The organism is Stieleria maiorica, from assembly GCF_008035925.1.
GTDB classification, from domain to species: Bacteria; Planctomycetota; Planctomycetia; order Pirellulales; family Pirellulaceae; genus Stieleria; species Stieleria maiorica.
This window is the reverse complement of record NZ_CP036264.1, coordinates 3,120,897-3,178,567: the sequence shown is the minus strand read 5'-3', so window position 1 is coordinate 3,178,567 and position 57,671 is coordinate 3,120,897. Positions and strand designations below refer to the sequence as shown.

Annotated in this window: 42 protein-coding genes (2 of these 42 cut by a window edge); 24 read left to right on the top strand and 18 right to left on the bottom strand. The window is 59.2% G+C overall.

The annotated features are described in order from the left end of the window. Positions 1–663: the 5' portion of a DUF2314 domain-containing protein gene (locus Mal15_RS11045; RefSeq protein ID WP_147867813.1), read on the bottom strand. Its footprint begins 78 nt before the window's first position; 663 of the gene's 741 nt are visible here — the first part of the coding sequence; it begins with the start codon at positions 661–663; its stop codon lies off the left edge, out of view. A 226-nt stretch (positions 664–889) separates the two neighbouring features. Between Mal15_RS11045 and Mal15_RS11040 the strand changes: the two genes are divergently transcribed. Together Mal15_RS11040 and Mal15_RS11035 are read left to right on the top strand one after the other, a co-directional pair. After that, positions 890–1,759, top strand: a complete 870-nt coding sequence (locus tag Mal15_RS11040; RefSeq protein WP_147867812.1) for a PEP-CTERM sorting domain-containing protein — start codon at positions 890–892, stop codon at positions 1,757–1,759. A gap of 38 nt (positions 1,760–1,797) precedes the next feature. Beyond that, entirely contained in the window at positions 1,798–2,853 is a 1,056-nt protein-coding gene (locus tag Mal15_RS11035) for an alcohol dehydrogenase catalytic domain-containing protein (protein WP_147867811.1), read from the top strand. A 105-nt stretch (positions 2,854–2,958) separates the two neighbouring features. Here the strand turns inward: Mal15_RS11035 and Mal15_RS11030 are convergent, their stop codons facing one another. Next, a complete protein-coding gene (locus tag Mal15_RS11030) occupies positions 2,959–3,210 on the bottom strand; it encodes a Rho-binding antiterminator (RefSeq protein WP_147867810.1) in 252 nt (83 codons plus the stop codon). Positions 3,211–3,359: 149 nt separating this feature from the next. Between Mal15_RS11030 and Mal15_RS11025 the strand changes: the two genes are divergently transcribed. The 3 genes from Mal15_RS11025 to Mal15_RS35130 all read left to right on the top strand — a co-directional run bounded on the left by Mal15_RS11025 (position 3,360) and on the right by Mal15_RS35130 (position 6,133). After that, positions 3,360–4,730: a Gfo/Idh/MocA family protein gene (locus Mal15_RS11025; RefSeq protein ID WP_147867809.1), complete on the top strand. Its 1,371-nt coding sequence runs from the start codon at positions 3,360–3,362 to the stop codon at positions 4,728–4,730. Further along, entirely contained in the window at positions 4,730–5,653 is a 924-nt protein-coding gene (locus tag Mal15_RS11020; RefSeq protein WP_147867808.1) for a hydroxypyruvate isomerase family protein, read from the top strand. The genes Mal15_RS11025 and Mal15_RS11020 overlap by 1 nt, the downstream gene beginning before the upstream one ends. Positions 5,654–5,806: 153 nt before the next feature. Continuing rightward, a complete protein-coding gene (locus Mal15_RS35130) occupies positions 5,807–6,133 on the top strand; it encodes a type II secretion system protein GspG (protein ID WP_147871953.1) in 327 nt (108 codons plus the stop codon). Between the two features lie 189 nt (positions 6,134–6,322). Here the strand turns inward: Mal15_RS35130 and Mal15_RS11010 are convergent, their stop codons facing one another. The 3 genes from Mal15_RS11010 to Mal15_RS11000 all read right to left on the bottom strand — a co-directional run bounded on the left by Mal15_RS11010 (position 6,323) and on the right by Mal15_RS11000 (position 9,638). Continuing rightward, on the bottom strand, positions 6,323–7,378 hold the full coding sequence (locus tag Mal15_RS11010; protein WP_147867807.1) for a glycerophosphodiester phosphodiesterase family protein: 1,056 nt from the start codon (positions 7,376–7,378) through the stop codon (positions 6,323–6,325). 135 nt (positions 7,379–7,513) lie between these two features. Continuing rightward, on the bottom strand, positions 7,514–8,683 hold the full coding sequence (locus Mal15_RS11005) for a type III polyketide synthase (RefSeq protein WP_147867806.1): 1,170 nt from the start codon (positions 8,681–8,683) through the stop codon (positions 7,514–7,516). Positions 8,684–8,732: 49 nt separating this feature from the next. Then, positions 8,733–9,638, bottom strand: a complete 906-nt coding sequence (locus Mal15_RS11000; protein WP_147867805.1) for a methyltransferase domain-containing protein — start codon at positions 9,636–9,638, stop codon at positions 8,733–8,735. A 195-nt stretch (positions 9,639–9,833) separates the two neighbouring features. Here Mal15_RS11000 and Mal15_RS10995 point away from each other — a divergent pair, with 195 nt between their 5' ends. From Mal15_RS10995 to dps, 3 genes are all read left to right on the top strand, one after another. After that, entirely contained in the window at positions 9,834–10,760 is a 927-nt protein-coding gene (locus Mal15_RS10995) for a response regulator (RefSeq protein WP_147867804.1), read from the top strand. Between the two features lie 432 nt (positions 10,761–11,192). Beyond that, positions 11,193–11,375, top strand: a complete 183-nt coding sequence (locus tag Mal15_RS10990; protein ID WP_147867803.1) for a hypothetical protein — start codon at positions 11,193–11,195, stop codon at positions 11,373–11,375. Positions 11,376–11,429: 54 nt separating this feature from the next. Further along, positions 11,430–11,915, top strand: a complete 486-nt coding sequence (gene dps / locus Mal15_RS10985) for a DNA starvation/stationary phase protection protein Dps (protein WP_147867802.1) — start codon at positions 11,430–11,432, stop codon at positions 11,913–11,915. Positions 11,916–11,967: 52 nt separating this feature from the next. Here the strand turns inward: dps and Mal15_RS10980 are convergent, their stop codons facing one another. The 6 genes from Mal15_RS10980 to Mal15_RS10955 all read right to left on the bottom strand — a co-directional run bounded on the left by Mal15_RS10980 (position 11,968) and on the right by Mal15_RS10955 (position 17,638). Then, positions 11,968–12,381: a response regulator gene (locus Mal15_RS10980; protein ID WP_147867801.1), complete on the bottom strand. Its 414-nt coding sequence runs from the start codon at positions 12,379–12,381 to the stop codon at positions 11,968–11,970. A gap of 52 nt (positions 12,382–12,433) precedes the next feature. Further along, positions 12,434–12,904 (bottom strand): response regulator, encoded by a 471-nt coding sequence (locus Mal15_RS10975; RefSeq protein ID WP_147867800.1) that lies wholly within the window; start codon positions 12,902–12,904, stop codon positions 12,434–12,436. Positions 12,905–12,969: 65 nt separating this feature from the next. Continuing rightward, positions 12,970–14,463, bottom strand: a complete 1,494-nt coding sequence (locus Mal15_RS10970; protein ID WP_233903538.1) for a sensor histidine kinase — start codon at positions 14,461–14,463, stop codon at positions 12,970–12,972. 6 nt (positions 14,464–14,469) lie between these two features. After that, positions 14,470–15,132 (bottom strand): RedB protein, encoded by a 663-nt coding sequence (locus tag Mal15_RS10965; RefSeq protein WP_147867799.1) that lies wholly within the window; start codon positions 15,130–15,132, stop codon positions 14,470–14,472. A gap of 210 nt (positions 15,133–15,342) precedes the next feature. Next, positions 15,343–16,299, bottom strand: a complete 957-nt coding sequence (gene ylqF, locus Mal15_RS10960; protein ID WP_147867798.1) for a ribosome biogenesis GTPase YlqF — start codon at positions 16,297–16,299, stop codon at positions 15,343–15,345. Between the two features lie 376 nt (positions 16,300–16,675). Continuing rightward, positions 16,676–17,638, bottom strand: a complete 963-nt coding sequence (locus Mal15_RS10955) for a hypothetical protein (RefSeq protein ID WP_147867797.1) — start codon at positions 17,636–17,638, stop codon at positions 16,676–16,678. Positions 17,639–17,852: 214 nt separating this feature from the next. Here Mal15_RS10955 and Mal15_RS10950 point away from each other — a divergent pair, with 214 nt between their 5' ends. The 5 genes from Mal15_RS10950 (at position 17,853) to Mal15_RS10930 (ending at position 24,316) form a co-directional block, all read left to right on the top strand. Next, a complete protein-coding gene (locus tag Mal15_RS10950; RefSeq protein ID WP_147867796.1) occupies positions 17,853–18,626 on the top strand; it encodes an Ntn hydrolase family protein in 774 nt (257 codons plus the stop codon). 4 nt (positions 18,627–18,630) lie between these two features. Beyond that, positions 18,631–19,416 carry a transglutaminase-like domain-containing protein gene (locus Mal15_RS10945; protein ID WP_147867795.1) on the top strand — a complete coding sequence of 262 codons (786 nt, stop codon included), beginning with the start codon at positions 18,631–18,633 and terminating at the stop codon, positions 19,414–19,416. A 321-nt stretch (positions 19,417–19,737) separates the two neighbouring features. Further along, the gene (locus tag Mal15_RS10940; RefSeq protein ID WP_147867794.1) at positions 19,738–19,956 is read left to right on the top strand and encodes a hypothetical protein; all 219 of its coding nucleotides are present in this window, start codon (positions 19,738–19,740) and stop codon (positions 19,954–19,956) included. A 153-nt stretch (positions 19,957–20,109) separates the two neighbouring features. Then, a complete protein-coding gene (locus tag Mal15_RS10935; RefSeq protein ID WP_233903399.1) occupies positions 20,110–22,341 on the top strand; it encodes an HAD-IIB family hydrolase in 2,232 nt (743 codons plus the stop codon). Beyond that, positions 22,325–24,316: an alpha-amylase family glycosyl hydrolase gene (locus Mal15_RS10930; protein ID WP_147867793.1), complete on the top strand. Its 1,992-nt coding sequence runs from the start codon at positions 22,325–22,327 to the stop codon at positions 24,314–24,316. Before Mal15_RS10935 ends, Mal15_RS10930 begins: the two co-directional genes overlap by 17 nt. Positions 24,317–24,601: 285 nt before the next feature. Here the strand turns inward: Mal15_RS10930 and Mal15_RS10925 are convergent, their stop codons facing one another. Then, positions 24,602–25,426 carry an HAD-IIB family hydrolase gene (locus tag Mal15_RS10925; protein WP_147867792.1) on the bottom strand — a complete coding sequence of 275 codons (825 nt, stop codon included), beginning with the start codon at positions 25,424–25,426 and terminating at the stop codon, positions 24,602–24,604. Between the two features lie 1,581 nt (positions 25,427–27,007). Between Mal15_RS10925 and Mal15_RS10920 the strand changes: the two genes are divergently transcribed. The 3 genes from Mal15_RS10920 to Mal15_RS10910 all read left to right on the top strand — a co-directional run bounded on the left by Mal15_RS10920 (position 27,008) and on the right by Mal15_RS10910 (position 37,987). Next, positions 27,008–27,601, top strand: a complete 594-nt coding sequence (locus tag Mal15_RS10920) for an RNA polymerase sigma factor (protein ID WP_147867791.1) — start codon at positions 27,008–27,010, stop codon at positions 27,599–27,601. A gap of 254 nt (positions 27,602–27,855) precedes the next feature. Beyond that, the gene (locus Mal15_RS10915; RefSeq protein ID WP_147867790.1) at positions 27,856–32,550 is read left to right on the top strand and encodes a protein kinase domain-containing protein; all 4,695 of its coding nucleotides are present in this window, start codon (positions 27,856–27,858) and stop codon (positions 32,548–32,550) included. A 151-nt stretch (positions 32,551–32,701) separates the two neighbouring features. Next, positions 32,702–37,987 (top strand): cohesin domain-containing protein, encoded by a 5,286-nt coding sequence (locus Mal15_RS10910; protein ID WP_147867789.1) that lies wholly within the window; start codon positions 32,702–32,704, stop codon positions 37,985–37,987. A gap of 254 nt (positions 37,988–38,241) precedes the next feature. Here Mal15_RS10910 and rsgA read toward each other — a convergent pair whose 3' ends face one another. Next, positions 38,242–39,291 carry a ribosome small subunit-dependent GTPase A gene (gene rsgA, locus Mal15_RS10905; protein WP_147871950.1) on the bottom strand — a complete coding sequence of 350 codons (1,050 nt, stop codon included), beginning with the start codon at positions 39,289–39,291 and terminating at the stop codon, positions 38,242–38,244. Between the two features lie 639 nt (positions 39,292–39,930). Between rsgA and Mal15_RS10900 the strand changes: the two genes are divergently transcribed. The 3 genes from Mal15_RS10900 to Mal15_RS10890 all read left to right on the top strand — a co-directional run bounded on the left by Mal15_RS10900 (position 39,931) and on the right by Mal15_RS10890 (position 42,488). Then, positions 39,931–40,539 carry a hypothetical protein gene (locus Mal15_RS10900; RefSeq protein WP_147867788.1) on the top strand — a complete coding sequence of 203 codons (609 nt, stop codon included), beginning with the start codon at positions 39,931–39,933 and terminating at the stop codon, positions 40,537–40,539. Positions 40,540–40,648: 109 nt separating this feature from the next. Then, on the top strand, positions 40,649–41,224 hold the full coding sequence (locus Mal15_RS10895; RefSeq protein WP_147867787.1) for a nitroreductase family protein: 576 nt from the start codon (positions 40,649–40,651) through the stop codon (positions 41,222–41,224). A gap of 40 nt (positions 41,225–41,264) precedes the next feature. After that, on the top strand, positions 41,265–42,488 hold the full coding sequence (locus Mal15_RS10890; RefSeq protein WP_233903398.1) for an alpha/beta hydrolase family protein: 1,224 nt from the start codon (positions 41,265–41,267) through the stop codon (positions 42,486–42,488). Between the two features lie 121 nt (positions 42,489–42,609). Here Mal15_RS10890 and Mal15_RS10885 read toward each other — a convergent pair whose 3' ends face one another. Both Mal15_RS10885 and Mal15_RS10880 read right to left on the bottom strand, forming a co-directional pair. Then, entirely contained in the window at positions 42,610–42,972 is a 363-nt protein-coding gene (locus tag Mal15_RS10885) for a DUF1805 domain-containing protein (RefSeq protein WP_147867786.1), read from the bottom strand. 10 nt (positions 42,973–42,982) lie between these two features. Further along, positions 42,983–43,438, bottom strand: coding sequence for a VOC family protein (locus tag Mal15_RS10880; RefSeq protein ID WP_147867785.1), 456 nt, complete (start codon positions 43,436–43,438; stop codon positions 42,983–42,985). Positions 43,439–43,660: 222 nt separating this feature from the next. On the opposite strand from Mal15_RS10880, the gene Mal15_RS10875 reads away from it, so the two are divergent. After that, complete coding sequence (locus Mal15_RS10875) at positions 43,661–45,529, top strand: pentapeptide repeat-containing protein (RefSeq protein WP_167546728.1); 1,869 nt, start codon at positions 43,661–43,663, stop codon at positions 45,527–45,529. A gap of 100 nt (positions 45,530–45,629) precedes the next feature. Beyond that, on the top strand, positions 45,630–46,772 hold the full coding sequence (locus tag Mal15_RS10870; protein ID WP_147867783.1) for a hypothetical protein: 1,143 nt from the start codon (positions 45,630–45,632) through the stop codon (positions 46,770–46,772). A gap of 158 nt (positions 46,773–46,930) precedes the next feature. On the opposite strand, the gene Mal15_RS10865 is transcribed toward Mal15_RS10870, so the two are convergent. Continuing rightward, positions 46,931–48,937 carry an agmatine deiminase family protein gene (locus Mal15_RS10865; protein ID WP_147867782.1) on the bottom strand — a complete coding sequence of 669 codons (2,007 nt, stop codon included), beginning with the start codon at positions 48,935–48,937 and terminating at the stop codon, positions 46,931–46,933. Between the two features lie 455 nt (positions 48,938–49,392). On the opposite strand from Mal15_RS10865, the gene Mal15_RS10860 reads away from it, so the two are divergent. Continuing rightward, positions 49,393–52,509, top strand: coding sequence for a DUF1549 domain-containing protein (locus Mal15_RS10860; protein ID WP_147867781.1), 3,117 nt, complete (start codon positions 49,393–49,395; stop codon positions 52,507–52,509). After that, positions 52,499–53,944 carry a DUF1501 domain-containing protein gene (locus Mal15_RS10855; protein ID WP_147867780.1) on the top strand — a complete coding sequence of 482 codons (1,446 nt, stop codon included), beginning with the start codon at positions 52,499–52,501 and terminating at the stop codon, positions 53,942–53,944. Before Mal15_RS10860 ends, Mal15_RS10855 begins: the two co-directional genes overlap by 11 nt. Positions 53,945–54,010: 66 nt before the next feature. Here the strand turns inward: Mal15_RS10855 and Mal15_RS10850 are convergent, their stop codons facing one another. Further along, positions 54,011–54,838, bottom strand: a complete 828-nt coding sequence (locus Mal15_RS10850) for a hypothetical protein (protein WP_147867779.1) — start codon at positions 54,836–54,838, stop codon at positions 54,011–54,013. Between the two features lie 297 nt (positions 54,839–55,135). Further along, on the bottom strand, positions 55,136–56,920 hold the full coding sequence (locus Mal15_RS10845) for a polymorphic toxin-type HINT domain-containing protein (RefSeq protein WP_147867778.1): 1,785 nt from the start codon (positions 56,918–56,920) through the stop codon (positions 55,136–55,138). Positions 56,921–57,452: 532 nt separating this feature from the next. Here Mal15_RS10845 and Mal15_RS10840 point away from each other — a divergent pair. Beyond that, positions 57,453–57,671, top strand: partial view of a Glu/Leu/Phe/Val dehydrogenase dimerization domain-containing protein gene (locus tag Mal15_RS10840; RefSeq protein ID WP_147867777.1) — the 5' portion only. Its footprint extends 1,425 nt past the window's final position; the window shows 219 of its 1,644 coding nt (coding positions 1–219); the start codon lies at positions 57,453–57,455; its stop codon lies off the right edge, out of view.

The window sequence follows — 57,671 nt, the reverse complement described above, 5'->3', positions numbered from 1 at the left end:
CCGGTCACAGATGGCATCGACGTCGGCCTTGTTTTGCAACAGCACGTGGACCGATTTTTCTCGTCCGAACAACGACGCCATGTGCAGCAGCGTGCGACCGCCGTCAAACACTTCGTCGACGGTCGACGGCGCAGTTGCGATCTGATCGGCCAACGCGCTTGCGATCATCTCCTCGAACGCATCGCAGGTCGAGGGGACGTTGACCGTCTCGGGTTCAGGAAAACTCAACTCCCACGCCTGATCGTGCCGCTGTCGCTCATCGACGTCCATCCGCGAACGGATGACCTGGATGGTGAACCCGCCGTAAACGACATCGTCGATCACGCACAACCAATCGTCCAGCCGGCTGAGTGGAAATTCTACGTCGTCACCAGCTTGGGCCGAACGCAGCTTGTTGGGCGAATTGATCAGAACCCCGGTCAGGTTCACCCCATCAAAATCGACCTGCTCGATCCACATGTGTTCCAAGTCACTGTCCGGGTCCGCGAAATCGTCGCAAAACGCTGTCTTGACACAGGCCAGCTCGCAAGCCGGAACGATCCGATTGAAATCCTCGCTGACACAGTGAAAAAAGTGCCGAAATGTTTCGCGAGCCCGCGCCGACGCACGCAGCATTTCCGGATCGTCGCCGAGGTGATAGATGACCGGACTGGAACGATTCATGTTGGGGTCCCCGATAGTCTCCGATGCGGCTCGTCAGCTCCAGGCGTCTGCACCGTCAGCATGACAGCCGACTTTATTGTATCCGCCCCGTGGCGGAGGCGTTTGTTGCGACCGGCACGACGACTAGTTAGAGTGGCTATTCGCTGATGGGGCGTATGATTGTCGCCAGCCCAATCCGGGCTTTCGACGCGTTATTTTCCGTACCGGGACAGATGAAATTCACACCATGACAAATCGGAATCTTTTGGGACGACTGTGCGGCATCATCGCGTTGCTGCTCCTCTTTCGCACGCCGGCGTGCGCCGACCCGGTGCTGTTTCTGGTCGACGGCAACACGTCCAGCCTGTGGAGCGTCAATCCGACCAACGGCAGTGCGACTCAAGTCGGAAATCTGGGCGTCACGGCAAGCCTGATGGGGCTGGCGTACGATACGGTCAACGACCAGCTTTACATGACCAGCACCAGTGATATCAACAGCCAGCTTTACCGGGTGGACATGACGACCGGGCAAGCGAATCTGGTCGGCGACACCGGATTTCAGGCGATCACGGGTTTGACGTTTGATCCTGCATCTCAAGTGCTTTACGGTGGCAGCGGCGCCAGCGATTCACTGTTCACCTTGGACCGTGTGACCGGTGCGGCAACGACGGTCGGCAGCTTTGGCGTGGACATGCGTGGCCACGGTATGGGGTATGACCCGCAAACGCAACGGATCTTGATGACCGACGGTTTCCAGGATCGGCTTTTCGCCGTGGACAAGACGACCGGTGCGGCCACGGAGATCGGGGCAACCGGACTGGATAGTGTCGCGGCGTTGGCGTTTCACACGGGCGAGAATCGTCTATATGGGATCAACACCAATGACGATACACTGGTCCGGCTGAATACTTCGACCGGTGCAGGCGAGGTGGTCGGCAGCCTGGGTTTTGATGCCTTCAACGTTGGCCTCGCGTTCCGCCCTTCGGCCGTGCCGGAACCTTCGTCGGGGATGTTGCTCCTGACGCTCGGCGTCGTTGCAGTTTCGCGAACTCGGAGGCGAAGTCGACCGATCGGCGATGCCTCGATTCGTGCCGGCGATTCGGCGAACTTAAATTAACATCACCTGCACTTTTCCTTTGTCCCCGTCCCCCGTTGATGCGTGCCGTTTGTTTTCAGAGCGTCCGGCAGGTTGCCGTCCAAGAGATCGCCGATGCGACGCTGGAGGCCGCCACCGATGCGGTGGTCCAAGTCGAAGTTGCCGGTTTGTGCGGCAGCGACCTGCATCCTTATTTCGGCCGCGAATCCGGTTTGGACCCCGGCACGGTGATGGGGCATGAGTTTGTCGGCCGCGTGGTGGAGGTCGGCGATCAAGTCCGCAGCGTGGCAATCGGTGATCGTGTTTGCAGCCCGTTTACGACGAATTGCGGGACGTGTTTTTACTGTCGACGCGGATTGTCGTCGCGGTGCCCCAGCGGGCAACTGTTCGGTTGGCGTCAAAAGGGCGTCGGTCTGCACGGCGGGCAATCCGAACGGGTCCGCGTGCCGCTTGCCGATGGCACGTTGATGAAGATCCCCGATGGGATTGACCCCGTCGCGGCGCTGTTGCTGGGCGACAATCTGAGCACCGGTTATTTCGGCGCTTCGCTGGCCGTCGACCCGTCGTCGATCGGCGAAGATGCGTTTGCCGTGGTCGGTTGCGGGACGGTCGGATTGCTGGCGATCGCATCGGCGCGTCGGATGGGGGCGCGGAACATCTATGCGATCGATCCCAATACGGCGCGATTGCAGATTGCCGAGCGGCTCGGTGCGGCCGTCTTCAACGCCCCCGAGGACGCGTTGTCGGCGGTCCGATCCGCGACCGACGGCCGCGGAGCCGACGGGGTGATGGAGTTTGTCGGACTGCCCGAGGCGCAGGCGTTGGCGTATCGGTTGATCCGCCCCGGTGGTCGCATGTCCGTAATCGGATGTCATTGCACCCCAAACTTTGCCTTCAGTCCGGCCGACGCGTACGACAAGAACTTGACCTACCGCACCGGCCGCTGCCCGGCGCGAAGTTACATGGATGTCTTGCCGGAAACGCTGGCCACCGAACCGATGGATTTTTCGTGGTGTGTCACGCATCGGTTCGGCGTCGACGATGCCGAAGAAGCCTATCAGACGTTCGCTGGCGGAAAAGACGGGTGCGTCAAAGCGGTGCTGGACTTCACATGACTGTCGCGTGAAGGGCAAGAAGATTTTGGAGGTAGGAAAACTGACTTACCCCCGAAATCTTCTCACTCGATTCCCACGGGCGGCTGACCACAACCGCGATTCGGTCTAGGACTCGCATTCATCCGACAAGGCCTTTCTGTCGGCGCTGATCAGGCGATCCAGACGAATGATCGTCCCGTCATCTAGCTTCAACCATTCTTGTTTGTCTTCGGAATAGACATCGGCGACCACCGCCGTGATCTGTTGTTCGTGATCTTCGGCATCTCGATAGCGGATCGTTGTCGGCGATTTTCGCATCGCCAGGATTTCGAGCTGGTCGTAAAAGCCGCAGCTGATCGGGGTGTAGGGTTCGTCCATCGTTTCGACCGAAGGGGTAGTAGTCGAGCAGGTGAAATCAAGCGGTGACCGTTGCCATGGGATATATTAGCCGATCCACAGCAGATCACGAACAACTCTGAGATGAAGCACGACGCCCCTCCTTCTCCCATCAAACGGCGGCTTGGGAAATGAATGATCAACCGAACACAAAGTCTTCACCAGTCGCCTTGACCCGGCGCGGGGCGATCGCATCGACGCTGGCAGCCGGTGTCGTGCCTGCGGCGGTTTCTTCAAGGGCCTATGCGGCCGGATCGGAACGCATCAAGATCGGTTTGATCGGATGCGGCGGACGCGGGACCGGCGCGGCCGCGCATTCGCTGTCAACCGGCCGTGATGCCGTGCTATGGGCCATGGCCGACGCGTTCCCGGATCGCTTGCGGATCAGCCACAGTTCGCTGATGCGCGGTAAGGCCGGTAAGTCGAAGATCGAACAGGGCAGCGGGTTTGGCAATGCCATTGATGTCCCTCCGGAGCGTCAATACGTCGGATTGGATGCGTATCGAAAAGTCATCGATTCCGAGGTCGATTTGGTGATCCTGACGGGGCCTCCCGGTTACCGTCCGCTGCATTTCGAAGCGGCTGTCAACGCGGGCAAACACGTGTTCATGGAAAAACCGCTGGCCAGCGACGCCCACGGCGTCCGTCGCATCTTGGCGTCGGGTGAAAAGGCCCGGCAGGCAAATCTAAAGGTCGGCGTCGGGCTGCAGCGGCACCATCAAGACACCTACCTGGAGGCGATGAAGCGGATTCATGGCGGCGAAATCGGACGCATCGTGTCGATGCGTTGCTTTTGGAACACCGGGTTTCCCGCCAAGACCGCGATGCCTCGTGAGGATATGACGGAACTTCAGTACCAGGTCCGCAACTGGTATTTTTTTGACTGGTTAAGCGGTGACCATATCTGTGAGCAGCACATCCACAACCTGGATGTCTGCAATTGGGCGTTCGGTGATCATCCCGTTCTTGCCGAGGGGATGGGAGGGCGGCAAGTGCGAACCGACAAAAAGTACGGAAACATCTTTGATCATCACGCGGTCAACTTCGAATACGCCGATGGCACGATTCTGCACAGTTACTGCCGCCAAATCCCCGGCTGCAGCAAATTGGTGGCCGAGCAGATTATCGGCACTCAAGGCGTTGCGGAGTTGAGCACGACGCGCTGTGTGCTCAGCAGCGGTGATAAAACGATTTGGGAATCTCCGCGCAGGAGAGGCAAGGAGTACCAAAGTCCGTATCAAGTCGAATGGAATGCGTTGATGCAAGCGGTTGTCGAGGACACACCGCATCACGAAGTCGACTACAGCGCCAGCAGCACGATGACAGCGATCCTGGGCCGGTTGGCGACCTACTCCGGCAAAACGGTCGCATGGGACGAAGCGATGGCCGGGGAAAAAGTATTGACCACCGACGCGGAGTCCTGGGACGCCCCCGCGCCGATCCGTCCGTTGGATGACGGTTCGTATGCGATTGCCCAACCCGGCCAAACGAAGGTGCTGTGATGGATCGACGTCAGTTTTCTCTCGGTTCGGCAGCCGCCGTGCTCTCGTCAACGCTGCCAGGTAGAAACGCCTTGGCCGACAATCCTTCGCAACCCTTCACATTAAACTACGCGCCGCATTTTGGCATGTTCACCCACTCGGCCGGTGAAGATTTGTTGGATCAGCTTCGTTTCGCCGCCGATCAGGGGTTTCGCGCCTGGGAGGACAATCCGATGAAGGACCGGTCGGCCGAGCAGCAAACCGCGATCGCGAAGGAGATGGAGCGGTTGGGAATCCAGATGGGCGTCATTTCGGCGCTCAAAGGTGTCTGGAAGGCGGTCAATTTTGCCGGAGATGATCAAGACGTCCGCGCACAGATCCTTAAAACCATGCGCGGGATCGTTGACGTGGCCCGACGTGTCAATGCGACCTACTTGACCATCGTTCCGGGGTTGGCAGATCCCAAACTGCCGCACGAATACCAAATGGCTAATTGCATCGACTTGTTGCAACGGTGCTGCGACGTGGTCGAACCGCACGGCTTGGTGATGGTGCTCGAACCGCTCAATCGCAAGACGAATCACCCCGGCGTTCTGCTGCATCGTTCGCCGCAGGCCTATTTGATTTGCAAAGCCGTCGCGCGGCCCTCGTGCAAGATCCTGTTTGATATCTACCATCAACAGATCACTGAAGGCAATTTGATCCCGAACATCGATCGATGCTGGGACGAGATCGCGTATTTTCAATGCGGTGACAATCCGGGACGCCGCGAGCCAGGCACCGGCGAAATCAACTACCGGAACGTCTTTGCTTTTCTTCACCGACGCGGTTTTGGGGGCGTCGTCGGGATGGAGCACAAGAACGCCGGCCAAGGTCTCGCCGGCGAAATGGCGGTGATCCAGGCCTATCGATCGATCGATCCCGCGCCGAACGTGTCCCGGTAGTCGCCCACGCTACTCTGATCTGCTGCGCAGGAGTCGCTGCTTAGACTACTGACTATTGTTGCGGCACCATCGCCACGGATCACATTTCGCTACATTGAGAGATGAGGTGATGAATCTAAAACAACTCCTCGCGCTTCCGCTCGCGTTGACTCTATCTCCCCCCTGGACCCTTCTGTCGTTGCGAAGACGCCGGCACCGGGCGTAGATCCTTGGGGGAACGAGTTTCAGGTTGCTCTGCGACAAGATGCCGACGGCAACCGGACCTATGGCGTGTACAGCCTCGGGCGCGACGGTGAATCGGCGTCCGGCGGCAATGATCCTGATGACATCAACTCGTGGTCCCTTGATCCGGTTGCTTTCTACATCCCCGAATTGGTCCAAGAATTGAAACTCAGCAGAGCCCTCTGGGCAATCCCCTGGTTGTTGATTGTTTACCCGTTGATGTTCATCTTGCTTCGTACCCGAAAGGTTCCAGGCTGAAACGCGAAAAGCCGGCCAGCATCGACCGAATCGTTGGCCGGCGGTATTCCCGTCCTTCGGTGGATGACTGTATCGAAGACAAGACGCGCGGGAACCTGCGTGCCGAGTCAGCGCGGACTGGCAAGAGAAGATTGGTCCGGATCGGTCGTGATCGATGTCAAGGAAGCGAAACTCGCTGACTGATCCCTTTCACTCTCGTCCGACCGGGCGAAGGGAGTCGGCTGATTCCGGGACTGCTGTTTCGCTGAAAAGCATCGGCCAGACCTGTCGCGGCAAGTCGGTTTCTATTAGATCAATCCCACGCTCGAGCAACGCTTCATACCGTGCTCGGATGGTATCCACCCGGCCAGCGCTGACGAGTTCGCGATCGAGGTTGCGCGAGGTGCCCGCCATCGTCAAGACGCCGCGGGTGTGAAGCATTTCGATCAACCCACGATCTTTGGTGGGATCGTGCCCGACGAATGCAACGACGTTGTCCCAAGGGATTTCAGCGGCTTCGAATTCATGCAATCGTTGACGGTCGGGGACCATGACTTCCATCATGATGTTGGGATTCAATTCGTAGCACTCCCTGGCCTGCTTCACGCTGCCGACGATGATCATCGAAAAACCTTCGGCCTGGTGTTGTTCGATCATTTTGACGCGCTGAGCGACCGACAGGTCTTTCGCATCGAGGACCAGGATGGCCTTCCCCTTCGCCCAGTCGAATGCCTCCGCCAGCGTCGGGATGTGATGGTCCGTCACCTTGCCTTCGCGGTCTTTTAGCCGCAACTGCTTTAGTTGCGCGAGCGTCAGATCGGAAAGCGGCCCGCTGCCCGTGGTGGTGCGATCAAGCGTCTTGTCGTGATGCAAGACCACAACGCCGTCACGGGACAATCGCGGATCGATTTCCAGCATGGCATAACCGTGGTTCAGCGTCGCTTCGAATGTAGCGATGCAATTCTCTGGTAATCCTGCCCCGGCGCCGCCGCGATGAGCACTGACCAGCGGCACGGGTTCGTTCCGGTATCGCAGCAACCGCCGGAGGTCACCGCTGGTTCCGGTGTTGATTCGATACCGCGGTGGTGACGTCGACGGATTTGATGTGTGTTGATTAACGAGCGGACGTTCCACTTCGACATCAATCTGTTTCGCTTGTGGAGCAATTTGCGGCCCCTGAGCAGGGACCACGTTATCCATCGCAATGGCGACAACGACCCAAACGATCACGACCCAAACGATCACGACCACAGTCAATCGGTCCATCAGTTCGGCCCCTTCAATAGTCTTCACAAACGATTCTACGGCAGTTGGAAACGGAGCATCATGATACCAAGCCGGAATCTCTGCGAGAACATCACCACTGGGCCGCCGTGGCGGGCGCGATGAGTTCGGCAACCGCTAACCGATTAACGCCGCTTCGATCGAAAGCCCGGGGCCGAATCCGAGCAACACGCACGGCAAGCGGTCGGGTTCTTGCAGCAACCGCTGCAGGATAAACAGCACCGTCGGGGAGGACATGTTGCCGTACTCGGCCAAGATACTTCGCGAAATGGACAGTTCATCGCGTTGAAACTGCAACGCGTCGCCACAGGCCTGCAAGATTTTGGGGCCGCCGGGATGAATCGCCCAGCCGCGGATGTCTTCGATCGCCAGATGATGCTTCGCAAGCCAATCCCGCAACCAAGGTTGCAATGATTGGCGGATCACCGTCGGCACGCGCGGCGAAAGCGTCATTTCGAAACCGTGGTCTCCGATCCGCCAACGCATCAGATCTTCGCTGTCGGGCAAGATCGTGGATCCGCTCGCGATCACCTTCGGGCCGGAAGGCGGTGAGGATGACGTGCGGGCAACCAACGCCGCGGCACCATCGGCGAACAACGCGTTGGAAACGACACGTTCCGGGTGCCAGCCGTATTGTTGATGCAACGTGCAGAGCTCGACGGCACACAACAGGACCCGCAGTCGGGGATTCGATTGCGACAGCGACTGGGCCACCCGCAGTCCGTTCAAGGCCCCGTGGCATCCCATGAATCCGATATGGGTGCGGCCGACCGATGGGGAAAGCCCGCATCGGTTGATGATGGAGACGTCCAACCCGGGCGCGTAGAAACCGGTGCAAGAAATCGTGATCAGGTGATCGATGTCCCCGGCGTTGCAGGAGGACTGATCGAGTGCTTTCGCGACCGACTGCGCCCCCAATCGTCCTGCGTGACGCTCGTAGAGCTCCATTCGCTGTGCGGTCGTCGGACCACAATCCTCGGGGCTCGATGCGGGTGGGAAAAACGTTTGCCGCACCGGTTGCGTCTCCACCGCCACGTCGGCCGCTGCCGGAACACGACCGCCCGCCGCCTGGACGGCCACGCGATGCGACCGGTCGGATACGGACCGCGGTTCCGACGACTCCAAGGCAACGCTGTGGCGATAATTCACCCCCGACCGTTGATACAAGATCGACAGCAACTGCGATTGTTTCGGATTGTCGCAGCACAGTGTCTGCGCGATTCTGGCAGCCGAACTCTGGGAGATTCCGTGAGTCGGCGTCGCCGTGCCCAGGCCGTCAATGATCATCACTCCTGTCCCTCATTCGATCCGTTCCAGATTGATCGGCCGTCCCATTTCACGCAATCGATTCGCGATCATCCCGGGGGGCCGTTGTACAGGGCCTGTCGGCCGCGCCCGGTTTTTCCGCGACGATCGCACCGTATTGCATCGCACCGCTTCGATAGGCCCTCAACAATGCATCGAAGCCATCAATAAAATTCACTTGCTCGCGGTCCAGCACGCGCGCCAAATGACGAACCCCGGTCCGCCGGACACGTCGTTTACAAATTTCCCACGTCCGTGTCACGCGATCGGTCCAATCCACGTTGTGTCGTATCCGTAACCCGCTATCCATCATCCAGTCGGCATAGTCGGCGCGGGTCGCCAGGGACGGACAGACGAACCGCTCGCACACCTCTTCGCATTGTCGTCGATGCCCCGACCGCGACGTGTCTTCGCCTTCAAACCAGACGCAGATTGCGATGCGTCCACCGGGCCGCAACCAATTTGCTGCGCGGCCGATGAATTGTGGTTTGTCGAACAGGTGTTCGGTGCATTCGACCGACCACACGACGTCAAAACTGTCGGGTTGAAAAATGACATCTTCCGCGTCGCCGGCCAAGAATCGCGTGCGGCCGGCGAGTCGTTTGACGCGAGACGAAAGCGCCGCCCAATGTCGCTGGACCGGACTGAGTGTGACGCCGGTCACGTCACAGCCTCGTAACTTGGCCAGTCGGATCGCCGATCCGCCCATCCCGCAGCCGATATCCACCACCCGATCCGCCGACGTCACGTCGGCCAGATCGGCCAGCGTGTCGGTCAATTGACACTGGGCCTGATAGGCGGACAGTTTGTCAGCTGAATGAGCCCCATCCCAGAGACCGTGGTGAATGTGGGGCCCCCACAACAGCCGATAAAACAGCGTTCCGAGTTGATAGTGACTGCGGATTGATTCCTTCTCAACGCCCTCAACGGCGATCATGGGCTTTCTGCATTGGATGTGATCGTGATGGGTGCAGCAAACAGACCGAAATCCATCTTGAGTAAATTGGCGACAAAACCATTCTACGAATCGGTCATCGGATTTGGGCTCAAAAAACTGGAATTGTGCAGGCCAAGATGCTAGCTTCAGGCTTGTGGAAACCTTTTCTTGGCACGCAAAAACGCGGGTGATTCAATGCCGATCATATTAGTGGTGGACGACTCGGACGTTGATCGCCTGTTGATGAAGGGACTGCTTAGTGCCGACGTGGACTGGTTGGTTTCCCAAGCCAAGAACGGCGTCGAAGCGGTCGACATGGTCACCTACGCCTTGCCCGACGTCGTAGTCACCGATTTGAACATGCCGGAAATGGACGGCATGCAACTGGTGTCGCACATGGCGGAATCGTTTCCCGAAGTCCCGGTCATTCTGGTGACCGGAACGGATGATTCCAAAATCGCGCTTCGGGCGTTGCGGCATGGTGCGGCCAGTTTTGTCCCCAAACAACAACTTGCCGAGAGCTTGTTGGAGACCGTCGAACAGGTGTTGGCGGTTCGCGACGCGGACCACTATGACGAACGGATCGTTCAACTGACCACCAACACACGTTATCGATTCGTCCTGGGCAATGACCCCACGTTGATCTCGCCGATCGTCGATCGAATTCAGCAGGGGATGATCGCGATGCAACTGTGTTCGGCAACCCAGCGGATGCACATCGGGATCGCGTTGGAAGAGGCGCTGCTCAATGCGATGCTGCACGGCAATCTCGAGATACCGGCGGAGAAGTTGACCGAAACCCGTAATTTGCTGCACGAAGGCAAGACGTCACCGATTGTCGAGGAACGACGTCAGGAGCAACCGTACGCCGATCGGACGATCCACGTGGCCGCTGACTTCAACCGCAGCCGCGCCCAATTGGTCGTCGGCGACAGTGGGTCGGGGTTTGATGTCGATGCCAAATGGCCGGCGTCGGGCGACGAATCGATCAACGAGGAAGCAGGTCGAGGGCTGGTTCTGATTCGAACCTTCATGGACGAGGTCTTGTTTAATGAGACCGGAAACGAACTGCGGATGACGCTCAACAATTTGCGTCCAGTCGTCACGCCGGCGGCGGATTGAGTGCGAGAGTCCCTCGCTTCGTTTTCGGCGCGTCAGGCAGAGCGTTAGGAAGATTTCGGAGGTAGGAAAATTGGCGAGACTCCGTGGAGGGTGCCATTGTTCATCTTCTTACCCCCAGAATCTTTTTACCCCATTTTCGCAGCCCGCTAAGAAACGGGAACGCGAGGGCGATCCGTTGGTCAGTTGAGATTCCTGTCGAGCCGCCCTCTGAATGTCTTCGGTGGCCAACAGCTGTTCGCTTTTCGACCAACGTGGTGCCTGAAGGCCCGATCGGTGAATCGATTTGCCTCCCCGGTACCCTCTCTCCGCAAAGGAAGCGTTGCAGCGATCGTTTGGCACGATTGCTGCGACACTGTCTGTGGCCCACCGGGCTGACGCGATGCCGGATCCTGGCAAACGCGTCTTTTTGTTGCCCCTATTGAAGACCTTGCCATGACAACGACGACCAAACCCCAAGCTCCTCCGGATACTGCTCCTCCGGATACTTCCAATCACGAGACCCCGCTCAGCCAGAAGGCGCCCGGCAGCCCCTTCGCCCTGGTCGCGCTTTCGTACCTGGCGCTGCTGCTGTTGGCCGCTCTGGCGTTCGCCACGGTGTATTGGTTGCTCGGGTAACTCGGGTCAATAGCCTCCAAACGTTTGTAAACTCCCTACCAAAAGGAACTTTGAATGACGACTCTGACAACTCCCCTGAAGCGACAAGTCCTAAACGACAAACTGCAACAACAAACCGTTGACCTGTTGCAAAAATCATTGGTCAACCTGGTCGACCTGGCGCTGTTGTTAAAGCAAGCCCACTGGAACGTGATCGGCAAGAATTTTCGTTCGATCCACCTGCAGCTGGATGAAATCATTGCAACCGTGCGCGACGGTAGCGACGAAATCGCCGAGCGGATCGCGGCCCTGGGGTTGCCCGCCGATGGTCGGTCCGGCACCGTCGCCGCAGACAGTGATCTGTCGGACTACCCGAGGGACTTTCAACAAGTCGCCGACACGATCAGCTTGGTTGCCGACGCACTGAAAACGACCATCGACGGTCTGCGTCACGCGATCGACAAGCTCGGCGACATCGACCCGGTCAGCGAGGACCTCTGCATCGCGATCGCGGGTCCGCTGGAGAAGCACCTGTGGATGGTTCAAGCGCAAGAATCCTGATCAACAGTCCGGTCGATGCATGATCGGCGGCTGAGGCCTGCGGCAGCTTGCATCATTTGTCCGCGACGGCCAGACGCGCGCCGCGGGCCGCCCGCTGGAGTGTTTGATCCAGTTCGCTCGACGGAACAATCCCCTTGACCAGATAGTCCGTCGCGCCATGATCGTGGGCGTCGATCGCGGCTTGCGGGTCGTCCAATCCGGTCAACATCACGACCGGCAGCCGCGCGAAACGAGATTGTAATCGGCGCAGACCATCCAGCCCGAATGAATCGGGCAAGGAGTAATCGAGCAACACGACGTCACAGTGGTGTTGCTCGATCCACTGCATCGCTGATTCCAGCGTGCAGTGGACGTGCAGTTCGTAGCTGCCGTCGCAACCGGCGAGCGTCCGCTCGAAAAGCAGAGCGTCGACGTCATCGTCTTCGACCAGCACGATAACGGTGGAGGATGCGGTCTTAGAACTCATGACGTTCGCTGCACTCGGTGTTGATTTCTGTTGATGGCCGCGACCAGACTAATCAGACGGCGACGTTGGGCGTCGGCAACGTGACGACGCCGAACCAATACGAACCCAGTCGCCGAACCGATTCGGTAAACTGATCGATGTCGACCGGCTTTTGAATGTACGAATTGCAACCGAGGTCGTAGCTGCGCAGGATGTCCGCTTCCTGCTCGCTGGTCGTCAACACGACCACGGGAATTCGTGACAAAGTCTCATCGGCCTGCAAGTCGCCCAGTACTTCGCGGCCGTTCCGCTTGGGCATGTTCAGGTCTAGCAGGATCAGATCCGGCGTGGGCGATGACTCCGGATCGGCGAACGCGCCTTCGCGTCTCAGGTAGTCCATCGCTTGCTCTCCATCACCGGCAATCCTCAGGTCGACATTGAACGACTCGTGTTTGAGCGCACGGCGGGTCAATTCTTGATCGCCGGGGTCGTCTTCGACCAACAGAATCACGGCCGGTTTTCGTTTTGCGTTTGGATGATTCATGGCAGTATTATTTCAGGGGTAAGGGTTCAGATCCGTTGCTGATCAGGGCTTCGAAGTTGAAAGCTTTAGCACGTCGCCAATTCCAGCTCGACAGCGGAGTCACCTTCATTTCGGTCGGATCCCGGCGGGTCGATGTCGGCGACCGGAAGGGTGAAGCGGAAATGGGCTCCCCGGCCGATGTCAGACTCAACCCAAATCTGCCCCGAATGTCGTTGCACCGTTTTCTTACAGATCGACAGACCGATTCCGGTCCCTTCGTATTCGCCACGGTTGTGCAGTCGCTGAAACGGCTGGAAGATTCGCTCGGCATATTCGCTCTTCATTCCGATGCCGTTGTCGCGTACGCCAAGCGTCCAGTGGTCCTCGTCTCCGGTCGCGGTCAGGCGAATCTCCGGCGCCGCTTCTTCGGTGAACTTGAGCGCATTGCTGATCAGATTTTGCAGCAGTTGCGTCAGCATGGTTTGATCCCCGATGACGACGGGGAAGCGGTCTCGCTTGATGACCGCTCCCGTTTCGTCGATTTTCAATTCGAGCGCCTCGAGCGCGTCGTCAACGCAGTGGTTCAAATCAACCGGATCGTGTTTCATGGCCGACCTGCCCACACGCGATAATTCCAACAGCGCTTGGACCAGCGTGCGCATCCGTTTCGCGGCATCGACGATGAATTGCAGGTCGCGTTTCGCGTCTTCGTTCAGGTCACCGTCGATGTCTTGTTCCAGCAAACGGCTGAAGGAAACCAGTTTGCGCACCGGTTCTTGGAGGTCATGGCTGGCGACGTAGGTGAACTGGTCGAGTTCCTTGTTCTGCTCTTCGAGAACCTTGTTGGCTTCGATCAACTGCCGGCTGGCCCGTGCGGTATCGTCCATCGCTTGACGAAGTTCTTCCGTTCGCCGCGCCACCTCGGCCTCGATGCGTGTATTGGTCGATTCCAACTGGGCCTGATGGTCGGCGTTGCGCCGCATGTCTGCCAGGCTTTGCCGGATGGTGACGATCAAAAAGAGGTCCTCGAAGACGACCCAGCCGGCGTGTTCGATCAACCGCAGGGGGGCTCCGGCGATCACGCCGTAGACCGATTCGGGCCACAGCCAGCCTCGCAGCCCGTGGTCGGCCGCAACGACAATCGTCGCGGTGCACAGCACCCGCCAATCACGGTAGCAGGCCAGGAATGCCAGGGAACCAAAGATGTGAAAGTGCGTTTCGATGCGGCCGCCGGTTAAGTGAATCAAGAGCGCCGAGGTGAGCATTTGGCCGATCGCGATGACGTGTCGCGTCACCACGCTTCCCGGTCGCTGCCATGCCAACAGCACCGGCAACGCCGTGATCGCTCCGCCCAGTAGGATCGCCGCCCAGACGTGCAAATGGGGTTCGCTGATCGCCCCCGACCAGGTCCGCGGCGAAATCCACAGCGCCGCAGCGATCCCGGCAAACCACTGAATCGCCATCAGCGCCGCGAACAAGCGGTCGGTGCGATGATGAATCAGTGATTGCTGTGCTCGATAGAGTGCGTCGGCGCGACGTCGGTCGCCGGCGTCCGAAACGGCCGTTGCGGTGGACATCATCACGATTTATGTCTCCTCAAGTTCGATGCCGAGTTCGCATCCGTAGACTTTGGTGCGGTCGACGTCGGCAGTACCGTGGGTCAAGAAACGGACAACCGTGGAGCGTCCCAGATTGTCACCGCTGTGGCCGCGTGATGCAGTGATGCCGCCGCGAAACTTCAAGCTGCCCGACGGGTCATAAAGCAACACCAGCCCTGACGTGGCGGCGCGGAAATGAGACGCTTCGTCGCCGCCGATGTCGGCCGAAACGCTGACTCCCGGGATCCGCTGGGCCGCATCCCACAACGAGGTGTGTTCCCAGTCGGGCTGCATCGCACAGGAACGCGGTTTGACAAACAACACATGTGCCCGCAACCGGTCGCCGCCGTGATTGATGATCCGCTCCAATTCGCCGACCGTCGCCCGCGTGCACGGGCATTTCGGATGGGCAAACAGCACCAGCGTCCATCGATCCGGTGAAGGCCGCAGTGATGAATCGGCGGGCCATCGTTGCGGCGCGGTGTGCAGCGTGCCGGCGGCATGTTGGTATTGCCAAATCAAGCCCATTCCTCCGGCGACCAGCGCGCCCCAGACCAGCACCAACGTGTGCATCGCCCAGCCGCGGCGAAAACGCGCCAGGCGGTCAAACGCAATCCGACCGCGTGTGGAGTCGTGAAGGTTGTGATGCATCGTGGTCCCCCTGTCGCTCGCCTGCTCGCAGCGCAACCCCAAAACCAAGGGTCGGCGAAGCACTAGCCATTGCGGGGAACGTAGACCACGGTTTATGCGAGGGCGTTTACAAACACATCAAACGAATGATTCCCCGCCGGATTGCGGAGATCGCTGAGGGGATGCCCTCCGGAGCTGGTCGGGCAACGGGATTGATCGCGTCAATCGGAATCAGCGTCTTTCCCGCGCTTTGCGTTTGGCCCGTTCTCGGTCGCGAAACCGCTTTTTCCGTTTGGCGTCCTTGGCAGCATCCCTTTCCGCTTTTTCGGCAGCCAAGGCTTCGGTTTGCGTTTTTTCTCGCTGCATGGTTTGGGGAGTTTCCAAAGTCAGCGGGCCAAAGCCGCCCGATCGCAGTTCGGTCACCAGGATCCGTGACGCGCGGTCGATGTCGACCAGATTGCTTTTGCCCAGGCAGCCGCGTTTGCGGCCGATCGCTTCGATCGCCTCCAGTTCCGTCGTCGGCGTCGTGTCTAATCCATAGCGTTCGATCAGCTTGTCCGGGTATTCGGCCAGCATGTACCTCGCGGCAAAGAATCCGATGTCGGCGTATTCCATCGCCGTTTCTTTGATCGATCCCAGCAGCGCCAGTCGGTATCCGCTGTTGACGTTCAACACGTTCGGCCACAGCACACCGGGGGTGTCCAACAGCGTGACACCATCGCCGATGTTGACGCGTTGTTGTTGTTTGGTCACCGCGGGTGTGTTGCCGGTCTTGGCAATTTTCCGTCCCGCCAGGTAGTTGATGATCGTCGATTTGCCGACGTTGGGAATCCCGACAATCATCGCCGTCACCGTTCGGCCGCGGCGGTGCGGCACCATCGATGTGGCGATGGATTTCAGACGCCGAATGGTGGGAACGTCTTCGGTTGTGACGGCCTGGGCTCGGACGCCGACGGTTTTTTCGAAGTGGGCGTGCCAGATCGCGGTCATCGCTTCATCGGCCAGATCGCTCTTTGCCAACACCTTCAAACACGGCTTTTCACCGCGCAATTCCGCCAGCATCGGATTCTCGCTCGAATACGGAATCCGGGCGTCAAGGATTTCGATCACCACATCCACTTTGGGAAGTGTGGCTTGGATCTCAAGCCGGGCTTTGTGCATGTGCCCGGGAAACCACTGGATTGACATGGGACGCTCGATGGGGCGAAGTGGGTGATGGCGCGGTTCTCGGGTTGCGGACAAGGCGACGAGTCCATTCGGATTGTCAGCGGCGAGGACTGCTCGCGTCGTCCGCGACGGCTTCCCCGAAAGTCAAGGCGAGACGCAAGGCAAGGCTTTGTCCCTCAACCCGTAGCGGAAGCCGCCAAGGCTTTCGACTCGCAGCAGTCCACACGTGAAAAGCCGAAATTCTTGGCGAATTCCGCTCCCACAGACGACCCTTGCCGGGATTAGGGACACAGCCCAGTGTCCCTGACAGCTAGTGTCCCTGATAGCCGGAGTTCTGCTAACCCCACGTGCGAAAAACGGCCCACTGCCCCGCATGGATTCGTCTCTGGTGGCCGCCTCAAAACAGGTGGTACGCCTTGGCGTCCAGCTGGCGGGTCAGCTCGGGGGCATCGGCGCGCGCCAGCAGGTCGTAGTAGCCATAGGGATACTTGAACACGTGCCCGATGCCCAACGTTTTGTCGCCACGGTTTTTCCAGTACCGGGCGTCCTTGGGTCGCAGCTCGCTAAAGGCGTGGTCCTTGATCTTGCGGTCTCCCGGTTGCGGTCCGCGGCGGGTGACCGTGACGTACTTGCGGAATGCGGTGCGACAACTTTCGGCCCATTCCACGTCGCCCATCGCGGCGAGTTCGACGAGCGATTGTCCGAAGGTCAACATGTGGCCGGCAAATCCCTGCCCGTAGCCGACGAATCGATCGATCGCGTCACTGGCTTCTTGGAGAATGAATCGGGATGCGGCGGCGGAATCGGCAAAGGGTGGCGGATTCACATCGTCGTCCGGCGTGACGTCGCGCCAGGGTTTGAACGCTTGGATCAGATTACAAACCCCCTGGACCCGTTCGGGCGTGGCGGTTTCGGGCATCATTCGGAACGCCTTGATCGCGTGCATCGCAAAGATGGCGTCGTGGCCGACTTCGCGCAACACGCCGCCGCCTTGGGCAAGCGCCTTGCCGACCTGCTGGACCGCGTCGGGGACCGGATCGTTTTCCGGAAAGGGTTCGCACAGTTTCGTCGGCGCCCAATTCAGGTCAAACAGTTGGACGATTCGTGCCGCCGCCGCGTCGTCGAATCCGTTGTCCACGCACATCAGGTGTGCGGAGATCATCGCCGCGCCGCGGTGCCCGTCGGCAAAGTAATTCATCTCGGGCGACCGCGCGAGCGCATTGATTCCCAGCCGCACCAACCGCTTTTCGACCAAGCTGCGTTCCTCCGCGTCACTGTGGTTTTCAGCGGCCAGCAGCCAAGCACCGATGCAGGCCCCGTTTGCGATCGCAAATCGCCGGCGGTCAAGGGAATGGTCCATCGGTTCGAGCTCCGGAGTGTTCGGTCGTAGATTTTTTTGAAAGATTGGCGAGTTCCCCGCCCCTGTTCATGTTACACCACCGCCTGACTTCCCACTCGGCGTGGCGACGCAGTCCGGCCCGCAGTCTCACCCGCTGCGATCACGGTTCGGTACAACGGTTGCACTGGCGGCTTGATCGAACCATCACTTCATTCATCGACAAACCGAGAAAACATTGACATTTTGCATCGGCATCCAGGTCCGCGAGGGGATCATCGCCCTTGCCGACACACGCATCGTTCGCGGCAGCGAACAGGTCAACAAACAGAAACTGGCCGCGTTTCAACACGGCAACAGCGCGCTGTTCACGATGACCAGTGGGCTGCGATCGGTCCGCGACAAGACACTCGTCTATGTCGAAGAGTCGCTGCGTGGCGGTGGCGAACCCCAGGATCGGTTGTACCAGTTTGCCAATCTGTTCGGTCAACAACTTCGACGCGTGAAAGACGAAGACGGCCCCTCACTCGCCTCCACCGGGCACACGTTCAACCTGCATGCGATCATCGGTGGTTGCTTGCCGGCCGACCAACGACCGCAATTGTTTTACGTTTACCCGGAAGGCAATTGGGTCGAGTGTGCGATCGATTCGCCCTACTTCATGATCGGGCGGACGTATTACGGCAAACCGATTCTCGATCGCTTGTTGGCCTTCGAAACGCCCCTGCGAGATGCACTGGCACTGGCTTTCTTGGCGTTCGACGCGACACGTGCCAGCGTCACCGACGTCGGTTACCCGATCGACGTCGCGGTGGTTGCGACCCAAAGCCGGCAGGCCATGTACCAGCGTTTCTCCGGTCCGGATCTTGCCGAAACCAGCGCTCGCTGGGTACAAGGATTGCAAAGCGTGGTTGCCGGGCTGCCGATGCAGTGGGCCGATCCCTTGTTGGGGTCGGCCAATCCTTCGACCTCAACCGATCCCAACCCCCAAGATCAATCCCAATCGCTGTAGCACCATGCCGACCATCAAAGTTGAAAGCCAATTGCAGTATGACGTCCGCCAACCGACCAACATGCTGTTCAAGATCGCTGCGGCGCAAACCGACCGACAACAAGTTCGCAACACGCAACTGACGATCGACCCGGAGATCACCATTGAAACTCTGGAAGTCGGCTTGGAAGGGAATACGATGCAACGCGTTTCGGTGCAACCGTGTCAATTGACCCTGCACTACGAAGCGGAAGTCGATGCCGTTGCCCAGCCGACCGACCCGGGAAACATTCCGCAGACCAATGTCGGCAATCTGCCTACCGAAGTCCTGCCGTATCTCAACCCCAGTCGGTACTGTGAAAGTGATCTGCTGGGTCGATTCGCGTTCGAAGAATTCGGTCAAATGCAGCCCGGATTGCTGCGCGTTCAAGCGATCTGTGATTGGGTCAACGAGCATCTCGATTACACCCCCGGAAGCACGGGGGTGACGACGACGGCTGCCGACGTCGTGCTGCAGCGGACCGGGGTCTGTCGTGACTACGCCCACTTGGCGATCGCGTTGTGTCGCGGCATCGGTGTTCCGGCACGCTACGTCTCCGGCTATGCCGCTGAACTCCAGCCGCCGGATTTCCACGGTTTCATGGAAGCCTACTTGGGCGACCAATGGTACTTTTTCGACCCCACCAAACTCGCATCGGTCGGCGGTCTGGTTCGCATCGCGACCGGCCGCGATGCGGCCGATGTTGCGTTCGCGACGATCACCGGCGATGCCGGCCTGACATCCAAGATGGTCAGTGCCGTGTTTCTGTAACACCGATTCGATGTAGCTACCATTCTTCGCCAGAAGGTGGGTCCAAGGCGGTTTCCACGCTCCCGCGAGCGTCGCCACGTCGAAGCCGGCCTGCCGGCCGCCGCTGGTCCCGGAATGGCATTTGCACCGTCATTAAGATCGCCGCCGGCGACGCCAGGGCGTGCGAATGACGTGGCGTATCCACGTGCCGCCAGAATCACCAACTGGTCGCCCACAGACCACACTGGTCGATTGCCGACCAGTCTGGGGGAAACGCCCCCAGTGTGCACGCGTGCGCGAGCCCCGTGTCGGCTGCCGACCAATCACCACCATCAACTCGAATTGAACAGGATAACGATCAACAGTCCAAAAATCGTCGTGACAACGACCGGAACACACAGTTGGCGAATTCGAACCGCAGGAAAGGAGGCAGCGGAGCATTCGCGACGCGTGTTCGAATCTCAAGGGCTGCAATGCAGCCAAGTCAAACGCCGTGAAAACGGGTTTGCATTCTACGCCTCGATGGCAGCGGGTGAGTTAGAACCCGCGGTGGCCAGCTAAACGCGACCTTCTCCCAGGCACCTTATCACCGCCTAAGGGCGTCCTGCTCCACGTACGTTCTTTTTGGCATATCACTTGCCACTAACGGGGGACAGTAATCGCACCTTCCACAGGCGGGCGTCTGCCCGTCCAACGAAACGGACCCAAGAATCAATGAGCTCGATCATCGAATCTGAAGAACACCACCATCCAGAGGATACGATCCCACAAGTCCTGGCGCCGCCGAGCGAGAGCATCAACCTGCCGGCGGCCGAGGATTTGAGCATTTGTTTGATCAGCCTGCACGGGCTGATTCGCGGCACCGACCCCGAGCTCGGCTGCGACGCCGACACCGGTGGCCAAGTCAAGTACGTGTTGGAACTGGCCCGTGAACTCGGCGCGCGGGAGAATGTCCGTCAGGTGCAACTTCTCACGCGCCAGATCATCGACCCCAAAGTCTCGAAAGATTACTCGATCCTGGAAGAACCGATCGGCGAGTGCGCTAAAATCGTTCGCATCCCTTTCGGTCCCAAACGCTACCTAAAGAAGGAGTCGTTGTGGCCGTACATCGAAATGTTCATCGATCAAACCCTGGCCCACTTTAAACGCACCGGGATCCCGGATTTGATCCACGGTCACTACGCCGACGCCGGGGTCGCGGGCGCGCACCTGGCGCGACTGCTGCACGTCCCGTACATCTTCACCGGTCACTCGCTCGGCCGCGTCAAACGCCAGCGATTATCGGTCGGCAAAACGAACCCCGATTCACTGGAAAAGAGGTACAAGTTCACCTCGCGGATCGAGGCCGAAGAGACCGCGCTCGAAACGGCCGCGATGGTCGTCACCAGCACCAACCAGGAAGTCGAACGGCAATACGAACTGTACGACCATTATGTGCCCGACCGAATGGAGGTGATTCCGCCCGGCGTCGACCTTTCGGCGTTCACCCCGCTGGCCGACCCGAATCACAAGGCCGAGATCGAGGACGCGCTCGTTCCGTTTCTTCGTGACCCAGACAAGCCGGCAATCCTGACGATGGCCCGCCCGGACGAGCGAAAGAATCTGGAAATGTTGGTCAGGGTGTATGGCGAAAGCGAGGAACTGCAGCAAGTCGCCAACCTGGTTTTGATCCTGGGGACGCGCGACGATTTGCGCGAGCTCCCCAAATCACAGCAAACGATCATCACCAACATCTTGCACCTGATCGACAAGTACAATCTGTACGGCAAAGTCGCCTATCCGAAAACGCACCGCCCGTCCGACGTGCCTGATCTGTATCGGATGGCGGCGCGATCCAAGGGCGTCTTCATCAACCCGGCGCTGACCGAACCGTTCGGATTGACCTTGCTGGAAGCCGGCGCGTCGGGGTTGCCCATCGTCGCGACCAACGACGGCGGCCCACGCGACATCATCTCCAACTGCGAAAACGGGTTGCTCGTCGACCCGCTCGATCCGGCCGCCATCGAACGCGCCCTGCTGCGTGTTTTGACCGAACCGGACGTGTGGCAGCAATTCTCACAGGCGGGGATCGCCGGGACGCGGAAACACTACGCGTGGAGCAATCACGCCTCACGGTACTTGCGTGATGTGAACGAGATCCTGGAGCGGGCCTCGTCCCCCACGACGATCAACCGTCCGGTCCGCCGGCTGCCGGAATTCGACCGCATGATCATCACCGACCTGGACAACACGCTCACCGGTGACGACGAGGCACTCTCGCGTTTCGCCGACCTGATTCGCGACAACGATCACATCGGGTTCGGGATCGCGACCGGGCGGCGGCTGGACAGCGCGTTGGAATTGATCGAGTCGCTCGGATTGCCGCAGCCGGATTTGATCGACACCGATGCCGGCACACAGCTGCATTATGGCGAAGCGATGACGCCCGACCGGACCTGGCAGAAATCGATCGGCTATGCCTGGGACCGCGACGGGATCCTCGCCTGTCTGGAAAATGTCGAAGGGTTGACGCCCCAGTCGGAGGACCGACAATCCGATTTCAAAGTCAGTTTTGATATGGACCCGGCTAAAATCACGGTCACAAAGGTCAAAAAGAAACTGCGAGAAGCCGGACTGAGGGCTAAGGTGATGTTGTCCCTGGGGATGTTTTTGGATGTAATCCCCGTCCGCGGCGGCAGCGATTTGTCGATGCGGCATGTGCTGTGGAAGTGGGGCTTCCAGCCGGATCACGTCCTGGTCGCCGGTGACTCGGGCAACGACGCCGGCATGTTGCTGGGGCGGACCCTGGGCGTCGTCGTCGGCAATTACAGCCGAGAGCTAGACCGGTTGAAAGATCGTCCGCGGATCTATTTCGCAAACACGCCGCACGCGGGCGGAATTCTTGAAGGCATCGAGTACTACAACTTTTTGGACAAGATCGTAATTCCCAATGATTGGATTGATTGACTACGGAAGGGAAACCCAGACGGAGCTCGATGAACTTTCGTTCCAGGCGGATTTGTCCCTGGAGAGGCTGAACCCGCGGTTGGAGGAGGTTTGGGAGCGGTATTCGATTTCCGAGGAACGCCAGAAGATCTTCCAATCGCGGTTGCGCGAACACTGGCGGCCGCTGTTCAAACAACTCCACGAGCTGTACAGCGGCCGATACGATTTTTTCTACCACCTCGAACAGGTGCTGTTGACCTGCGCGTTGGCCTTTGCCCAGCGCAGCGATGAACTGTGTGAAATCGATCGGCATCGATTGATCGAGCCGAATTGGTTCCAGTCCCAGAAGATCGTCGGCGGTGCACTGTACGTCGACCTGTTCAGCGACAACCTCGGCCGGCTCCGCGAACACGTCGGTTACTTCAAAGACCTGGGGCTGACGTACTTGCACCTGATGCCGTTGTTTGCCGTCCGTCCCGGGAACAACGACGGCGGCTATGCGATCAGCAACTACCGCACGATCGCGCCCAGCCTGGGGACGGTGGAAGATCTGAAGCTGCTGGCCGATGACCTGCGCGAAGCGGGGATCAGTCTGGTGTTGGACTTTGTGTTCAACCACACCTCGGACGATCACGAATGGGCGCAGCGGGCCCAAGCCGGCCATCGCGAGTACCAGGAATTTTATTACACGTTCGCCGATCGCGAGGTGCCCGAACAGTACGAACGGAACTTGCGCGAGATCTTTCCGACCGTCCGCCGAGGAAACTTCACTTGGCACGACGGCATGGGGCGCTGGGTCTGGACGACGTTCAACAGTTTTCAGTGGGACCTGAACTACAGCAATCCGGCCGTGTTTCGGGCGATGCTCGACGAGATGCTGTTCATCGCCAACTTGGGTGTCGATTTTCTGCGTCTGGACGCGGTCGCGTTTATTTGGAAACAGATGGGGACCTGTTGCGAAAACTTGCCCCAAGCACACCTGGTGATCCGCGCGTTCAACCGTCTGGTCCGAATCGCCGCCCCCGCGCTGGTGTTCAAATCCGAAGCGATCGTGCACCCCGATGAAGTCGTCAAGTACATCGACAAAGACGAGTGCCAGGTTTCCTACAATCCGACCTTGATGGCGCTGCTGTGGGAATCGCTGGCAACCCGGCGAACCGATCTGTTGGTGCGTACGCTGGCCAGACGATTTAAGTTGCCCGACGGAACGTCGTGGGTCAACTACTTGCGCTGTCACGATGACATCGGTTGGACGTTTGATGACGGCGACGCGGCGTCGATCGGAATCAATGCCTTCGACCATCGCAATTTCCTGAACCAGTTCTACTCCGGTCAGTTCGAGGGATCCTTTGCCAGGGGCGTGCCTTTTCAACACAACCACGAAACCGGTGACATGCGGATCTCCGGCACGATGGCGTCGCTGGCCGGCCTGGAGCGGGCGATCGAACAGGAAGACGAGGAAGGCAAAGAACTCGCCATCCGGCGGATGATGCTGCTGCACGGCATCACGCTCAGCATCGGCGGCATTCCCTTGTTGTACATGGGCGAAGAGTGGGGCATGTTGAACGATTACTCCTTCACCACCGATCCGGCCAAGGCCGGCGATTCGCGTTGGATTCACCGGCCACGGATGAAGTGGGAGTACCTGGAAGAATTGGATGACGAATCCGGACGCGATTCGATCCGTCGTCGCATTTTCCGATCGCTGCAGTCGATGATCGCGATCCGGAAACGCTCGCTCGCCTTTGCCGGACAGGAAATGACGCTGTTTCCGACCGGCAACCCGCATCTTCTCGGTTACGTCCGCTCCAACGAAGCATCCAACGTGGTCGTGGTCGCCAACTTCACCGAACACCCACAGTCCTTGGACGCCAATCGGTTGCGGACCGCCGGGCTGGGACGCTTTTTCAAGAATCTGCTCAACGACGTCGAATACGGCACCGCCGAACCGGTTGTGTTGGCGCCGTACGAGTTGCTGTGGCTGAAGCGGATCTAGGCTTTGTCCCTCAGCCCGTAGCGGAAGTCGCCAAGGCTTTCGACTCGCAGCAATTCACACGAAAAAAGCCGAAATTCGTGGCAAATTCCGCTACCACCTACGACGCTTGCCGGGTTTAGGGAAACAGCCTCGTGGACGAGGCCACCTGTCCATTCGGAGTGAGAACTGCGGGGACTCCTCGCGTCGTCCACTACCGCTGAGCCGGTCGTGTCCACTGTGATTCCCACGCTCTGGCGAGCGTAGCTACGTGAGCGCCCCGAGGTTTTCCTCGCACGCGATTCGCGCTTAAGATTGCCGTACCTCACGCTCCAGGTGATACATCAGCCCGTCACGCACCCCTTCGGGGCCATGACCTTCGGCCAGGTACAACCATTGTTGATCGGCCATCGCGTCGCGTGTTTCGGCGCGCAATTGCTCGTCGGCGTTGCCCACCAGGACGGCTCGAAAACCGCGCGTCATCGCTGCGGTGTCGTTCCCCGAATCCCCGGCAAATACGATCGACGCGGCGTCGATTGATCGACGCGTCGCCCACCACTGGATCGCGCTGCCCTTGTTCACATCGACCGGCAAGATGTCCATCAATCCTTCGCCGGTTTCCGGGTCGCGGCTGATCGTGAATGCGAGCGGGCAATCGAAGTCCGCGATCCATGCCGCGACCTGTTCGCGCACCTCCGCCACCGCGTCGTGGGGAAAGTCGAAACTGCACTTTAAAAGCGTTTGCTGGTTCGGGCTTTGTGGCGTCAGCCGTTCGACGCGTTCGCACAGCGCCGTCTGGATTCCGGCGTTCGTCCAGCCGCCCATTCGATCCAACAACGCCTGCTGGTAATCGAGATCTTGTTCGTACGTCCCGTTGTCACTGCGATGCCACATCGTCGACCCGACATCGCACAGGATCGACGCCGGGTGTGGCAAGTCGAACTTCGTGATCGCCTCAAACGTCAGCTCAAACGATCGCCCCGTGACAAAGATTAATTGCAGCGAGTGTTCCACGACCAGACTGCCCAGATGCTTGACCGCCGCGTGCTGCTCGGGCGTCTGCCGGACAGGGATCAACGTTCCGTCCAGGTCGGTGGCCAGCGTCGTGACCGTTTGGTTCGATTTTAAGTTCATGGGGGATGTTGAAGGGTTTCTGAAAGGCGCGACCGATGACGTACCGGTCGGTCAGGTTCAGGTGAGAGCAAACGTAGTGCCAGTGTAGAACCATTGTCCCAATTGTTCCCCCCAGCCGCTCCGGTTGAGAGGCGCCTCCGCGGTGTTCGCTGCGCTCGCACGGGAGAACAGTTGGGGACAACGGTTCGACACTTTCTCAACCGCTGCGGCTGAGACGCTCCGGGGTGTTTCGCTGCGCTCACAGCATTGTAGAACCATTGTCCCAATTGTTCCCCCCAGCCGTTCCGGCTGAGAGCCGTCGCCGGGGTGTTCGCTGCGCTCGCACGGGAGAACAGTTGGGGACAACGGTTCGACACTTTCTCAACCGCTGCGGCTGAGACGCTCCGGGGTGTTTCGCTGCGCTCACAGCATTGTAGAACCATTGTCCCAATTGTTCCCCCCAGCCGTTCCGGCTGAGAGCCGTCGCCGGGGTGTTCGCTGCGCTCGCACGGGAGAACAGTTGGGGACAACGGTTCGACACTTTCTCAACCGCTGCGGCTGAGACGCTCCGGGGTGTTTCGCTGCGCTCACAGCATTGTAGAACCATTGTCCCAATTGTTCCCCCCAGCCGTTCCGGCTGAGAGACGCCTCCGAGGTGTTCGCTGCGCTCGCACGCAGGAACAGTTGGGGACAACGGTTCGACACTTTCTCAGCCGCTGCGGCTGAGACGCTCCGGGGGTGTTTCGCTGCGCTCACAGCATTGTAGAACCATTGTCTCAATTGTTCCCCCCCAGCCGCTCCGGCTGAGAGCCGTCGCCGGGGTGTTCGCTGCGCTCGCACGCAGGAACAGTTGGGGACAACGGTTCGACACTTTCTCAGCCGCTGCGGCTGAGACGCTCCGGGGGTGTTTCGCTGCGCTCGCACGGGAGAACAGTTGGGGACAACGGTTCGACACTTTCTCAGCCGCTGCGGCTGAGACGCTCCGGGGGTGTTTCGCTGCGCTCACAGCATTGTAGAACCATTGTCCCAATTGTTCCCCCCCAGCCGTTCCGGCTGAGAGCCGTCGCCGGGGTGTTCGCTGCGCTCGCACGGGAGAACAGTTGGGGACAACGGTTCGACACTTTCTCAACCGCTCCGGCTGAGACGCTCCGCGGTGTTTCGCTGCGCTCACAGCATTGTAGAACCATTGTCCCAATTGTTCCCCCCCAGCCGTTCCGGCTGAGAGCCGTCGCCGGGGTGTTCGCTGCGCTCGCACGGGAGAACAGTTGGGGACAACGGTTCGACACTTTCTCAACCGCTCCGGCTGAGACGCTCCGCGGTGTTTCGCTGCGCTCACAGCATTGTAGAACCATTGTCCCAATTGTTCCCCCCCAGCCGTTCCGGCTGAGAGCCGTCGCCGGGGTGTTCGCTGCGCTCGCACGGGAGAACAGTTGGGGACAACGGTTCGACACTTTCTCAACCGCTCCGGCTGAGAGGCGATCGCGGTGTTGCTGCATCCCGGCAACAAACCGCCGAAATCCAGCCACCATCCCCTCTGCAGGATAGCAGCAACCCACCCCAAGACATTACACTCATGGCGAACCTGTACCGGACGGTTTCTCCTTGGGGGCGATCTTGTATTCCAACGAATCGTTTGATGAATTGCTGATCCGATGTCGCCAGGGCGACTCGGAAGCCGTGGGCGTCTTGGTGCGTCAGTATTCGTCCCGGCTGATGGCAGTCGCTCAAAATCTGCTGAGCGCCCAGGTGCGGCGAAGGGTGGACGACGAAGACATCGTGCAGAGCGCCTTGTTCACATTTTTTCGTCGTGTCGAACAGGGGGAATTCGACATTCGCGATCCGGAAGACATTTGGCGATTGTTGGTCACCATCACGGTCCGTAAAGCACAGACGCAGGGACGACGTCATTCGGCCGAACAGCGCGACCCGGGGCGCGAAGCGAATGCGACCTGGCTGGTCGCCGCGATGTCACGTGAACCGGGGCCGGTCGAGGCGATCGTGCTGTCGGAAATCCTGGAGGATCTGACGCAGTGGCTGGAACAAGAAAAGTACGGCGAGATTTTGGAACGCATCCTTCGCGGTGAAGCAAAAGCTGACATCGCCAGGGATTTGGGGCTTTCCAAGCGAACGGTCGACCGAGTGCTGTTTCGAATCCGCGAGAAATTGGAATCCCAGATCGGCGAGACGGACGAGTGAGTTTTCAAAAACGGTCGATTCTCGTGTCTCGATCGGAGCACCATCGCGATTGCAACGATAGCACGTTGCCAGGAACGTTCGGGCGCTGCGGGCGCCGGGCGTAGCCGAAGCCGACAAGGCTTTCGCTATCGGAGTCGCGTTGTGGCGGGCGAATACTCTTGGCGAGTTCCGCTACGAAACTCTTGGCGAGTTCCGCTACGGGGAAAACCGAGAACGTCTGGATTTCTGCATGGTCAGTCTGGTTTGAGTGTCCAATGAGTTTTAAAGCCGATCCCGCCGCCGGTCTGTCGCATGAGCAACGGTCACGCTTTGATGCGTTCCTGTTGGAATTCGAAGAGCACTGGTCCCCGGACACCCTCGCAGAGTTTGCCGCGCGATTGGAGAGGTTCACCAGCCCGCTGGCCGAATCGCTGCTGCGTGAGATGATCCTGATCGATCTTGAACGACAGTGGGAACATGGCGTTCAGGTCAAGGTCGAAGACTATCTGCGACAGTATCCCGACGTGGCGAAGCTGAAGGACGTACCGCTGGATTTTGCCATCGCAGAAATCGAGGCACGTGCGGGTACCGGAGCCGCGCCGGATCCCGATGAATTCCTGACGCGGTTTCCGAAATTGGAGACCGAGCTACAGCCCTTCTTGCCGCGCCGACCGCAGGATACGCGGGAGATCCAGCGCGGGGACACCAGCCGGTCCGACCTATCCTGTGAATTGCCGCCGACTCCGCCGAAGCGTCCAAAGCTGCCGGATCGGTTTGGGCGCTACCGAATCATCCGGCGGATCGCCGATGGCGGCATGGGCGCGGTCTACTTGGCCGAAGACACCTCACTGTACGATCGACGTGTGGCATTGAAAGTGCCGCTTTTTGTGACCGATTCGCCCCGCGATGTCGAGTGCAGAACCCGGTTCTTGGCCGAGGCCCGGGCCGCGTCAAAGCTCACCGAGCATCCCAATCTGTGCTCGATCTACGAAATCGGACGGGTCGACGCGATCGACTACATCGCGATGCAGTACGTCGACGGCGAAACGCTGGAAACCCACTTGCGATTGCATGGCCGGCTGGAGCCACGCCGGGCCGCCGCCTTGGTCATCAAGATCGCCCAGGCGATCGACTATGCCCACCAACGTGGCATCATCCATCGCGACTTGAAACTGGCCAACATCATGATCAGCTCACTCGGCGAGCCGGTCGTGATGGATTTCGGATTGGCCAGGCTGTCCACGGAACCCGAACAGACGCGTCTGACACGCGACGGGGTCTTGATCGGTACACCGGCATACATGTCGCCCGAGCAGGTCAAGGCGAATGCCGATCAAATCCACTCGGCGACCGACATCTACAGCCTGGGTGTGGTGTTCTATCACTTGCTAACCGGCCGGCTGCCGTTTCGAGGATCGCTGGGCACGATCATGAGCGGCGTACTTCGCGATGATCCAGATCCGCCGAGCAAGACCCTGCCAGATTTGGATCGGCAATTGGAAGCCATCTGTCTGACCATGATGTCCAAGCGGGCCGAGGACCGGTATGTGTCGATGGGCGAAGTGGCACGGATGCTCTCCGACTGGCTTCAACCGGAACAGCCGCCCCAAGTCGATGCGACCGCTGCGCGACGCTTCGTTCACTCTTGGCCCCGCGTGATCGCCGTCGGCCTATCGCTTTTGTTGCTGATCGTAATGGCCGTCGTGCTGATCGTACGCACCGACCACGGATCGGTGCGATTCGAACTGTCGCAAAACGATCTCGGCGTCGTCGTCGACGGCAACCGATTCAAGCTGCAAGAGCTGGGGGTGCCCCAGCGACTGACGCCGGGGCCGCACCGGCTGGCGATCGAAATCGGCGGAACGCAGGTGCCACTGGACCGCCCGTTTACGATCGAAACGGTCGAGTTCCAAGGCCGTGCAAAACTCGCCGTGCAAATCGACGGCGTTTCCATCACGTCCAACACCTTCGACGTCGCGCGTGGGACAAAGCATGTGATGCACGTGTCGTTGATCGATCTGCCGCCCCCGGCGGACCCGCCGCAGCCAAACTCCGTCAAATCAAAAGCCAACTCCGCCAGTGCCACGGCTGCCAGCGTGCCGCCGGACGTCACCGCCGATTCGGCGTTGGCGTTTAACGGAATCGATAGTTATGTGTCGATCCCGTCGTTCCGTTATGACGGGTCGTTTCCGATGACCGTTGAAGCGTTTGTCACACCATTTGGGAACGTTGACGACGGGCACGTGGTTTCAAATACGCAATCGTCCGGTTTTTCGCTCGTGTCACAGCGAGGCAATTGGAATTTCTATTTCCGTGACCTGCAAGGATGGGGGCACGCCAAAACTCCACACAGCGAGTTCGGGCGTACGGTCCACTTGGCGGGCGTTTATGACGGTCGTGAAGTGTGTTTGTTTGTGGACGGACACGCCAAGCATCGCGTTAAGGTTCAATACGAACATCGCCCTTCGGTCCAGCACTTGTTCCTTGGAGCGGGCAACAATGCGGTCAATGAACCCGAAACGTTCTTTTCCGGGCTGATCCATCAGGTGCGGCTGTCCAGCGTCGCACGCTACAACGCCGATTTTCAGCCGCCGCTTGATTTGGCAAATGATTCAAGCACGCTGGCCCTGTACGACTTTAATGAACAGACCGGCGACGTTCTGAGCGACCGTTCTGGTAACGGTCATGACGGACGCATCCACCACGCGCGTTGGGTCCGCAAGCATGAACCCGACATCGACGCGGTCGATGATTGGACGCTCACCCACCGCTGGACGGCGGCCGTTCACCATCGCTCCGTCCGAGCCGTCGCCGTTTCGCCGGACGAAACAATGATTGCCAGCGGAGGCGATGACGGTTCGATCGCAATCTTTGATGCGGCAACCGGCAATCTGAAGCGGCAGATTTCCGTCGCCCCCAAACGGATCATCGATCTCGCCTTTGCCCCCGACGGACAGTCGCTGGCCGTTTGCGGATGGGACAACGAGGTCCGGGTCGTCGACCTGGACTCCGGAAAGCAGCGTTCGAACTTCCATGCCCCTACCGGCGTTGGCAAGACGGCCATGACCGGTGTGCATTTTGCTCCGCAAGGCGACCGATTAATCAGCGGTGGATGGAACGCAAAGATACACGTCTGGGACACGGCAACGGGCCGCACCGATCGAGTACTGGAGTATCCCGATGGCCGGATCCACTGCACGGCATTGTCAAACGACGCAACGTTGGTCGCCGCCGGTGGTCACCGCACCATCCAGGTCTGGGATCTTGCCAGTGGAAAAGCTCGATTCAATCTGAAAGGGCATTGCAATACGGTCACCAAGGTCGCGTTTTCACACGATGGAAACGCATTGCTGTCGGCCAGCACCGATGGATCGATTCGCTGCTGGAACACGATCGATGGCAGTCTGATGAGCGTTTGGTGGAATCAAAACCCGCTGGTCGACGTGAGATGGTTTCGCGATCACCAAACGGTCGTCTCCAAGGATCAATCCGGACGCGTGCGATTCTGGAATGCCGCATCGGGTCAGCAAGTCGGCGAAACAATGACTCACCTCGGCAAACTGGGAATCATCGGGCTGCTCGATCGCGACCGGCGAATGGTGACCTGTGGTGATCGCGGCTTGGTAAAGATGTGGGAGATCACGAAAACCCAACGTCCCTTTGTCGCCGATGCTCCTCGATCGCCCTCTGGACCCGAAGCCGATCAGAACCACGTCCTGTACTGTGACGGTGTCTCCTCGCATGTCCGGATTCCAAAGTTTCGTTACGACGGGACACACCCGATCACGATCGAAACTTGGTTGCGATTGCCATCGCTCACGACCAACCCGTCCGATCACCGGCCGGGCGTGATCTCGCAAAACGACGGACGCGGGATCAATCTGTTGTTGATGGAGCGTGGATTCTTTCAATGCGGGGCCGCCGGCTGCGGCGACGTGATCGCGGACACCGTGGCGGCGACCGATCGCTGGACACACGTCGCGTTCACCTACGATTCATCGACACTTGCGTTGTTCGTCGATGGAAAGCTTCAGTATCGGAAAACGTCGTCCGAGCCGTTTGCCGCCGGAGAGAAGGATTTCATCATCGCGGCCGATCCCACCACCGCGACCGGCGTCTCGCGTCACCTTCGGGCGCTGTTCGACGAAATCCGATTCTCGAAGACGGTGCGGTACCGCCAAGACTTTCAACCTCCGAGACGACATCGCAAGGACTCAGAGACGATCCTGCTTTATCATTTCGATGATCGGTCGCACGAGACGGCAATCGATGCGACGGGAAATGGGTTCGACGGTCAGATCCACCGCGGACGTGTGATCGCCGCAGGGACGCCGCCACCGGGTTTTAGCCGACCGGCCGACGCGGTCTCCACGATGAACGAACCGCTGAAGTCCTTTGACACGGCCTTTGACAGCGTTTCAAAGGAGACGCCGACGGCGGTCAAGGACTATGACAACGCGTTCCGCTCGCGGGAACCCGAACCTGTCCGCTGGCATGCCGACGGCCAGCTGAACATCAAATCCGGTGGTGGCTCGAAAGCCTGGAACGTGATCGGAATGCGTCGGGGGCTGCTAGAGGTCACCGGCCGCGCCGCCAACCAAGAAACAAGCTGGATGGTGAACTTGACCAACGTCTCCCTTCGACGTGGCATCCGGATTGTGGTCCGCAGCGACGGACAGATTCGGTTCGGACAAAGTCTGTTTCAATTCACGCCACAAGTCGCCGAGCGTTTATTAACGACCGTTGCGACCGACACGATTCGTCACGTGAACCGTCTGGGGCTTGCCGTCGATCGCCGCTCGGTCCAGGTGTTCTGGAACGGTTCATCGATCAGCGACCCGATCACGCTGGACTATGACCTGACTCCCTGTACGGTCGCGTTAGGCAATCACGGGTCCGGCCATTCGCAATTTGATGCCGTTCGCTATTGGCGTCCATTTGACGCCCGCAACGAAGACTGGCGGCCGTGAGGGCGAAAACGAAAGTTTTGTCTTTTTTTCAAAGATCCTCCGAATTCTCTGTCACAAAGCGATGGCTGTCGCGATTGACTGATTGACCCGGAACGTCACCGATCCGATTTGCATCGCCATTGATTCACCCGACCGATTCGAGAAGCACGCCATGAAACGCCGAAACGTATTCCGAACACGACGCCAACGCACCTCGCTTCGCCGTCGACTGAATCGAATGACCAAGCGACCGCGGTTTGAGTCGTTAGAGGATCGTCGAGTCTTGGCTGCCTTTTCGGGCCTGATCACGACGGACATGACGCTCACCGACCCGGCGGATCCGGTGACCTTTACCGCTGACACCGTGATCGCGTCCGGCGTGAAATTCGAGGTCGGCGCGAATGTTCCGGTCATCATTCATGACGACGTCAACATCAGTGTTGACGGCATGCTGACGTTCAACCACTCCGCCGGCGTCGAGATCACCGACGGAAGTGGGGGGCAGAATTCGGGAATCGTCGTCAACGGCTCGGGGACGCTGGACATCAACGACACCGACTTCACGCGTCGGACAGTCAGCAATGGGTTTGATCGAACGCGGATCGCAGTTCTGGCCGGTGGCAAGTTCATGGCGGCCGATTCCCGATTCGATTGGGACGCGATCACGCTAGAAGACGGCAGCTTGATCGCTGACGCGACCGCTACCTGGGTCCAAGGCAATGAATTCAATCAGACGATTCGTGTCCCCCACACGCATTTGCAAGATCCATCACATTTGAACGCCAACCTGCGTTTTGAAGACATCGAGATCCTTGGCGGAACGCTGCCGAGCGGTGAATCGCTGAACCTGAATCAAATCGGCACCGCGACGACGGTCGACTTGAGGTACGTGTTCCCCTCCGGTTTCGAGGTGCAGACAAACGCGACGCTTTCGATCAACCAAGATGTGTCGGTGTTGCTGCGAGAGGATCAGCTGTTTTCAGTCGACGGGACGCTGAAGTTCGACAATGCGGCGCCGTTTGTGGTCGAAGACGGTTTCAGCGGAAACGCGTCCGGAATCTCGGTCAGTGGGACGGGGACGCTCGACGTCATCAATACCGATTTCGCCCGAATCAATAGCGGAAATCTGCAGGATATCGTACGTGTCAATGTGGACGCCGGAGGCAGGTTCAAAGCATCCGATTCACAATTCGATTGGGACGCGATCAACTTGGCCGCGGGCAGCGTCATCAATGACGGCGCGACTCCGTGGGTGGTCGGGAACGAATTCGTCCAGACGATCTCGGTGCCCTATCAACACCTGCAAGATGCATCGCGATTGTCGGGTAACCTGCGTTTTGAAGACATCGAGATCCTTGGCGGAACGCTGCCGAGCGGTGAAGCGCTGAACCTGAATCAAATCGGCACCGCGACGACGGTCGACTTGAGGTACGTGTTCCCCTCCGGTTTCGAGGTGCAGACAAACGCGATGCTTTCGATCAACCAAGATGTGTCGGTGCTGTTGCGAGAGGATCAACTTTTTTCAGTCGACGGGACGTTGAAGTTCGACAATGCGGCGCGGTTAGTGGTCGAAGACGGCTATGGCGGAGGCGAGGCCGGGATCTCCGTCAGCGGTACAGGCACTCTGGATGTCATCAACACCGACTTCGGACGCGTCAACACGGGGAACTTGCAGGACTATATTCGCATCAACGTTGCTGCCGGTGGTGCGTTCAAAGCGAGCGATTCGCTATTCGATTGGGATTCCATCGATCTCGCCGATGGAAGTCTTATCAGCGGTGGTTCAAATCCATGGGTGCTCCGCAACGAGTTCCTGCAACCGATCTCGCTGCCGTATCGACATCTGCAAGTCGCCTCACACCTATCGGACAACTTGCGTTTCGAAGATGTCGCTATTTTGGACGGTTCTTTGCCTGTCGGAGAATCGTTGAATCTGAATCAAATCGGCACCGCGACGGCTGCAGACCTTCGCTATATCTTTCCGAGCGGATTCACCATCCGGGAAGACGCCTTGCTTTCGATCAATGAAGGGGTGCGGACGCTGCTGAAGGAGAATCAGCAATTCAACGTCGACGGCACGCTACGTTTTGATCATGCGGCGTCGCTGTTGATCGAGGATGGATATGGCGTGCAGACCTCGGGCATTTCGGTCGGTGCAACGGGGTCGCTGGATGTCGTCAACACAGATTTCACGCGTGTGAACACCGGGAATGCTTCGGACAAGGTGCGGATTTTCGTCCGTGGCAACTTTCACGCCGAAAAGTCACGACTTGCTTGGGATCAGATCGAGGTTGATCCGGCGGGCTCCATCACGCTTGACCGTAATGAGGTTGACACTCCGATCCAAATCGACGGTTCGGCTCGGACAAATATTCGCATCAACGATTTCAGCAACTTGCTGTCCAACAACACCGGCATCGTGCTGGTCGGGGATCCGAACGGTGAAGTCGACCTGCGTTATAACTACTGGGGCACGACGACGCCGCAGCAGATCGACGCCAAGATCATGCACCAGATCGACGACGCCGATCGCCCGCTTGCGGTTTACCTGCCGGCGCTGCCCGCGCCTCGGGCCGGATTCGGTGAAATCACCGGGACCAAGTTCAACGACCTGAACAACAACGGTCGGCGCGATGCCGGTGAACCCGGGCTCGGTGGCGTCCGGATGTACGTCGACATCAACAACGACGGGCAGCATGACCCCGGTGAACCATTCTCGATTTCGGCGGCCGATGATCCGAATACCACCGACGTCGACGAAACCGGCAACTACCGGATCATCGACCTGATCGAAGGCAGCCATGTCGTTCGAGAAGTCGTCCCGACCGGATACGAGCAAACCTTTCCGGTCGTCGACGCCGTTGCGACGACCATCGGGTTCGACGGGATCGGACCCGAGTCCGGCGTCACGCTGCCCGGCGTTTCCGACTTCCAACTCGCCGGCGCCGAATTCTCTGGGGGAACGATCCTGAATTCGGGCGTACCGGAGCTGAACGCCTCGGGGCTGTTCGCATACGAAGTCACCTCCGAAGAGGCGAGTGTGCAGTTTGATCGGTTGATCGATTCGGCACGGTTTTTCTTCGTCCATGCCGGGACCACCGCAGCGACGGCGACGGCGTACGGGATCGATGGGGCCGTTTTGGGCCAGGTCACCAGTCAACTTGCGACCACCAACGCGGACCCCGCCAACTTTGTCACATTGGATCCGGGCGCGCCGATTTCGCGTATCGTTTTTGGCGGCGGCGTGATCGATCAGTTCACCTTCACCAGCACCGCCAGTGATCAATCGCATTTGGTGCACGTGGGAGACGAGGAGGTTGTCGGTGGGATCGATTTTGGAAATTTCCAAGTGACCCCCACGCTGGTCGTCACACAATTCATGGCGACCAACAACGGCTTCGTCGCACACTTCAACCACTCCCTCGATGACAACGATTTGAATCTGTACGACGGTTTCGACCAAAGCCTTGGGGCGGCGGACGTCGTCTTGCAGGGAGCCACGTCGGGTACCGTCCGGGGATCATTGGTGCTCGGCGACGCCGGACGAACCGTGACCTTCATCCGCACCGGTGGTCCGCTCGTGCCAGATCACTACACCGTCACGCTGCGCAGTGCCGCCGACGGTTTCAATGACGATCAAGGCGACTTGCTGGACGGGAACGAAGACGGAACGGCGGGCGATGATTTCAGTCGCACTTTTGAAATCGCGACGCCGGCGGCCGAAGGCGTGACCCTGGGCATCGCCGACTTTGCCCGCGGCGCCGGCCAGGACGTTCATCTTCCCCGCAACGGCGATGTCGGCATCCCGGTGACGTTGAGCACCGGGCATGACGTCTCCAGCGTCGACTTTGAATTGGCCTTTGATCCGACCCTGTTGACGGTCAGCGGCTTTCACACCGACATCGCTGGTGCTGCCGCGGCATTCAACTTGGTCGCTCCCGGACTGGCACGTGTGACCGTCAGCAGCCCCCGAGAGTTTTCCGCGGCGGACGGTGCGTTTGAACTCGGCCGATTCACCGCCTCCGTCCCCACCTCGGCGCCCTACACCGCCAAGCACGTTTTGGACATCCGCGCCGCCGCGGTCCGTGACAGCGCCCCGCTGCCGGCCTTGCGTCCGACCCGCGATGACGACGGTTTGCATGTCGCCGCCTACGCCGGCGACAGCAACGCCAGTCGGTCCTACACCGGTGGCGACGTCACGCATCTTCAGCGTGTGATCGTCGGTCTCGCAACGGGGTTCGCCGATTACAAACTGGCCGACCCCCGCGTCATCGCGGACATCGACCACGGCGGTGATCTGACTGGAGGCGATGCGACGTTGCTGCAGCGCGTGATCATTGGCGTCCCCGTCGATCAGGTGCCCCCGATCCCCGGCGGCGTGGCGCCACCGCCTCCCAGCGGCCCCGACCCGCTGATCTACCTGCCCACCGACCTCCAGGCATCGCCGACGACGACGGTCAGCGCCCCGGTGATGCTGAAGGTGACCGAAAGCGACGGCATCACGCTCAGCAGCGTCGATCTGGTCATCGAATTTGATCCCGACAAGTTTGACGTTGCCAATTTCCGCTTGGGCGATCTGTTGCAGGATGCCGGGTTCAGTGATCCGGCGGTCAACACACAGCAGGAAGGGATCATTCGCATCACCATGTCGACGGCCGGTAGCACCGTTTTGCTGCCGATGGACACGACCGGATCGCTGCTGGAATTCGACATGACCGTTAAGAGCGATGCCGTTTACGGGGCTTCGCCGATCAACTTGCGGGCTAACTTTATCGACGCGATCAGCCGCACAACGACGGGCGTGACCGATGCAAGCGTCGAAGAACTGACGCTGGCTCCGGCGCCGACCAATGACTCCGACGATCCGGTCGACGGATCGATCAAGGTGATGCCCGGTGTTCGGCAGATCGTCGTCAACGACGGGGCGAACAATCGATCGCAGATCACATCATTGACGATCCGGTTCAACACCATCCTGGACCACGCAACGCTTGACGATGCATTCGAATTATTGAATCTGGATCGCAACCAGAGTGTCGGGACCATCCATGTGTCTGCGGTCGACGACATCGATCAAGGGCAAACGGTGGCAACACTCACCTTCGACGGCGCTTCGACCGTTCCCCGCAGCGGTTCGGGGGCCTACGGAAATTCGCTGGCCGATGGCAACTATCACCTCGTCATTCGTCCCGAATTCGTCTCTCAGCTTGGAAGCGGCGACGAGATGACCGCCCCGTACTCGTTCGGTGAAAGTCCCGTCGACAGTTTCTTTCGATTCTATGGTGATACCGACGGAGACCGTGACGTCGATGGTCAGGACTATGGACGGTTCGGGTTGAGCTTCTTACGCAACTCTAGCGATCCGAGTTTTGACCCCTCGATGGACTCCGACGGGGACGGGGACGTCGATGGTCAGGACTACGGACGGTTCGGGCTGAATTTCTTGAAACGGGTTTAGATGCTGGTGGGAGAGGCAAAACGATGGGGCAAGACAATGGGTGGGGATGGAGAGTAGAAGGCTGAATGATACCGGGCAGAATGATGATGTCGGCAGACCATGATGACTCGATCAGCCAACATCTACTTCATCATTCAACTTTCCATCATCCCGCTTCCCCACCATCCTGCCCCGTATCATCCTGCCCCGTATCATTCTGCCCCCATCGTCTTGCCCCCATCGTTTTGCCACGTTCACTCCCGCGACTCCCCCTTTCAATACCGATCCCCACGTCGTCTCCGCTTCGCCTGGATGACCGATTTGTAAAACTTGCCCTGCTTCCGGGACTGCTGTCGTTGTTCGCGCAGTGACTGGGCATTGCGTGCTTGCTCGGACTGAAGTTTTTGATAGCTGGCCAACCGTCTGGCATCGAGTCGTCCGGATTCGATCGCGGCTTGAACGGCGCAACCGGGTTCGTCTTGGTGGGCACAATCATGGAATCGGCACTCGGTTGCGATTGCGACGATCTCGTCAAACACTTCGTCGATGCCTTGTTCGCAGGCGGTCAATTGCAATTCACGCATTCCGGGCGTGTCGATCAACAGTCCGCCGGCTTGCAGACGGTGGATCGATCGAGCCGTCGTCGTATGCCGGCCTTTCGAATCGTCTTCGCGGATTCCTTGCGTCGCAATCCGCCCCGCCCCCAAACTCATCGCCAGGGTCGATTTGCCGACGCCGGAGGATCCGACCAGCGCAACCGTTTGCCCGTGACGGCACCAGTGGGCAAGCGTCTGTGTTTCCGCCGGATCGCGCGCGTCGACGGTTTCAACCACCAAGCCACTCATCAGCCGACCGGCTTGCTGTCGCAATTGGTCGGGCACATCACACAAATCTGATTTGGTGAGCACAACGACCGGATTGACATGGGATTCGGCCGCGACGGCCAGATAGCGTTCCAGACGCGCGGTATTGAAATCATGGTTGCAGGAACTGACGATGAACAAGGTATCGATGTTGGCCCCGATCAGTTGAAGCTCCGCCTTCGATCCCGCAGCCTTCCGTGTCACCAGTGATTCCCGCTCCAGTCGCCGCACGCCGCGATGGGTATCCACGGCCAACAGCACCCAATCGCCGACCGCGAGATCGCCGCAGGCGGCCAGCAAGGATTGCGGCAACGCGATTTCGCCCGTCTCACTCCACAGCACGATTTGGCTGCCATAGTGTGCCGCCACGCGGGCCGGCGCCAGCGACGACGATTCTTCCGCGGTCAGTTGCAGGCTGAAGCAAGGTTTCCAACCGAGAGTCGAAAGTACCAGGGGATCCATACGCAACAAGTTTCCTGCGCCGGTGGGAACGTGGCTTGTGAGAGCATGCGAATCGCAAGAAGCCGACACCACGGCGGCCAGCAAGGTTCGCCGGGGCGGCAACGCCGACGCCGCCTTTGAGGTGGTGCGTTCGGGCCGAAGGTCTGGAGAGACCGAATAAGCCCACGGATAGCAGCGCGAACCCACGGATGTAATGCGGCCTGGGATCCGTGGGTTCGCGCTGCCAACCGTGGGCAATCGACCTCCCTGTGGTTCAGGGTGGTCAGAGAAATCTGCAACAACCTCTTAGAATCAAAGACTTTGAAAACGCACGGCCTCAGCCAGGGAGAGGGGGGCGTCTTCACTTGATGCCAATGGGTAGCCGACGCCGATCTCGCCGCAAAATCTCGCAGGTCGCCATCATAACGACTGCGCATCACAGCCGGCTGACTGAAGTCAAAATGACTACTTCTGGTGCGTTCATCGCTTCGATCTGACGTTGCCAGCATCTCTGTAAAACTCCGTGAAACACGGTGCGGATCACGTTTTGGAAGGCGACCTGGCGTGCCGGCGGCCGGGTTTGGCACGACGACTGCCTCTCAGGGTGATCGGGCGGACAAGCGGTCCGCCGACTCAGATCACGATCTACGGAGACCACGAATGCCTCTTCTGATCCAATCTTTTGCGACCCTTGGCTTGCTCACCGCGCTCATCGCTTCCCCCGCACTGGCCGACACGTACCGGCACATCGACGAACTGGCCAACGACATCGAAGACAAGGCGCGTTTGCTAGAGAAAGAGGTCCGCCACTATCGCCACACCCCCGAGTACCGGCATCTGGTCGAGGACACGCGTGCGATTCGCAAACTGGCCGATCACATCCACGACGTCGCCCACGATCACGGCAGCCTGTCGCACATGGAATCGGACCTCCGAGAACTGGATCGCGAGTTCCATCACTTGGTATCGGTGTTCGACCGAGTCGAACGGCACGCGGCTCATGGGCACGGCCACATCCACGGCGACACGCGGCATGTCCGCCGGCTGCTGCACTACATCGAAGTCGACATTCACCACATGCAAAACGACTTCCGCTCGCTGCGACGGCCGTACCACCATCATGATCGCACGACGCTCGCGCGTCCGCCGGTCTTCGCCGCTCCGCCGTCCAGGTGCCCGGACGACGACGCCTACCGCTGGGGCGGCTCTGGATTCGGCCGCGGCATTTCGATCGGCAGCGGAAGCTCACGGTTTACGATTCGCTGGTAACGACACCGGTCGATGAGCGGGGCAAGCACGGCTGACATCGAAGGGCGAGGATGGTAAGACATGCGATTGATCGCGTTCCTGTCATCTCTCGCCCCTTGCTTGCGCCCACATGGATCCCTCCTCCATCACCCAAGTGATTCGAAACCGCCGCACGGTCAAACCGGCGCGGATGTCCGATTCCAGCATCGACCGTGAAATCATCGAAGAAATCTTGATCAACGCGAATTGGGCCCCCACCCATGGGATGACTCAGCCCTGGCGGTTCAAAGTCTTCGAGGGGCCATCGCGACAAGCATTGGCCGACTTTCTTGCCGCGACCTACAAAGCGATCACGGCGCCGGAATCGTTCAAGCAGGCCAAGTACGACAGTTTTCGCGTCAACCCGACGCTGGCCGGAGCCGTCATCGCAGTCGGCATGAAGCGTCAGGAGATCCAGAAGATCACCGAACTCGACGAGATCATGGCGGTCGCCTGTGCCGTGCAAAACATGCATCTGACTGCCACTGCACACGGTCTGGGTGGGTTCTGGTCGACCAATGTCGCTGCGATGAGCGATCAAATGCGAGACTTCATCGGACTCGCTGCCCCGGACCGTGCGTTGGGGTTATTCTACTTGGGACACGTCTCCGGCGACTGGCCGGAAAGTGACCGGGAGGACGTCGCGACGAAGGTCAGTTGGGCCTAGGGCTGCGTTCCGATTCGAGATTCGCATCGGGGGAAGAACCGTGAGCAATCGAAGGGACGCACTCAGACATTCCGCGGTGATCGGGCTGTCGGTGCTGGCCGGTTTCTTGGTCGATGCGCAATGGCGGAATCGTGAGATCACCGATCATGACGCGTCGTCGACCATGGTCGATGCCGATCCGCTGACTGGAGCGGCTGACGGAGTGGTCTGCATCACGTTGGTTTCCGACGCGGCGCATCAACGGCTGCCGCGCGAAAACTTGTTGCTCTATCGCGACGATCGCGGACAACCTCGCCCCGTGAAAACCCCTGACGACTGGGCCAAGCGAAGACGGGAGATTGTGGCTGGCATGCAGTCGGTCATGGGAATGCTGCCCGGCGCGGAAAAGCGTTGCCCGCTCGACGTTCGAGTGATCGAACAAGTCCGGCAACCCGGCTATTTGCAGCAACGGATCAGTTACCAGTCCGAACCCGGATCCCGCGTCACCGCGTACCTGTTGATCCCCGACGCTGCCCGCGACCACCCGGAGCGAAAACTTCCGGCCGTTTTGTGTCTGCATCCGACCGACGATCGGATCGGTCACCGTGTCGTCATCGATTCCGATGCCAGACCGAACCGTCAGTATGCCAGCGAGTTGGCCGCGCGGGGTTTTGTGACGCTTTCGCCCAGCTATCCGTTGTTGGCCGCTTATCAACCCGACCTGAAATCGCTGGGGTGGGAGAGCGGAACGTTAAAGGCGGTGTGGGACAACATCCGCGGTTTGGATTTATTGCAGTCGTTGCCGTACGTCGACAGCGCCGGGTTCGGCTGTATCGGCCACTCGCTGGGTGGACATAATTCCGTCTACACCGCTGTTTTCGACGATCGCATCAAAGCCGTCGTATCGAGCTGCGGTCTGGATTCCTATCTCGATTACTACGGTGGCGACGCGGCGCGTTGGTTGCCCGGCCAGGGCTGGTGTCAAACACGATACATGCCACGACTGGCGGACTACCGCGGACGTTTGGAACAAATCCCGTTCGACTTTCACGAGATGGTCGGTGCCCTCGCTCCGCGGCACGTGCTGATTTCCGCTCCCTTGCACGACGGCAATTTCCAAGCCGAAAGCGTGGACCGAATTGCGGAGGCTGCCCGCATGGTCTACGCGTTGCTGGGCCATCCCGACCGGCTGCGGGTCGAGCACCCGGATTGCGATCACGACTTTCCGGTCGACGTCAGGCAGCAGGCGTATCGCCTGTTCGACGAGGTCTTGCGTAATCGTTGACCGCATGGTCGCCGTGTTCTCCGAACTCGGCGCGTGCGAAAAAGCGAAGCTTTGCCCCGCGCCGACCTCGGAGAGGACGGCGACGGTCCATCCCAATCGAAACCGAAGCTGCGATCGGTCGCTAACGCATCCTCTTGGTGTTCGGCGGATTCTCTGCGGCAAGCATCTTTTCGACCGCCTGCCGGCCCGTCATCCCGATTTCGATCCCCATCGCTTTGGCTTGCGGTGTCGCGTCCACGATGGGTGCATCAAACAGGTCCTCCGGTTCGACCAGCGGATCACTGGGGGTGCCTTTGGCGATGGCGATCGCCTGATTGAATTCGGTGGGCGTCGCCATGTCATAGATCCCGCAGCCGACGATCCCTCGCCGGGTCAGGATCGAGCAATACTGACCGTTTTCCCAACGGTTGCTGATACCGATCGCCCGGCCGTTGTCGAAAGTCAATTCGCGGGACGTCGATCGTGGAAGCGTTTCGTCGTTCATCCTCGTTGCCTTAGTGAGACGCGGCGGATCCGGTTCGGTCAAAGACTTCGACACAATGACCGTCGGGGTCGTAGAACCACAGTTGCATGCAGCCGTCGGGGCGTTTTCGCGGACCGCCTTGGATCCGCACGCCGGCCGATTCAAGAATGCGATGTGCGCGAATCGCGTCTTCGACTTCGAACGCAAAGTGATGGGTCAAACCCGATGTGACTCGATCCGGATCCAATCCTCCGCCCGGCTCGGAGGTTCCCTCCATCGTCTCGATCAGGTGGACTTGCGTCGCGCCGGCTTGGAGCCAGTGGCCCGGGAACCCGAAATCCGGCCGTTCGACCTCCTCCATCCCCAGCAGGTCGCGGTAAAAGTCTCGGCTGCGCGAGAGATCATGCACGACGATCGTCACATGGTCGATCGCTTTAACACCGATCGCGGACGTCGCATGTTTCGTTGGAGGCGATGGAGTCGTCATGGTTCACGGGAAAATCGAAACGAGAGAGACACGAAACGGAGGAGGGAGACGTATGTCCCTGCAGGGACGTTACTTTAGACCATTCAGCAAAGCGGTGTGCCCGTGGGCGACGAATCGTGGAGGCGAATGGAGGGGGCGTGCCGAGAAATCCGCATTTCACCGGCGGAAATTCTTGCCGCGGGCCAATCAAAGTCGGACAATGACCTGGTCTTTGGAGGTATCATGATCCGGCCCATTCGCTCGCCCGTTGCCCCACGTGTGGTCTCGCCGATCAGCGGAGACGTCACGCCCCTGGTGGATCAAATCGAAGGCTTGCTGGCCCGGCCCAAGCACGTCCGTGTGCGTGTGGAAGGCGAAGGGCACGTCGAAGCATTGAATCACCTCGCCGCGTCGATGTCCGAAATGATTGCGTCGGGCCGATTGCGGCTGGATGATGAGATTCAACCATTCGACCTGGGCGATGAAACGGTCACCGTCGTCACGAGCAAGCTCATCCCCTGCGATCTGGTCTTGAGTCTCTGTGGATGGTCGCGCGACGACATGATCGAGTATCTGTTGGCCCGACATCGCAACCAATGCCGAAGCGTGATGGGCCGTCTTGAAGGGGAAAACCTGCGATACGCGTCGGGATCGCCCGCCGTTTGGCAATGGATCCTTGACGAAATGGTGGCTGATCCAAACGCTCGCGAGATCGAGTCGATCGTCGTTGACCAAGTGCATCGCAGGATTGGCAACGAGCGGCACGCCCGAGCGCTCGCGGACATGATGCTGATGCACTCGGCCGAAGCCTTGGAAATGTTTCCGCTGGCCAGTGTTTTGCCGGCATCGGTTTCCCGAGTTCTGTCGAGACCCGATGTCGCGTTTGCGTTCACCAACGAGCGACTACTTGAGCGATTGCGTTTACCTCAGATCGAAGAATTGCGAACGTTACTGTCCCATCGCTGGCCGTTCAGGCGACTGAAAGCTGTGGCAATGCTTATCGACGGCAGCGATCAAATACCAATGCACCTGCAGAAAGTCTTCGCCGACGGCCGATCCGCGTCCGCCCCGACCTGTGCCACGCTGCTCTGTCTTTGCGATCCGGCATGGAAACCCTCCGGCACACAGATGTGTTTGCGTGGCGGACGGTTCGACAGTGCGATCTGGCCCGAAATTGACTTGAGCTCTGCAGACCTCAACCAAGCGACGTTTTGCGATGCGAATCTGGCGCGTGCCAAGTTCAATGCGGCGCTGCTCAAATCAGTTGACTTTTCCGGTTCGGATCTACGGTTTGCTGATTTCAGCGGCCTGCCGAGCGCCCCGGACGTCGACGAGCAGCATTATGGCAAAGGGCAAAGCAGCGAGATTCGGCAGGCGAACACCGCACACCAAGTCCGGCTCGGCGTGCTGGACATCGTCTCGGCAGTTTTTTCTGGTGCGGATCTTTCTCATGCAAACCTGTCCGGTCGGTGTTTCCAGCGATGCGACATGGCCAACGCCAACCTGACAGGTGTCCGTGCCTGCGGCGTTATCATCGATGAAACCCTGCTGGATGGGGCGAATCTCAGTCGGGGTGACTTTTCCGAATCGCGTTTTGTAAAAGTCGACTTTCGCAACACGCTGATCGACGATTCCTCGTTTTGTTGCGCGAGCTTTTCGTCACTGAAGCTGGATGAAGTGTCGGCGACCAACGTCAGTTTCCAGCAATGTGATTTGTCGTATGCCTCGATGACCGAGTCGACGTTGACCGGTTGCAATTTCCACGAGGCGATCCTGGTCAACGCAAGATTGGCGGAAATCAACTGGGAAGACTGTGATCTCCGCGATGCCGACTTGCGTGGCTGCAGCTTTCACCTGGGGTCCACCCGTTGCGGAATGGTTGGCAGCCCCTATCCCTCGCACGGAACGCGGACAGGCTTCTACACCGATGACTTTGACGAACAGTATTTCAAGAGCCCCGAAACGATCCGCAAAGCCAACCTGTGTGGGTCGGACTTGAGGGGGGCTGACATTTCCGGGATCGATTTCTACCTTGTCGATCTCCGGGGCGCCAAGTTTGACGCCGGCCAACGCAAACAGTTCGTCGCCACCGGCGCGATTTTAAATGACTAGTGCCGCGGAAAAGGGGTCAGGTACCAAAAACGCGAAGCACCCTTCGGGCCATTTGGCTTTTGGTACCTGAAATCTTGATGCTGACAGAGCACTAGGTGAAATGGCAACAGATAATCGCGCAGCCGGATTCAGTCTCAAAGACCAATTGTTCAATCGTGATCGCGTCGAGTATTTGGCGGGGCTGTTCGCCGATGCGGATTCCGGATTCGACCGCAGCGGTTTTGTCCGCGACTCGATGAACGGCCTGTCGCAGCTGGAGTTGAAGGAACGCATCGTTCACTTGGCCGAGCAGCTGGAGAAACATCTGTCGCCGGATTTCGCGATCGCGGCACGGCAGATCACCGACGCCTTACCGCCACCGTTGGATCCTCAAAAAACCGACGATGATTTCGGGGACTTCATCTTCGCCCCGCTCGGCGAATTTGTGGTCCGCAACGGACTCGAAAAAAAACATCTCCATCGATCGCTCCGCACACTCAAAGCGTTGACCCAGCGATTTTCGATGGAGGATGCGATTCGGGCGTTTATCGACGCCCATCCCGAAAAGACACTGGCGGAACTCGATAAGTGGGCCGGGCACAAACACTACCACGTTCGCCGACTGGTCAGCGAAGGGACACGCCCCAAATTGCCTTGGTCCAAGCGGCTGTCGATCGATGCGACCGTGCCGCTACCGTTGCTTGATCAGCTTCACGTCGATCCGACCCGTTACGTCACCCGTTCGGTGGCAAACCATTTGAATGATCTGACCAAGTCACATCCCGAGCTGGTCCTCGAAACATTGGGGCGTTGGAGAGAAGCAGCGAAACAGGATGAAAAAGAACTGCGTTGGATCTGCAAACATGCGTTGCGGACGCTTGTCAAACAAGGCTCGTCCGATGCGTTGCGGTTTCTGGGTTTTCGTCCCAACCCAAAAATCGAAGTCAGCGGATATGAACTGGCACGACCGGAGCTCCGCCCCGGCCAGGCGATCGAGTTGTCGTTCACCGTTTCCGCCCGTCGGGACGAATCCTTGATGATCGACTACGTGATCGACTTTGTGAAAGCCAACGGAACGCTCGCCGCAAAAGTGCACAAGCTGAAACAGATTGAGCTTCAAAGCGGTGAATCGACGGAGATCCGGAAGCGGCACGTCTTACGGGCCAACGCCACGACGTACACGTTGTATCCCGGGACGCATCATGTGACGTTACAAATCAACGGTCAGAGTTTCGGAACACTGCCCTTCGAATTGTTAGGCTAGCCGTTGGTGTCTCGCCATGAAGGACCATCCAGCTTAGGGCGATACTCTTCTTGGGGTACGATGGCCCTTCCGGGCCGTCGCCCGTGGGGCTCAGCGCGACGACCTAGAAAGGACGTCGTACACCCATCCACTGACCACCGCTTTTCCAATCGGCCAGATCATTTGGATTCGTCGCGTTTCGCCTCTGTCCTCACCTGAACCGAGCCTCGGGTCCTGTCCAATCCCGCCGGACCCAGATTGGTCACCAGGCAGTGCAGGGCACCGTCAAGCTCGATGAGCCGGGTGCAGTCGATGAAAACGATTTCCCAATCCGGCAGGAGCGTTTGATAGATCTGTCGGACGTCGGCTTCGAGACGTTCATGCCCGGCGTAGGAAGGCACCAACAAAACTCCATTTCCGAAGACGACATTGGTGTAGGTCCGGAAATGATCGTCAGTTCGTGGCGACATCGGGACGCGATGCACGCGTAATCTTTGCCCGTCGTCGTTGAACTCAGAAAGCTGCCGTGCGACCTCGTCGAGCACCGCAGCGTTGGGATCGTCGGCATCCGAGTATTGGCCGACGACCACCGTGACGGGGTCCACGAAGGTGAGGAACATGTCGACGTGAGAGGTCGGTTCGTTTTCCAACGTCGGGACGACGACCAGCTCCTTTGCCCCCGTGATCCGCATTAACTCATCTCTGATCGCCTGGGGCGAGAATCCATACTCGGCATTCTTCTGCAACATCGCTTCGGAAGTGATCGTCAACCCGCGACCGTTGGACGCGAGCATTCCGCCTTCGACCCGCAACGGCGTCCGACCGACCAACGTGCCTGCAAAGTCCACGATTCTTTCGGGCAGTGAATCACAGATCGGCCGAAAATCGGTATTGCGACGTGTCAGTTGGGAATCGAACCAAATCGTTCGTCCGCCGGGGGCGACTGAAACAATCGGCCCGCAATCACGGAACCAAGGAACCTCGGTTTCCAGCATCCGAAAGTCCACGCGGTTCAGGTCGACACCCGCGGCAGTCAATGACCGCCCGGCTCGTTTGAGCGAATCGGGGTTGTCGGCAACGATGACCAAGTCGGCACGGGCGGACAGATGTTTGGCAATGCTGGTCACGATCCGTTCGGTCCAATCGAACGAGCACCAAGCGACCGCAAAACTCGATTGACGTTCAAACTCCCCGACCATCGTTCCCCGAAGCAGACGATCACTGGAGACCAGTTCACTGCGGAGGTCGACCAGGGGCCGCCACTGCGGAACAGGGCGCCGATGCGAGACCTCAGGTTGATCGTCATGCACCGCTTCCGCGGCGATCGCTCCGGTGCACGCGCGGATCTGCAGCAGGGCGTCTTCGTATCGATAGCGGTGCGCCTGCCGTTTCGCCAGATTCTGAGTCTTAGCCAACAGCGACTGAAGATCACCTTGAATCTGATCGCAAACACGTTGTGCCGACTCGTGTTCACCGTCGATCACTAGCAGCAAACAGAGTTCGGCGCGAAAGTCGACCAGCATTTCGTGTTCGACCGTCAGCGATTTGGACTCGGACCAGGGAGCGAGAAACTCGATCGCCTTGTACAAGTACTCTTTGCCATCGATCCCTTGGGCCTGTGTGGCGTAGCAAAGGTTTCGCAAAGCAATTGCGGCGAGTCGCCGGCTGCCGGGTTGTCCAACCAGACTCGTAAAGCTCTCTTGAAAATCGGCGGTTCCGTGCTCCCAGTCTCCCAACGTCGCCTGGACGCATCCGCGCATGTTGAGCGCCCTGGACCGAAGCCTCGGATCGCTTGCGATGGACGGCGCTGCGATCGATCGGTTCAGCGCGTCGATGGCCTGCATTCCATCGCCTTGCAAGAATCGTGTTTGTCCGAGCCGGAACAGGACGTTTGCGACCTGGTCGCTCTTTCCGTAATGTTGATTCTGCACGTACTGCGAATAGGTCTCGCCGGATGTGGAGAGAAACGTCTGGGCAAATGTCGGATCGGATTCGTTGCCATACGCCCGCGCCAGGTCCGTCAAAACGGCCTCCTGCGATGCCATTGTCTCTTCGAGCGATTGTCTGGCGAAGGCGTCCGCTGCCGTCAGACTCAGTTCCAACGCTTTGACGTGGGCGTCCGCGTCCGTTTTCTCTGACGCGGTTGCTTGAATGGAGTTATCCGACTGGGCAGACCGATTGCTCACGCCTCTGGCGAACCCCACCACCAGGGCAACTAAGAAAACCGCAAGACCGACTGAAGACCATCGTTTCACAAATTCACCCCCAACGATGCCCACTCGAAAGCTGCAAGTTTCGATTCGAGAATCAAGCTGGCCATCACAGTACGTACCGTCTGAATCCGCTGTTAAACCAACGCCACCGGGATCCGGTTTCGCGGGAAATCTGGAGCGTCAAAGAATTTGGGCAAATGCCTCTTCGCGCTCAGGCTATCGTGAAGTGCGGCGCACGCAACCGTTGGTGTCTCGCCGACAGCGACCGTCCAGCTTAGGGCGATGCTTTTCCGGTCAGAATTCGGTGGAGTGACGCCGGGCTGCGGTTTCGATTATGCTGGGGGTTCAATCGGAGCTTTCGAATCGCCCCAACCGGTTCGCAGGTGTCATCCGATTCCCACCCCACTCGCTCTCTCGAGACATCGACGATGACCCGCACATCGTTTTTGACTATGCTGTTGATCTGCATGAACCCTTGGGTTTCATGTCCCCGGCTGTTTTCGGCCGACGCAACGCCGTCGCCGAATTTGACCTACGAGCAAGACATTCGTCCGATCTTTCGCGCCCATTGTTTTGACTGTCACGGGGCCACCGGGGAACTCGAAGGCGGCTTGGACCTGCGTCTGGTGCGGCTGATCAAAGACGGGGGGGACAGCGGTGCGGCGATCGTGCCGGGGAAACCCGAGGAAAGCTTGGTCATCGAGCGTGTCGTCTCCGGCGAAATGCCTCCGGGCGACCACAACGTCCCCTCCGATCAGGTGGAGACCCTTCGACAATGGATCTCCGCGGGAGCCCCGACGGCACGCCCGGAACCCGATTCCATCGGCCCCGGATTGGGGATCACCCCAGAAGAGCGGGCCTATTGGGCGTATCAACCGATCGCCCCCGAAACTGTCGCACCGACGACCGATCATCCGGGTGTTCGAAACCCGATCGATGCGATCGTTTTGCAATCCATGGACCGGCACGACAGCCCCTTTGAACCCGAGGCGGACCGCACCACGCTGGTCATCCGCGCCTTTTTTGATTTGATCGGGTTGCCGCCATCGGCCGATCAGATGCAACGCTGGCGAGACGATCCACGTGATGATTGGTACGACCACCTGCTGACCGAACTGCTCGATTCCCCGCACTACGGTGAACGCTGGGCACGCCACTGGTTGGACGTCGCCGGCTACGCCGACTCCGAAGGCTACACCGTCGCCGACCAGGAACGCGCCTGGGCATGGAAGTACCGCGACTGGGTCATCCGAGCCCTCAACGACGATAAACCGTTTGACCAATTCATCATTGAACAGTTGGCCGGTGACGAACTGGCCGGGGAGCGCGAGGGCGATTTGACGGACGAGCAAATCGAACGACTGACCGCAACCGGCTTTCTACGAATGGCCGCCGACGGAACCGGTAACGGGGCGAACAACGACGAAGCACGCAATCAAGTGATGATCGACACGATCAAGATCGTCGGGACAGCCCTGATGGGCACCAGCTTTCACTGCGCCCAATGCCACGACCATCGCTACGACCCGATCTTGCAAACCGACTACTACGCGCTGCGGGCGGTATTCGAACCAGCGCTCGATTGGAAAGCCTGGAAAACCCCCAACGCTCGATTGGTTTCCTTGTACACCGCCGCCGACCGCGAAAAAGCCGCTCAGGTGGAAGCCGAGGCCAAGACGATCGAGCAGGAGAGACAACAGCGGCAAGAGAAGTACATGAAGCAGGCGCTGGACAACGAACTGCTCAAATTCGAAGAACCGCTGCGAACGTCGTTGCGTCAGGCATACGAAACGCCAGCCAATCAGCGTAACGAAGAACAGAAGAAACTGCTGGCGGCCAACCCCAGCGTCAACATCACGCCGGGGAACCTGTACCAATACATTCCCGAATCGAAGACGCAATTGGCCGAGATCAGCAAACGGATCGCCGACGTCCGATCCAAAAAGCCGGCCGAACAATTCGTGCGTGCATTGGTCGAACCGGCCGGACACGCTCCGGAAACCAAATTGTTCCATCGTGGCGACCCGGGTCAGCCGAAACAAACCGTCGCGCCGGCCGCACCGCAAGTCGCCTCACCCGAAGGACATCACGTGGTGTTTCCGATCGATGACCCCGCGCTTCCGTCAACAGGCCGTCGACTGGCCTTTGCCCGCTGGTTGACCGATCGCGACAACCCGCTGCTGTCCCGCGTGATCGTCAACCGCATCTGGATGCATCACTTCGGCAAAGGCCTGGTGGCGACGGCGGGCGAGTTCGGCAAACTCGGTTCAACGCCGTCCGATCCCCAATTGCTCGATTGGCTGGCGGCGGAGTTCATCAACCAAGGATGGAGTCTGAAACGTCTGCACCTCACAATCCTGTCGTCGGCGCTGTGGCGACAGCGTGTGGTCCCGACGTCCCCGAATCCCTATGCCCAAAACTTGCGCAGGCTGGAAGCGGAGACGATTCGCGACCGGATGTTGGCCGCATCGGGGTCGCTCGATCGCCAATTGTTCGGTCCGCCGGTGAAGATCAAGGAGGACGAAACGGGCCAAGTCGTCGTCGACGGGCCCCAGTCCCGGCGCAGTCTGTACATCCAGAATCGGCGCAGCCGTCCCGTCGCGCTGCTGCAGACCTTTGACGCACCGGTGATGGAAACCAATTGCGAAAACCGTGTCAGTTCGACGGTGGCGACACAATCGTTGATGCTGCTGAACGGACAATTCATTCTTGATCAATCCGCCAAGCTGGCCGACCGCGCGGCGCGCGAAGCCCAGCCGATCCCTGACGAACAATTGGCCTCACTGCCCGAGGTGCCCGATCCGAAACCGAGCCGCTGGCAGTACGGCTTTGGTCGATTCGACGAAGACGCCGGCCGGACCGAGTTCACCGCGTTTCCACACTTCACCGGCACACACTACAGCGGCGGAGATAAATTGCCGGACGTCAAACTCGGCTGGGCGCACTTGAACGCCGCCGGTGGACACCCCGACGGCGAAGGTCGCTCCGTGATTCTTCGCTGGGTGGCGCCGCACGATGGCGTGGTCGCGATCGGCGGAAAACTGCATCATCCGTCCGAAAATGGCGACGGGGTGCAGGGACGGATCGTGGCGAATCGGTCCGGGGTCATCGGCCAGTGGGTGGCACAACATGGGGGTGCGGAGACGAAGCTGGATTCAATCGAAGTTCAAACCGGCGACACGATCGACTTTATTACCGACTGCCGCAGCAACCACAGTTCGGACTCGTTCAGTTGGCCGGTCACGATCACGTTGACCGGACAAGACAAATCGGACGCGACGTTCACCGCACAAACCGAGTTTGCCGGCCCCGCGGCATCCACCGATGCGGTCCCCGGCCAGATCGTTCGGGCTTGGGAACTCGCCTACAACCGTCAACCCAGCAACCTCGAATTGACGATGGCCCTCCAATTTGTCGCCGATCAAATCCGGACGATGGACTCGATGCCGGAGGCGGTTCCGTCGGGGCGATCGAGTGTCTCCCAGGCGATGACCAACCTGTGTCAGTCACTCCTCAGTTCCAACGAGTTCCTGTATGTGGAATGAATCCGTCACACGCCGCTGTTTTTTGAATCGCCAGGCTCTGGGGATCGGATCGGTCGCGCTGGCTTGGTTGTTGCAGCAAGAGCAAGCAGGGGCGAAACCGAAGAACGTTCCCAAACAACCGCCGACATTCGATTTGGATCTCAAGCCGACCCACCATCCGGCCAAGGCCAAGGCGATGATCTCGCTGTTTCAACACGGTGGCCCGTCGCACATGGACCTGACCGATCCGAAACCGGTATTGTCCAAGTACGACGGCACTCAATATGAAGGCGAAGTCGGATTCAGCTTCGTTAACGAAGCCAGCAAGAAACTGATGGGCACCCGCTGGAAATTCGCCAAACATGGCCAGTGCGGCACGGAGCTTTCCGAGCTGTTGCCGGAAACGGCAAAAATCGTCGACGACATCTGCTTGATCCGCAGCATGCACACCGGGGCGAACGGGCACGAAGTGTCGATCCGTTACTTTCACGGCGGAATCCCCGGCGTCACCGGACGAGCCCACATGGCATCTTGGTTGTTGTACGGACTCGGCAGCGAAACACAGGAGTTACCCGCCTACATGGTGCTGACCGACCCGGGCGGGCATCCCGTCGACGGCACGCACAATTGGTCCAGCGGCTTCATGCCCGCACTGTATCAGGGCACGGTGCTGCGTCCCAAGGAGCCGCGGATCTTGAATCTGGATGCGCCGGCCCACCTGCAAGGGATTCCGCAACGCAAAAACCTGGATTTTCTGCAAGCACTCAATCGCAACCATGCCCTGCGGTTCCCCGGTGCCGCTGATTTAGAAGCCCGTATCGCCAGCTATGAACTGGCCGCCAGGATGCAAACCGCGGCGGCCGAAGCATTGGACATTTCCAAAGAAACCAAGGCGACACATGAGTTATATGGAATCAACGATGACGCGACCCGAGAGTACGGCACACGTTGTTTGATCGCCCGGCGGCTGGTCGAGCGTGGCGTCCGATTTGTGCAGCTGTTTCAGAACGGCCAGCCCTGGGACAACCACAGCAACTTGGGGACGGCGTTGCCGGCGGTTTGCCGCAAGACCGACAAACCCTCCGCGGCACTCGTCCAGGATCTCAAGCAACGCGGCATGTTGGACGAGGTGATGGTGCATTGGGGCGGCGAAATCGGGCGTCTGCCGGTGACACAAAACCAGGGGGCTCCCGAAAAAGACGGCCGCGACCATAACGGTCAAGGCTTCAGCATGTGGCTTGCCGGTGGCGGCATCAAACCGGGAATGACCTTCGGTGCGACCGATGATTTCGGACACCGAGCGGTCGAAAACAAGGTCACGCCGAACGATTACCAGGCGACGTTGTTGCACCAATTCGGCTTGGACTGGAACGACCTGGTCTTCCACCACAACGGACGCCAAGAAATCTTAACGGCCGGTCGCCCGGCCCGTGTCGTCGACGAAATCCTGGCGTGATTTCTTTGCCCCGGTACCCTTCGAAAAATGCAAATGCCCGTCGCTGGCAGCGCAAACCTGCAAGTCTTACTGCGCAGTCGTTCTCCGTGGGCGAAATCGGAACAACGAGTACGGCTCTCGCCCACTCATCGCGATGGCGTACGGCATCGCATCGACCCGCCAGATTTCCCGGTCCTGAAATTCGGCAACAAATTCTAGAGCGGCCATGCGCACCATCGCAAACTGCCAACGAGTCGTGCCGGTGTCGTCGGCCCTCGCTTCGACCAGAACGATCACTTCCGGATCAGTCCCTTGCACGAACGTGAACAGGGCGCCATCAACAACCTCCGAATCTTCATGGCAGTACCGATACAGCGGCTGAGACAATAGCCGCAAGTTGTACGGCAGTCCGTCTTTGCTGGTGCTGGTCACACTCAGCCCGCGGACGATCGATCGCATTTGGGGCAGACGAACCAGTGGCGAATCACCGACCTCTGGGGCATTCGGAATCGGCATCCATTCAATGCCAGGTGCATCGGTCGACCAAACCGGTTGTCCGTCGCGGGAGCCTTCAACTGGTCCTTTCGAGAGCGAGTGGAATTCATGCGTCCCGTGCTTGTGCGGCTCGTACCATTGCAAGATCGACCCGATGACCTCCGGACGCCCGTGTTCCTGCTGGGTCCAAACGAAGACATTCCCGTAGATCACTCCGATCACCGGGTTTGACCAGTGGAGCAATGATTTCGATTGAAACTCCAGCCTTTGGGTCGGTTCGCTTGGCAAACGAAACTCGTAGTGCGTCGCCGCCTCCGTCGTCCTTTCGAGCGCCTCGGCAATTCGAGGATCAGGCTCTTCACCCGCGACGCTACCGACGACCATCAAGATCAGTGACGTGAATGCAAGACGGCGTCGCATGGCGACCTCCACGGGACGATGAGTGAGATTGAAACCGCATTCTAACAGCGCGGGCCAATACAGACAACATGTCTAACGCATCGATCTCTCGCGTGCGAGGGGTGGTCGCTCAGAAGGGTCGTCGCCCTTGCAGGGTTGGTAGAGTGGAGTGGCTTCTCAACCGGCGGCTGATTCACTTCAGGCATTCATTCGGATTCGTCGTATCACACGCACCACGACCAAAGCGGCACACGCCCCTTCGCGCGAACGTAGAACAAAACAAGCGGCGGCGTGATCGCTGCTCGGCTGACAGCATTCCTATTTGGTTTGCCATCCTGGGATCGGGATGCGTGACGCGGTGCGGAGGATGTTGTCGTGGACCAGGATGCCGGCGTTGCCAACGAAGTAGGCGTTGGTGTTGTCGACGATCAGGTTATGCGCTTCGACTGAGGTCCCCCCTTCGGTAACTTCAATCGCTTTGGATTCTCCGATGCTTTGCAAACGATCGCCCGGGTTCAAATCCTTGGCCATCGTCCATCCCTTGCCGATCACCCAGAACGGATGCCCATCGGTTGACGTAATTTCCTCGCCGGCGACGGTGATTCGCATCGTTGCACTGGGGGGTCGGACGGTCGTTTGAGTCACGACTTGATACGACAATTCTCCCGTTTCAGTGTCTTGCGAAAGCACTTTGTCGCCGCGGCGGATCGTTTCGATCGCGCGCTTTCCCGTTTCGGTGTGGACCAGCGTCCCGGCGGGAAAACATTCACAGCGTCGCGCCGACGGCAAACGGATCACGCGTTCACGGTAGTCGGCATTGGTGAAGTAGTACTCGGGTTTTCTTTCGGTGACCAGGTACTCGTTGTACTTCTTCCACCAATCCCACCACAATCTCGGGACGTCATCCATCGTCTCGCCCGTCGCGACGCGAAGTGCGGTGAAGATCCGATCGTTGGCGAGCTTGATCCGTGCATTGTTCGTGGTAATCGCACGTTCGGTGGTCTTGACCCTGCTTTGCTGCCGACGCAACTCACGTGCAACGACCGACCGATACAGCGCCGAATTGCGGGCAGCGGCGCCCATCACTTGGAATCGGGCGCTACTGGACTGGCTCAAATTAATCGCATCGTCGGGGCGTTCTTTGCGCATCTGAATCGCACTGACAACATAGTCACCGACCTGATTGGTCGTCGAAACGAATTTGACCGGTGACTCCATGCGATTTAAATACTGGGGCACGTAGGAGTGAATCGGATGTCCCGCCAAACCCTCCGCCGCAGCTTGCCGCACCGAGTCGTCTTTGAGATTGAGCGAGAGCTGCACCAACGCATCCGACGCGACCTGGGACGGGATGTTCGCGATCGTCTGGATCAGGTGACGTTGAAGTTCCGGTTCGGCGGTCGGAACCAACTTCGCCATCGATGGAATCGCGTCGGAATCTTTGATTTCGGCCACTTCTTTCCATGCCGCGGAATCGTGGCTGTTGGGATTGCCTTCGATTTCACGTCTCAGCCGGTTCAGCTTCGGTCCCCAGACTCTGTGCGCGCGTCGATTGCTGGTGGACGCCTGCTTGTAGGCCTCGATCTGGTCTGTCGTCACCAGTTGCCCCTGGAAGTCTCTTAGTTTTAGCCGTTTGCGTGCTTCGTCGTTTGTGTTGTCAAAGGCAATCACGTTTCTCCAGTGCATGCGTTCGCGATCGGCCAGTTCGTTTCGTCGGCACCATCGCGCCAGTGTGATCTCACCCGAAAGGCTCCCTGCGCACTGGTCTCGCAGTGTTTCGTATTCGGCGATGACTTCGTCGATGGCATTCAGAAACGCCGAACGACTGGCAGGCATCCACTGGCCGTCGTGCTTGACGTATCCCGCCAACCATCGCGCCGTTGAATCATCGGGGTCGTGTTTCAAAGCGAGCGACACAAGTTCTTGGCGGCTGTCGGCATCGCCGTCCAACTCCGCTTGCAGGGCACGCTGGACCAAGGGCGGGGAATCGGCGACGTCGTCCGTCGCACGCAGACTGCTGCTGACGCACAACGGACACAAAAGCGTCGCAAGCACCGAAAGGCGCCACTGCAGTAAACGTCCCATGCCTGGCGAATCACTCATCACGCCACCCTTGCTTTCTGAGATTCGATCGGGGTTTCGTCGCACATGTGCACACCCGACGCCGCCGGTGCAAAAATCGCGCCGTCGCCGGCATGCCGAAGAGGACTTCGTTTTACCGCAGGTTTGACGGCGATCGCAAACCTTTCTGTCATTTTTACGAGTGATCGAATCGATCGCGCTGGCGTCTCAATCCTAAACTTCCCATTTTGTTGCAGTGAGCGCGTTGAAGGCTCATACTTGAATATCACGAGCGAAGGTGTTGGTGTGCAGGCTTGAGTCGCCCAGGGTCGTTGCGCCACAGCGACAGCGAGTCGCCTAAAGTCCAATACCGCTGAGTTAGGCGTTGTTTTGCTCAGGTACGGGCCCGTCGGCTAGCGCCGAACGGCTGATATTCGATTGACATCAGCCAGTTTGCGCCGGCGCGAGCGGCCTTCTCGCTGAGCTCGACTTAGCGGTCTTGGGCAAAAGGCTAGACATCAACGGTTGCTGAATCCCGTTTTGCCTGTGTCTCGTCTTCCTAAGGAGTGGTCCGATGGCGTCTGCCAAGGTTTTGCTGATCGAAGACGGCAAGGTCGACCGCATGGTGATCAAGGGATTGTTGGCTAAAGCGGTCGGCGTCCCGTTTGATGTCCAAACGGTCGAAACACTCGCCGAGGCGCTCGACGCGATCTCACGCGGCTCGTTTGACGTGATCCTTTCGGACCTGACGCTGCCGGACAGCCAGGGGTTGGACACGTTCCTCAGGGTGTCG

Excerpts from the sequence above, each read along its gene's own strand:
- Mal15_RS10945 (WP_147867795.1), top strand. The coding sequence starts at position 18,631 with ATGCCGACCATCAAAGTTGAAAGCCAATTGCAGTATGACGTCCGCCAA.
- Mal15_RS10870 (WP_147867783.1), top strand. The coding sequence starts at position 45,630 with ATGGCAACAGATAATCGCGCAGCCGGATTCAGTCTCAAAGACCAATTG.
- Mal15_RS11035 (WP_147867811.1), top strand. The coding sequence starts at position 1,798 with ATGCGTGCCGTTTGTTTTCAGAGCGTCCGGCAGGTTGCCGTCCAAGAG.
- Mal15_RS11040 (WP_147867812.1), top strand. The coding sequence starts at position 890 with ATGACAAATCGGAATCTTTTGGGACGACTGTGCGGCATCATCGCGTTG.
- Mal15_RS10885 (WP_147867786.1), bottom strand. The coding sequence starts at position 42,972 with ATGAACGACGAAACGCTTCCACGATCGACGTCCCGCGAATTGACTTTC.
- Mal15_RS10850 (WP_147867779.1), bottom strand. The coding sequence starts at position 54,838 with ATGCGACGCCGTCTTGCATTCACGTCACTGATCTTGATGGTCGTCGGT.
- Mal15_RS11030 (WP_147867810.1), bottom strand. The coding sequence starts at position 3,210 with ATGGACGAACCCTACACCCCGATCAGCTGCGGCTTTTACGACCAGCTC.
- Mal15_RS10875 (WP_167546728.1), top strand. The coding sequence starts at position 43,661 with ATGATCCGGCCCATTCGCTCGCCCGTTGCCCCACGTGTGGTCTCGCCG.
- Mal15_RS11000 (WP_147867805.1), bottom strand. The coding sequence starts at position 9,638 with ATGATCGCCGTTGAGGGCGTTGAGAAGGAATCAATCCGCAGTCACTAT.
- Mal15_RS10980 (WP_147867801.1), bottom strand. The coding sequence starts at position 12,381 with ATGAGTTCTAAGACCGCATCCTCCACCGTTATCGTGCTGGTCGAAGAC.
- Mal15_RS10895 (WP_147867787.1), top strand. The coding sequence starts at position 40,649 with ATGGATCCCTCCTCCATCACCCAAGTGATTCGAAACCGCCGCACGGTC.
- Mal15_RS11010 (WP_147867807.1), bottom strand. The coding sequence starts at position 7,378 with ATGGACCGATTGACTGTGGTCGTGATCGTTTGGGTCGTGATCGTTTGG.
- Mal15_RS10975 (WP_147867800.1), bottom strand. The coding sequence starts at position 12,904 with ATGAATCATCCAAACGCAAAACGAAAACCGGCCGTGATTCTGTTGGTC.
- Mal15_RS10845 (WP_147867778.1), bottom strand. The coding sequence starts at position 56,920 with ATGAGTGATTCGCCAGGCATGGGACGTTTACTGCAGTGGCGCCTTTCG.
- Mal15_RS11005 (WP_147867806.1), bottom strand. The coding sequence starts at position 8,683 with ATGATCATTGACGGCCTGGGCACGGCGACGCCGACTCACGGAATCTCC.
- Mal15_RS10860 (WP_147867781.1), top strand. The coding sequence starts at position 49,393 with ATGACCCGCACATCGTTTTTGACTATGCTGTTGATCTGCATGAACCCT.
- Mal15_RS10910 (WP_147867789.1), top strand. The coding sequence starts at position 32,702 with ATGAAACGCCGAAACGTATTCCGAACACGACGCCAACGCACCTCGCTT.
- Mal15_RS10930 (WP_147867793.1), top strand. The coding sequence starts at position 22,325 with ATGATTGGATTGATTGACTACGGAAGGGAAACCCAGACGGAGCTCGAT.
- Mal15_RS10880 (WP_147867785.1), bottom strand. The coding sequence starts at position 43,438 with ATGACGACTCCATCGCCTCCAACGAAACATGCGACGTCCGCGATCGGT.
- Mal15_RS10995 (WP_147867804.1), top strand. The coding sequence starts at position 9,834 with ATGCCGATCATATTAGTGGTGGACGACTCGGACGTTGATCGCCTGTTG.
- Mal15_RS10900 (WP_147867788.1), top strand. The coding sequence starts at position 39,931 with ATGCCTCTTCTGATCCAATCTTTTGCGACCCTTGGCTTGCTCACCGCG.
- Mal15_RS10855 (WP_147867780.1), top strand. The coding sequence starts at position 52,499 with ATGTGGAATGAATCCGTCACACGCCGCTGTTTTTTGAATCGCCAGGCT.
- dps (WP_147867802.1), top strand. The coding sequence starts at position 11,430 with ATGACGACTCTGACAACTCCCCTGAAGCGACAAGTCCTAAACGACAAA.
- Mal15_RS11020 (WP_147867808.1), top strand. The coding sequence starts at position 4,730 with ATGGATCGACGTCAGTTTTCTCTCGGTTCGGCAGCCGCCGTGCTCTCG.
- Mal15_RS11025 (WP_147867809.1), top strand. The coding sequence starts at position 3,360 with ATGAATGATCAACCGAACACAAAGTCTTCACCAGTCGCCTTGACCCGG.
- Mal15_RS10925 (WP_147867792.1), bottom strand. The coding sequence starts at position 25,426 with ATGAACTTAAAATCGAACCAAACGGTCACGACGCTGGCCACCGACCTG.
- Mal15_RS10935 (WP_233903399.1), top strand. The coding sequence starts at position 20,110 with ATGAGCTCGATCATCGAATCTGAAGAACACCACCATCCAGAGGATACG.
- ylqF (WP_147867798.1), bottom strand. The coding sequence starts at position 16,299 with ATGTCAATCCAGTGGTTTCCCGGGCACATGCACAAAGCCCGGCTTGAG.
- Mal15_RS10915 (WP_147867790.1), top strand. The coding sequence starts at position 27,856 with ATGAGTTTTAAAGCCGATCCCGCCGCCGGTCTGTCGCATGAGCAACGG.
- Mal15_RS10955 (WP_147867797.1), bottom strand. The coding sequence starts at position 17,638 with ATGGACCATTCCCTTGACCGCCGGCGATTTGCGATCGCAAACGGGGCC.
- Mal15_RS10965 (WP_147867799.1), bottom strand. The coding sequence starts at position 15,132 with ATGCATCACAACCTTCACGACTCCACACGCGGTCGGATTGCGTTTGAC.
- Mal15_RS10970 (WP_233903538.1), bottom strand. The coding sequence starts at position 14,463 with ATGATGTCCACCGCAACGGCCGTTTCGGACGCCGGCGACCGACGTCGC.
- Mal15_RS10990 (WP_147867803.1), top strand. The coding sequence starts at position 11,193 with ATGACAACGACGACCAAACCCCAAGCTCCTCCGGATACTGCTCCTCCG.
- rsgA (WP_147871950.1), bottom strand. The coding sequence starts at position 39,291 with ATGGATCCCCTGGTACTTTCGACTCTCGGTTGGAAACCTTGCTTCAGC.